Origin of the sequence: Lentzea rhizosphaerae (assembly GCF_042649515.1) — a bacterium.
Lineage (GTDB): Bacteria > Actinomycetota > Actinomycetes > Mycobacteriales > Pseudonocardiaceae > Lentzea > Lentzea aerocolonigenes.
In genome coordinates, this window is the sequence record NZ_JBHRZI010000011.1 from 1092062 (window position 1) to 1148252 (window position 56191).

The 56191-nt window shown below is 68.2% G+C and carries 57 protein-coding genes and 1 pseudogene (2 of these 58 cut by a window edge); 16 read left to right on the forward strand and 42 right to left on the reverse strand.

Going from position 1 to position 56191, the window contains the following annotated elements; genetic code table 11:
* Positions 1-885 carry the end of an FtsK/SpoIIIE domain-containing protein gene (locus ACFOWZ_RS12930; RefSeq protein WP_382372111.1) on the forward strand. 1317 nt of this gene lie to the left of the window's left edge, so 885 of the gene's 2202 nt are visible here — the last part of the coding sequence; its start codon lies beyond the left edge, outside the window; the stop codon is at positions 883-885.
* Here ACFOWZ_RS12930 and ACFOWZ_RS12935 read toward each other — a convergent pair.
* The 5 genes from ACFOWZ_RS12935 to ACFOWZ_RS12955 form a co-directional block, all read right to left on the reverse strand.
* Entirely contained in the window at positions 880-2460 is a 1581-nt protein-coding gene (locus ACFOWZ_RS12935; RefSeq protein WP_382372112.1) for a glycosyl hydrolase family 28-related protein, read from the reverse strand. The genes ACFOWZ_RS12930 and ACFOWZ_RS12935 overlap by 6 nt on opposite strands.
* A gap of 119 nt (positions 2461-2579) precedes the next feature.
* A complete protein-coding gene (locus ACFOWZ_RS12940; protein WP_382372113.1) occupies positions 2580-3386 on the reverse strand; it encodes an ESX secretion-associated protein EspG in 807 nt (268 codons plus the stop codon).
* Positions 3383-4621 carry a PPE domain-containing protein gene (locus ACFOWZ_RS12945; protein ID WP_382372114.1) on the reverse strand — a complete coding sequence of 413 codons (1239 nt, stop codon included), beginning with the start codon at positions 4619-4621 and terminating at the stop codon, positions 3383-3385. Before ACFOWZ_RS12945 ends, ACFOWZ_RS12940 begins: the two co-directional genes overlap by 4 nt.
* 15 nt (positions 4622-4636) lie before the next feature.
* Positions 4637-5011 carry a transcriptional regulator gene (locus ACFOWZ_RS12950; protein ID WP_382372115.1) on the reverse strand — a complete coding sequence of 125 codons (375 nt, stop codon included), beginning with the start codon at positions 5009-5011 and terminating at the stop codon, positions 4637-4639.
* 124 nt (positions 5012-5135) lie between these two features.
* Positions 5136-5720 (reverse strand): DUF3558 domain-containing protein, encoded by a 585-nt coding sequence (locus ACFOWZ_RS12955; protein WP_382372116.1) that lies wholly within the window; start codon positions 5718-5720, stop codon positions 5136-5138.
* Positions 5721-5870: 150 nt separating this feature from the next.
* Between ACFOWZ_RS12955 and ACFOWZ_RS12960 the strand changes: the two genes are divergently transcribed.
* Positions 5871-8510, forward strand: a complete 2640-nt coding sequence (locus tag ACFOWZ_RS12960) for a glycosyl hydrolase 2 galactose-binding domain-containing protein (RefSeq protein WP_382372117.1) — start codon at positions 5871-5873, stop codon at positions 8508-8510.
* On the opposite strand, the gene ACFOWZ_RS12965 is transcribed toward ACFOWZ_RS12960, so the two are convergent.
* Genes ACFOWZ_RS12965 through ACFOWZ_RS12975 form a run of 3 tightly spaced genes read right to left on the reverse strand, consistent with a single transcriptional unit; the run spans position 8507 to position 13350 of the window.
* Complete coding sequence (locus tag ACFOWZ_RS12965; RefSeq protein WP_382372118.1) at positions 8507-10291, reverse strand: glycoside hydrolase family 15 protein; 1785 nt, start codon at positions 10289-10291, stop codon at positions 8507-8509. The two genes, ACFOWZ_RS12960 and ACFOWZ_RS12965, sit on opposite strands and share 4 nt — an antisense overlap.
* A gap of 20 nt (positions 10292-10311) precedes the next feature.
* Entirely contained in the window at positions 10312-12477 is a 2166-nt protein-coding gene (locus ACFOWZ_RS12970) for a putative bifunctional diguanylate cyclase/phosphodiesterase (RefSeq protein WP_030465898.1), read from the reverse strand.
* A 54-nt stretch (positions 12478-12531) separates the two neighbouring features.
* Complete coding sequence (locus ACFOWZ_RS12975) at positions 12532-13350, reverse strand: SAM-dependent methyltransferase (RefSeq protein ID WP_382372119.1); 819 nt, start codon at positions 13348-13350, stop codon at positions 12532-12534.
* A gap of 72 nt (positions 13351-13422) precedes the next feature.
* Here ACFOWZ_RS12975 and ACFOWZ_RS12980 point away from each other — a divergent pair, with 72 nt between their 5' ends.
* Both ACFOWZ_RS12980 and ACFOWZ_RS12985 read left to right on the forward strand, forming a co-directional pair.
* A complete protein-coding gene (locus ACFOWZ_RS12980; protein WP_382372120.1) occupies positions 13423-14289 on the forward strand; it encodes a hypothetical protein in 867 nt (288 codons plus the stop codon).
* Between the two features lie 256 nt (positions 14290-14545).
* Positions 14546-14995 (forward strand): annotated as a pseudogene (locus tag ACFOWZ_RS12985) (hypothetical protein); the annotation flags it as partial.
* Between the two features lie 150 nt (positions 14996-15145).
* Here the strand turns inward: ACFOWZ_RS12985 and ACFOWZ_RS12990 are convergent.
* On the reverse strand, positions 15146-16045 hold the full coding sequence (locus ACFOWZ_RS12990; protein WP_382372121.1) for a LysR family transcriptional regulator: 900 nt from the start codon (positions 16043-16045) through the stop codon (positions 15146-15148).
* Positions 16046-16124: 79 nt separating this feature from the next.
* Between ACFOWZ_RS12990 and ACFOWZ_RS12995 the strand changes: the two genes are divergently transcribed.
* Entirely contained in the window at positions 16125-16964 is an 840-nt protein-coding gene (locus ACFOWZ_RS12995) for an aldo/keto reductase (RefSeq protein ID WP_382372122.1), read from the forward strand.
* Between the two features lie 35 nt (positions 16965-16999).
* On the opposite strand, the gene ACFOWZ_RS13000 is transcribed toward ACFOWZ_RS12995, so the two are convergent.
* Positions 17000-17122, reverse strand: coding sequence for a hypothetical protein (locus ACFOWZ_RS13000; protein WP_382372704.1), 123 nt, complete (start codon positions 17120-17122; stop codon positions 17000-17002).
* Here ACFOWZ_RS13000 and ACFOWZ_RS13005 point away from each other — a divergent pair.
* On the forward strand, positions 17076-17801 hold the full coding sequence (locus ACFOWZ_RS13005) for a lysozyme (RefSeq protein ID WP_382372670.1): 726 nt from the start codon (positions 17076-17078) through the stop codon (positions 17799-17801). The genes ACFOWZ_RS13000 and ACFOWZ_RS13005 overlap by 47 nt on opposite strands.
* Positions 17802-17870: 69 nt before the next feature.
* Here the strand turns inward: ACFOWZ_RS13005 and purL are convergent, their stop codons facing one another.
* From purL to ACFOWZ_RS13025, 4 genes are all read right to left on the reverse strand, one after another.
* Complete coding sequence (gene purL, locus ACFOWZ_RS13010; RefSeq protein WP_382372123.1) at positions 17871-20132, reverse strand: phosphoribosylformylglycinamidine synthase subunit PurL; 2262 nt, start codon at positions 20130-20132, stop codon at positions 17871-17873.
* The gene (gene purQ, locus ACFOWZ_RS13015) at positions 20129-20800 is read right to left on the reverse strand and encodes a phosphoribosylformylglycinamidine synthase subunit PurQ (RefSeq protein ID WP_382372124.1); all 672 of its coding nucleotides are present in this window, start codon (positions 20798-20800) and stop codon (positions 20129-20131) included. The genes purL and purQ overlap by 4 nt, the downstream gene beginning before the upstream one ends.
* Complete coding sequence (purS, locus tag ACFOWZ_RS13020) at positions 20797-21036, reverse strand: phosphoribosylformylglycinamidine synthase subunit PurS (protein ID WP_030465889.1); 240 nt, start codon at positions 21034-21036, stop codon at positions 20797-20799. Before purS ends, purQ begins: the two co-directional genes overlap by 4 nt.
* A gap of 232 nt (positions 21037-21268) precedes the next feature.
* The gene (locus tag ACFOWZ_RS13025) at positions 21269-21745 is read right to left on the reverse strand and encodes a hypothetical protein (protein WP_382372125.1); all 477 of its coding nucleotides are present in this window, start codon (positions 21743-21745) and stop codon (positions 21269-21271) included.
* Between the two features lie 70 nt (positions 21746-21815).
* On the opposite strand from ACFOWZ_RS13025, the gene ACFOWZ_RS13030 reads away from it, so the two are divergent.
* Positions 21816-22796, forward strand: coding sequence for an NAD-dependent epimerase/dehydratase family protein (locus tag ACFOWZ_RS13030; protein ID WP_382372126.1), 981 nt, complete (start codon positions 21816-21818; stop codon positions 22794-22796).
* On the opposite strand, the gene ACFOWZ_RS13035 is transcribed toward ACFOWZ_RS13030, so the two are convergent.
* Entirely contained in the window at positions 22780-23757 is a 978-nt protein-coding gene (locus tag ACFOWZ_RS13035; RefSeq protein WP_382372127.1) for a trypsin-like serine peptidase, read from the reverse strand. The two genes, ACFOWZ_RS13030 and ACFOWZ_RS13035, sit on opposite strands and share 17 nt — an antisense overlap.
* 225 nt (positions 23758-23982) lie before the next feature.
* On the opposite strand from ACFOWZ_RS13035, the gene ACFOWZ_RS13040 reads away from it, so the two are divergent.
* Entirely contained in the window at positions 23983-24606 is a 624-nt protein-coding gene (locus tag ACFOWZ_RS13040; protein ID WP_382372128.1) for an MBL fold metallo-hydrolase, read from the forward strand.
* On the opposite strand, the gene ACFOWZ_RS13045 is transcribed toward ACFOWZ_RS13040, so the two are convergent.
* A complete protein-coding gene (locus tag ACFOWZ_RS13045) occupies positions 24569-25219 on the reverse strand; it encodes a DUF2334 domain-containing protein (protein ID WP_382372129.1) in 651 nt (216 codons plus the stop codon). The genes ACFOWZ_RS13040 and ACFOWZ_RS13045 overlap by 38 nt on opposite strands.
* A gap of 50 nt (positions 25220-25269) precedes the next feature.
* The gene (locus tag ACFOWZ_RS13050) at positions 25270-26145 is read right to left on the reverse strand and encodes a phosphoribosylaminoimidazolesuccinocarboxamide synthase (protein ID WP_382372130.1); all 876 of its coding nucleotides are present in this window, start codon (positions 26143-26145) and stop codon (positions 25270-25272) included.
* Between the two features lie 90 nt (positions 26146-26235).
* On the opposite strand from ACFOWZ_RS13050, the gene ACFOWZ_RS13055 reads away from it, so the two are divergent.
* A complete protein-coding gene (locus ACFOWZ_RS13055) occupies positions 26236-26670 on the forward strand; it encodes a hypothetical protein (protein ID WP_382372131.1) in 435 nt (144 codons plus the stop codon).
* 118 nt (positions 26671-26788) lie between these two features.
* Here the strand turns inward: ACFOWZ_RS13055 and ACFOWZ_RS13060 are convergent, their stop codons facing one another.
* The 7 genes from ACFOWZ_RS13060 to ACFOWZ_RS13090 are packed head-to-tail and all read right to left on the reverse strand — an operon-like array spanning position 26789 to position 32187.
* The gene (locus tag ACFOWZ_RS13060) at positions 26789-27583 is read right to left on the reverse strand and encodes an MOSC domain-containing protein (RefSeq protein WP_382372132.1); all 795 of its coding nucleotides are present in this window, start codon (positions 27581-27583) and stop codon (positions 26789-26791) included.
* Complete coding sequence (purB, locus tag ACFOWZ_RS13065) at positions 27580-28998, reverse strand: adenylosuccinate lyase (RefSeq protein ID WP_382372133.1); 1419 nt, start codon at positions 28996-28998, stop codon at positions 27580-27582. Before purB ends, ACFOWZ_RS13060 begins: the two co-directional genes overlap by 4 nt.
* A 26-nt stretch (positions 28999-29024) precedes the next feature.
* A complete protein-coding gene (locus ACFOWZ_RS13070) occupies positions 29025-29780 on the reverse strand; it encodes a hypothetical protein (protein ID WP_382372134.1) in 756 nt (251 codons plus the stop codon).
* Complete coding sequence (locus tag ACFOWZ_RS13075) at positions 29777-30310, reverse strand: SigE family RNA polymerase sigma factor (protein WP_030465878.1); 534 nt, start codon at positions 30308-30310, stop codon at positions 29777-29779. Before ACFOWZ_RS13075 ends, ACFOWZ_RS13070 begins: the two co-directional genes overlap by 4 nt.
* A 57-nt stretch (positions 30311-30367) precedes the next feature.
* Positions 30368-30952 carry a TetR/AcrR family transcriptional regulator gene (locus ACFOWZ_RS13080; RefSeq protein WP_382372135.1) on the reverse strand — a complete coding sequence of 195 codons (585 nt, stop codon included), beginning with the start codon at positions 30950-30952 and terminating at the stop codon, positions 30368-30370.
* Positions 30953-30979: 27 nt separating this feature from the next.
* Positions 30980-31648, reverse strand: a complete 669-nt coding sequence (locus ACFOWZ_RS13085; protein ID WP_382372136.1) for a hypothetical protein — start codon at positions 31646-31648, stop codon at positions 30980-30982.
* 20 nt (positions 31649-31668) lie between these two features.
* Complete coding sequence (locus tag ACFOWZ_RS13090; protein ID WP_030465875.1) at positions 31669-32187, reverse strand: SigE family RNA polymerase sigma factor; 519 nt, start codon at positions 32185-32187, stop codon at positions 31669-31671.
* Positions 32188-32370: 183 nt separating this feature from the next.
* Between ACFOWZ_RS13090 and ACFOWZ_RS13095 the strand changes: the two genes are divergently transcribed.
* Both ACFOWZ_RS13095 and ACFOWZ_RS13100 read left to right on the forward strand, forming a co-directional pair.
* Positions 32371-33312 carry a threonine aldolase family protein gene (locus ACFOWZ_RS13095; RefSeq protein WP_382372672.1) on the forward strand — a complete coding sequence of 314 codons (942 nt, stop codon included), beginning with the start codon at positions 32371-32373 and terminating at the stop codon, positions 33310-33312.
* Complete coding sequence (locus ACFOWZ_RS13100; protein WP_382372137.1) at positions 33312-33908, forward strand: HAD-IA family hydrolase; 597 nt, start codon at positions 33312-33314, stop codon at positions 33906-33908. Before ACFOWZ_RS13095 ends, ACFOWZ_RS13100 begins: the two co-directional genes overlap by 1 nt.
* Here the strand turns inward: ACFOWZ_RS13100 and ACFOWZ_RS13105 are convergent.
* The 9 genes from ACFOWZ_RS13105 to ACFOWZ_RS13145 all read right to left on the reverse strand — a co-directional run bounded on the left by ACFOWZ_RS13105 (position 33852) and on the right by ACFOWZ_RS13145 (position 41399).
* On the reverse strand, positions 33852-34577 hold the full coding sequence (locus ACFOWZ_RS13105) for a potassium channel family protein (protein WP_382372138.1): 726 nt from the start codon (positions 34575-34577) through the stop codon (positions 33852-33854). The genes ACFOWZ_RS13100 and ACFOWZ_RS13105 overlap by 57 nt on opposite strands.
* Positions 34578-34615: 38 nt before the next feature.
* Positions 34616-34765, reverse strand: coding sequence for a hypothetical protein (locus tag ACFOWZ_RS13110; RefSeq protein ID WP_030465871.1), 150 nt, complete (start codon positions 34763-34765; stop codon positions 34616-34618).
* A 186-nt stretch (positions 34766-34951) separates the two neighbouring features.
* On the reverse strand, positions 34952-36082 hold the full coding sequence (locus ACFOWZ_RS13115) for a pyridoxal phosphate-dependent aminotransferase (protein ID WP_382372139.1): 1131 nt from the start codon (positions 36080-36082) through the stop codon (positions 34952-34954).
* A 622-nt stretch (positions 36083-36704) separates the two neighbouring features.
* On the reverse strand, positions 36705-37865 hold the full coding sequence (locus tag ACFOWZ_RS13120; protein ID WP_382372140.1) for a transglycosylase SLT domain-containing protein: 1161 nt from the start codon (positions 37863-37865) through the stop codon (positions 36705-36707).
* A 1-nt stretch (position 37866) separates the two neighbouring features.
* Positions 37867-38172 carry a hypothetical protein gene (locus tag ACFOWZ_RS13125; protein ID WP_382372141.1) on the reverse strand — a complete coding sequence of 102 codons (306 nt, stop codon included), beginning with the start codon at positions 38170-38172 and terminating at the stop codon, positions 37867-37869.
* 134 nt (positions 38173-38306) lie between these two features.
* Positions 38307-39044, reverse strand: a complete 738-nt coding sequence (locus ACFOWZ_RS13130; protein ID WP_236703033.1) for an ESX secretion-associated protein EspG — start codon at positions 39042-39044, stop codon at positions 38307-38309.
* A 22-nt stretch (positions 39045-39066) separates the two neighbouring features.
* Positions 39067-40224, reverse strand: coding sequence for a hypothetical protein (locus ACFOWZ_RS13135; protein WP_382372142.1), 1158 nt, complete (start codon positions 40222-40224; stop codon positions 39067-39069).
* Positions 40225-40359: 135 nt separating this feature from the next.
* The gene (locus ACFOWZ_RS13140; RefSeq protein ID WP_382372143.1) at positions 40360-40947 is read right to left on the reverse strand and encodes a DUF3558 domain-containing protein; all 588 of its coding nucleotides are present in this window, start codon (positions 40945-40947) and stop codon (positions 40360-40362) included.
* 2 nt (positions 40948-40949) lie between these two features.
* A complete protein-coding gene (locus tag ACFOWZ_RS13145; RefSeq protein WP_382372144.1) occupies positions 40950-41399 on the reverse strand; it encodes a hypothetical protein in 450 nt (149 codons plus the stop codon).
* 143 nt (positions 41400-41542) lie between these two features.
* Between ACFOWZ_RS13145 and ACFOWZ_RS13150 the strand changes: the two genes are divergently transcribed.
* Positions 41543-41905, forward strand: coding sequence for a hypothetical protein (locus tag ACFOWZ_RS13150; RefSeq protein WP_382372145.1), 363 nt, complete (start codon positions 41543-41545; stop codon positions 41903-41905).
* Between the two features lie 10 nt (positions 41906-41915).
* A complete protein-coding gene (locus ACFOWZ_RS13155) occupies positions 41916-42764 on the forward strand; it encodes an AraC family transcriptional regulator (RefSeq protein ID WP_382372146.1) in 849 nt (282 codons plus the stop codon).
* Here ACFOWZ_RS13155 and ACFOWZ_RS13160 read toward each other — a convergent pair.
* From ACFOWZ_RS13160 to ACFOWZ_RS13180, 5 genes are all read right to left on the reverse strand, one after another.
* The gene (locus tag ACFOWZ_RS13160; protein ID WP_382372147.1) at positions 42754-43662 is read right to left on the reverse strand and encodes an ADP-ribosylglycohydrolase family protein; all 909 of its coding nucleotides are present in this window, start codon (positions 43660-43662) and stop codon (positions 42754-42756) included. The two genes, ACFOWZ_RS13155 and ACFOWZ_RS13160, sit on opposite strands and share 11 nt — an antisense overlap.
* Positions 43659-44915: a phosphoribosylamine--glycine ligase gene (gene purD / locus ACFOWZ_RS13165; protein ID WP_382372148.1), complete on the reverse strand. Its 1257-nt coding sequence runs from the start codon at positions 44913-44915 to the stop codon at positions 43659-43661. The genes ACFOWZ_RS13160 and purD overlap by 4 nt, the downstream gene beginning before the upstream one ends.
* Before the next feature lie 16 nt (positions 44916-44931).
* Positions 44932-45909 (reverse strand): TAXI family TRAP transporter solute-binding subunit, encoded by a 978-nt coding sequence (locus ACFOWZ_RS13170; RefSeq protein WP_382372674.1) that lies wholly within the window; start codon positions 45907-45909, stop codon positions 44932-44934.
* Positions 45899-47788: a TRAP transporter permease gene (locus ACFOWZ_RS13175; RefSeq protein WP_382372676.1), complete on the reverse strand. Its 1890-nt coding sequence runs from the start codon at positions 47786-47788 to the stop codon at positions 45899-45901. Before ACFOWZ_RS13175 ends, ACFOWZ_RS13170 begins: the two co-directional genes overlap by 11 nt.
* Before the next feature lie 113 nt (positions 47789-47901).
* Positions 47902-48162, reverse strand: coding sequence for a UBP-type zinc finger domain-containing protein (locus ACFOWZ_RS13180; protein WP_382372149.1), 261 nt, complete (start codon positions 48160-48162; stop codon positions 47902-47904).
* A gap of 28 nt (positions 48163-48190) precedes the next feature.
* Here ACFOWZ_RS13180 and ACFOWZ_RS13185 point away from each other — a divergent pair, with 28 nt between their 5' ends.
* Together ACFOWZ_RS13185 and ACFOWZ_RS13190 are read left to right on the forward strand one after the other, a co-directional pair.
* Entirely contained in the window at positions 48191-49756 is a 1566-nt protein-coding gene (locus tag ACFOWZ_RS13185; RefSeq protein ID WP_382372150.1) for a Na+/H+ antiporter, read from the forward strand.
* Positions 49757-49840: 84 nt separating this feature from the next.
* Positions 49841-50923 carry a glycerophosphodiester phosphodiesterase gene (locus ACFOWZ_RS13190; protein ID WP_382372151.1) on the forward strand — a complete coding sequence of 361 codons (1083 nt, stop codon included), beginning with the start codon at positions 49841-49843 and terminating at the stop codon, positions 50921-50923.
* Here the strand turns inward: ACFOWZ_RS13190 and ACFOWZ_RS13195 are convergent.
* From ACFOWZ_RS13195 to ACFOWZ_RS13210, 4 genes are read right to left on the reverse strand one after another with little or no spacing between them, the layout of a single operon-like run.
* Positions 50913-52037 (reverse strand): LLM class flavin-dependent oxidoreductase, encoded by a 1125-nt coding sequence (locus ACFOWZ_RS13195; RefSeq protein ID WP_382372152.1) that lies wholly within the window; start codon positions 52035-52037, stop codon positions 50913-50915. The genes ACFOWZ_RS13190 and ACFOWZ_RS13195 overlap by 11 nt on opposite strands.
* Positions 52034-52987, reverse strand: coding sequence for an ABC transporter substrate-binding protein (locus tag ACFOWZ_RS13200; RefSeq protein WP_382372153.1), 954 nt, complete (start codon positions 52985-52987; stop codon positions 52034-52036). The genes ACFOWZ_RS13195 and ACFOWZ_RS13200 overlap by 4 nt, the downstream gene beginning before the upstream one ends.
* Complete coding sequence (locus ACFOWZ_RS13205) at positions 52971-53684, reverse strand: ABC transporter ATP-binding protein (protein ID WP_382372154.1); 714 nt, start codon at positions 53682-53684, stop codon at positions 52971-52973. Before ACFOWZ_RS13205 ends, ACFOWZ_RS13200 begins: the two co-directional genes overlap by 17 nt.
* Positions 53669-54436 carry an ABC transporter permease gene (locus ACFOWZ_RS13210; protein ID WP_382372155.1) on the reverse strand — a complete coding sequence of 256 codons (768 nt, stop codon included), beginning with the start codon at positions 54434-54436 and terminating at the stop codon, positions 53669-53671. Before ACFOWZ_RS13210 ends, ACFOWZ_RS13205 begins: the two co-directional genes overlap by 16 nt.
* A gap of 143 nt (positions 54437-54579) precedes the next feature.
* Between ACFOWZ_RS13210 and ACFOWZ_RS13215 the strand changes: the two genes are divergently transcribed.
* Positions 54580-56191 carry the 5' portion of a M48 family metalloprotease gene (locus ACFOWZ_RS13215; RefSeq protein WP_382372156.1) on the forward strand. The gene runs 833 nt beyond the window's last position, so only the first 1612 of its 2445 coding nucleotides appear in the window; the start codon lies at positions 54580-54582; its stop codon lies off the right edge, out of view.

A 56191-nucleotide genomic window follows, 5' to 3' on the forward strand; every position in this document is an offset into this window, starting at 1 on the left:
GAGCAGGAACGGCGAGCCCGGATGCTCACCTCCGGCCACCACAAAACGACCTGGGACTACCGCAGAGCGCGCTACAACGGCGCGCCGCTCGACCCGTTGCCCGAAGTCCTCGTCTGCGTCGACGGCGTGCGAGGGCTGGTTGAGGAGCATCCGGAGTTCCTCAAGGTGCTGATGACCTTCGGACGGCTGGGACGCAGCTACGGCCAGCACCTCCTGTTGTCGGACTCGACCCAGGTCGACGAGCTGAAGAGCTACATCGGGTACCGCTTCGAGCTCACCGACGAAGGGTGGTCGCGGCGCATCAGCAAGTCCGCGGAAACGTTCACGCTCCCAGCAGGTCTCGACGAGGTCGTCCGGTCACTACCGCGCGCGATGCAGAAGGTCGAACCGCTGCACGACCAGCTCCTGCCACCGCCGTTGCACGAGTGGTCCGCGCTCACGCTCGACCAGCTCGGCACACACGAACGCGCGATGCCCGTCGGCATGCGGGACGTCCCGTTCGAGCACCGCGTCGACGTGTTCTGGGCCGACTTCTCGCGAGGCGGGCACGGTGCGATCGTCGGCAAACCGGGCTCCGGCCGCACCACGGCGATGCGGACGCTGACCGAGTCGATCACCAGAACCTTCGGCTCCACCAACGGTTTCCACCTCCAGGACGGCCCGCTGGCAGGCCGCCCGGACGCGCAGCACGTGGTCGTCACCGCGTCGTCGTGGGCCGAGGTGCCGCAGTTCGTCAGGGACGACCTCGCGTGGGGCGTCGAGCTCAAGCTCGCGGACCCGTCCTGGTCGATCGTGGACGAACGCCGGCAGGCGAACCTCCCCGACCGACCGGGCACGGGCCTCTGCGTGCACCTCAAGCAGCAGGTGCGGATCGCCACCTCATGAACGCCGCAACTTCCGTTGGGCGTCGTAGAGGTTCCGCGGAGTCACGTCCGTGGTGCCGTACAGCTCCAGCCGGGAGTTCAGCTCTCCGGTGAAGTCCGGTTTGTCGATCTGACCGAAGTCGCGGACCTCGGAGATCGCGACCGTGGCGCTGCACGGTGCCACCTGGTCGATGCGGACGTTGCCGGCGCGCTGGTTCACCACCGTGACGTTCCAGTGCGCGAAACGGGCTCCGTACAACGGACCCGCGTTCGCGCTACCGCCGTGCGCACCGACGTTGTTGATGGTGATCTCGGTGCGGACGTTGGCGAACGGCAGTCCGCGGTGGGTGTCGAAGACGTCGTGGTCCATGCGGCCGCGCGTCCAGACGTTGCCGCACGACAGGCCTTCGACGTTCAGGCCGTGGTTGCCCGCACCCGCCTGGGACGGCTCGGACGGCGCCTCGATCACGAAGCCGTCGGTGAGGTTGTCGTGGGACTGCTCGCGCGTGGCGTACGCGTGGTGGTGCCCGCGGCCGGAGACACGGGTGTTCAGCAGCGAGATCCCCTTGGAAGACACCAGCAGGAAGCCGTTGTCGACGTCCTGGACGTGCACGTCGTCGGCCCAGCAGTCCCACGCGCACTGGAACGCCAGACCGTTGTACCCCTTGTCCTGCAGGTGCTTCGGGGTCGGCACCTTGAACATCTCGATCTTGATGCCCTCGACACCCGCACCGGTGACGACCGGCGCCATCGTGGTCAGGCGCGGCTTCCACTCCGGGCGGATCTCCAGCGGCAACGGCTGCGCGAGCTTCACCCTGTTGCCGCGCACCCACTCCACGCGCACCGGCCACAGGAACGGGAAGTACGACAGGAGCTTGTCCTTGTCGTCCCACCTGTACGTCGCCGTACCGGGAACGTCACCGCACATGTGTTTCGGCAGCGAGTACTTGTCGTCGTCCAGCCGCAGCAGCACGCGCTGACCGGCTCGCAGGCTCCGTCCGTTCTCGACGGTCACGACGAACGAACCCCGTGCCGCAGCACCGGAAACGGCCGTGAGCGTCTCACCGGCCTCCAGCTCGTTCCCGGTCCAGCCCTCGAACGGCCACTTGTGCGCCTTGATCGCGTCGACCAACGGCCGGTAGCGGTCGCGGTGGCACACCCACACCAGCCCGCCGGACCAGCTCCACGCCGAGTTCTCCGAGCCGTACCGGCTGCGGTTGATGCCGACGATCTCCTCCAGCGACCGGGTCGCGTAGAAGGTCGTCTTCGCACTGCCCGCACCGCGCAGCACCACGTTGTCGTAGCCGATGCGGATGATGTCGTCGATCCGGTAGCGGCCCGGCGGCACGAAGACGGTGCCACCACCGAGCTTGCCGACGAACTCGACGGCCTTGTTGATCGCGGCGGACGCGCCGGCCGAGCCGTCCCTGCGCGCACCGAAGAACAGCACGTTCGCCAGAACGGGCCGGCGACCGGGACGCTCACCGGTCCGGTAGCCGGCGTACGCGACGTTCGGAATCTGCGGGTGGTTGTAGGGGTTCGCCACGAACTCCTGCCACAGCGAGGCGGAGGACGCTGCCGAGGCAGTCCCCGTCATCGCTGACGTCCCGACCAGCGCAACCCCTGTAGCCAGCAGGAATCGCCGTCTGTCGATGTTCATTTCGCCGTCTCCAAGGGGTCTTGGCCACGGCGGCGGTGGTCAGATCAAACCAGACATCAGCCGCTCGCGGAACGAACCGCTTCGGAGATCAGTTCGTCCACCTGGTGCATCATGCGGCGGGCGTCGGTCGGGGTGAACGTGCTCCACGGCGGCTGCCCGTTCGACGAACGGCGTTGCTGCAGGTAGCGGCCGTCCTCGGTGTCGAAGAACGCGACCACGCGCTCGGGACGGCAGCGCTTGCCGTACTTGTCGCGCGCGGCGGCACCGAAGTTCCCGGTGTGCACGAGCCCGGTGAACATCTTCACCAGCGCCTTCGCGTCGTCCTCGCGCAGGCCGATGCCCCGGAACGCGGCCTCCATCGACTTCGGCGAACCGTCGGTCTGCGCGATCGCCTTCTCGATGTCGGCGCTGGGCAGCGTCACCGAGAGACCGGTTCCCGCCGGATGCGCGGGCAGGACGGACAGCACGGCCGAGGCGAGCCCGGAGCCCGCCCACGGCTGGAACGTCAGCTGGTCGTCCCGCAACGTCGCCAGCGCGCCCCAGTCGCCGTTCGCGACGGCGAGCACGCGCAGGCTGTGACCGAGCCAGAGGCGGCCGTCCGCCTCCCGCTCCGGCTTGACGAACATGCGCAGCAGTCCGTCCAGTTCGGACGAAAGCCCGCGCGAGTTGCCCAGGCGGCGGTGGTCCAACTGCTGGTAGACGCGGTTCTCGAGCATGATTCGCTCGTCCCGCGTCTTACCGGGTGAGGGAACCTTGAGAACGAGCGGCATGGGGCCGACGTTCATGCGTTCCCACACCACGTCGAACTCCTCGGCGGAGAGAGTGATCGGCTCCCTCTCCGCCGGACCGCCGAACAGGCTCACTCCGAGAAGCCGCCGATGACCGGCGGCGCGACCAGGCGCTCGTCACCGAACACGTCGTCGGTCTCGACCAGGTAGTCGGCCGCCTTGTGCTCGATGTCGTCCTCGCCTTCACCCTTCTGACCGTGCGCGCCACCAGCGCCGGCGCCCGCGGCACCGCCCTTGCCGGCGGCACCCGCACCGGCGCCCATGGCACCGCCGCGCATGCCCTCGGGGCCGGCGCCCGTGCCGGGCATGCCGCCGGGCTTCATCGAGGTGCCCTGGCCGGACGAGCCGAGCGAGCCCGACATCGGGCCGAACGCCTTGCCACCACCGAGCTGACCACCCTTGACGCCACCGAGCTGACCACCGCGGCCACCACCGGGCACGCCCGTGTTCGGCCTGGTGAACACCGGTCCGCCAGGCGTCGGCGTGGGCGTCGGGTGCGGCAGGTTGGTCGGCGGGGGCGGCGTCGGCGTGTGCACCGGCGGCGGCGTCGACGGAGGCTGGGTCCACGACGTGTGCGTGGTGCCGTCGTTGCCGGGCGGCGTCCACGCCTGCGAGACGGGCGGCGGCGTCGACGGGGGCTGGGTCCACGACGGGTTCGTCGTGCCGGTGTTGCCGGACGGCGAGTACACGCCGGTCGACGTGTAGCCGGCCCTCGTGCTGCCGGTGCCGGTGTCGCCGGGAGGCGGCGTGTCGATCACGACCTGCGGCGGCTGCGGGAAGTCACCGAGCGTCGAGGAGTTCCAGCGGCTGTCCGACTGGTAGTCCTCCATGACCTTGACGGCCTGGGCGGCGGCGTTGTCCGCGGCGGCTTCCTGCCGTTCGTGGTCGATCTGCTGGCCCACGACGTGCGCCATGCCGACCGGACCGGTCAGCGCGCCGACGGTCATGTCCAGAATGCCCGGCTTCTCCGTCGTGACGGGGACGACCTCGGGCATCTTCTTGCGCGCGTCGGCGATGAACTCGCCCTGCAGGCGCGCGGAGCTCTCCATCGTGCCCGAGCCCTGCTCGGCGTACCCGGCCCACTGCGCCAGCGGCGACAACGCGGCATTCGCGGCGTCCGCGGCGTCGGACTCCCAGCCCGCGCCCATCTTGGCCAGCGCGGTGTGCAGGTCGTCGTCGATCTGGGCGAGCGTTTCCTTGATCTTCTTCCAGCCCTGCTCCACCGGGATGGAGGCGGAGACACCGGGGCCTGAGTTGATCATCTTGTACAGCTCGGGGTGTCCGTACCCCTGGAAGCGGTGGTCAGTCATCGGTCAGGCCTCCTCTCAGTCCCGGTCCCGCAGGTGCTTGCCCCACATGGCCGTGTTGTCGCCCTCGACCTGGCGGTACTGCTCTTCGATCATCTTCAGCTGGTCGACCACGCCGGCGAGCTGCGCGCGGTAGAAGTTCAGCGCGGCCAGGGCCTTGTCAGACGTCTGCTCGTTGAAGGCCTTCGACGTCTCGCTGGAGATCGGGTCTTGCGCCCACGGCTGCGTGGGGAGATCGCGCACTGCTTCCTTGATCTTGGAGTCGAACTCGTCGATCGCGTGCTCGAAGGCTTTCCTGGCCTCTGGAATGGCAGACGGGTCCACCTTCAGCTTGCGCTGACCGAACTCCGTGGGCGTGGACGAGCCACCCCCACCACCATCCGCGAGATACACGGCACACCCTCCTCAGTACGGCCCCAAGGGCATCGGGCCGCGTGTGCATTTGGAACGACTTTAGCTCTGATGCATGACGCGAGTGACCGGTTCCCGGTACAAGACGCGTAGTTCTACTCAATCCTCATTTGGTCGCGAGCACAGGCCCGATGGCGTTCGCGAGCTTCTTCGCCTGCTCACACGTCGCGTCCACAGTGCTCTTGCTGTCACCAGTGGCGCCGACCAGCAACAACTGCCCGTCGTTCGCGTCGATGTAGACATCACAGCCAGGGCCGAGCCCCGCCTGCGGGACCTTGTTGAGGTAGGCCGGATAACCGGCGACCTGCAGCGGAGTGAGTTCGGTCTCGCTGGTCGTCCTCTTGAGCCGATCCACTCCGCCGTTGACCAGCGTGTAGATCGACGACGAGTACGTGCGGTCCTCGTAGTTGTTGCTGCAGGTCTTGCTGCCCTCGCCGTACTCGGGCTTGGGATCGCGCGGCGTCACCAGCCGGACACCGAGGGCCGCCTTCACCTCGGGCGTGATCAGCGTGCACGGGTCGAGGGTCTTCAGATCGACGGCCTTGGGCCTGTTCACCGGGGCGGTCCCGGCCGAAGTTCCGGTCGTCGGCGCGGCACCTGTCTTGTCCCCTGCCGAGGGTGAGCCCTGTTCGGTCGAAGAACACCCGGTCAGGACCGCTGCCAGCAGGAACGGGACGGCAAGTCGACGCATGACGGCCAACGTATCGGATCACCACGCACGGAGGGTGGCGAACGGTGTGGCTCGTGTCACCCGTAAGGCGCATTGCCGGTGACCCCACAAAAAGGAAACCTTCTTTACGATACCCCGAAGCGCCGCCGCCCCGATGCGTCGAGGAGCGACATGCTGCGCAACCGACCACTGCCGACACTGGTCGTGGCCGCGGTGGGCCTGGCCCTGCTCGTGCCAGGCACCTCAGCCAACGCGGGTCCTGTGCCCGGCACGGGAGCGGCGCTCGAGGTGGCCGCGAGCCCCGGAACCACCTCCACCATCCCCGACTGGCGGATGCAGACCAGCAAGACCGCCGGCCAGGCCGGTGACGTGATCTCCGGACCGGCCTATTCGGACTCCGGGTGGCTGACCGTGCCCGCGCGGTCGACGGTGATGGCCGGTCTGATCGCCAACAACAGGTACGGCGACGTCAACTACTCGGAGAACCTCAAGAAGGCCAACAAAGCCGACTTCCAGGTGCCGTGGTGGTACCGCAAGGTCTTCCAGGCGGACCCGCAGCCGGGCGTCAACACGTTCCTCAAGCTCAACGGCGGTGTCATCTCCCGCGGCGAGATCTGGTTGAACGGCAAGAAAGTCGCTGGCACCGACACGGTCGTCGGCGCCTATCCGACGCACGAGTTCAACGTCACCGGCCTGCTGCGCAAGGGTGACAACGCGCTCGCGATCAAGGCGTCGCCGTCCGATCCCGCCAAGGACCTGGTGATCCACTTCATCGACTGGTCCCAGCTCCCGCCCGACCGCAACCAGGGCCTCTTCCGCGACGTCGACCTCGTGCAGAGCGGCCCGGTCTCGTTGCGCGGCCTGCACGTCCTCTCCGACCTGCCGCTGCCGAACCTCAACAGCGCCACGGTCACCGTGAAGGTCGACGCGCGCAACAACACCGGCAGCGCGGTGACCACGACCGTCGCCGGCAGCGCGGCGGGCCAGAACTACAGCCAGAACGTGAGCCTCGCCGCGAACGAGACCAAGACCGTCACGTTCACGCTGAACGTCAGCAACCCGCAGGTCTGGTGGCCGTTCCAGATGGGCGCGCAGCCGTTGTACGACGCGACGGCGACCGCGACGGTGAGCGGTGCGAAGTCCGACGAGCAGAAGACGACGTTCGGTATCCGCGAGGTCACCTCGAAGATGATCAGCGGCAACCTCCAGTACCAGATCAACGGCAAGCCGATCCTGATCCGCGGTGGCGGCTGGGCGTCTGACCTCTTCCTGCGCACCAACGTGCAGAAGATCGCCGACGAGATGATGCTGACGAAGTCCATGGGCCTCAACACGATCCGGCTCGAGGGCAAGCCGGAGAACGACGAGATCTACGACCTGGCCGACCGCATGGGCATCCTGCTCATGACCGGCTGGGAGTGCTGCTCGAAGTGGCAGAACACCGGCGGGTTCTCCGCGGAGGACAAGAGGGTCGCCGGTGCGTCCGCCGAGGGCGAGGCCAAGCGGATCCGCAACCACCCCAGCGTGTTCACGTTCCTGATCGGCTCGGACGAGGCACCGGTGGCCGCCGTCGAGACGATCTACCTGGACGCGTTGAAGCGCGCAGACTGGCAGACGCCGATCGTCAACGCCGCTGCCCGCCGCAGCTCCCCGCAGCTCGGTGACTCCGGCATGAAGATGGACGGTCCGTACTGGTGGGAGCCGCCGGTCTATTGGTACAACAACCAGAAGGGCGGCAGCGCGGGCTTCGCGTCGGAGATCGGTCCGGGCCTCGCGATCCCCGAGCGGGACGAGCTGAAGAAGTTCCTCAGCGACACTGAGATCAACAAGCTGACGGACTACAACGCCACGCAGTACCACCTGTCGCCGTCCGGCAACTTCAGCAAGATCGGCTTCTGGGGCACGGCGCTCGACAACCGGTACGGCAAGCCGTCGAACGTGGACGACTTCATCAAGAAGGCCCAGCTCCAGCAGTACGAGACCAACCGCGCGCAGTTCGAGGCGTTCGGCAGGGACTTCTCCGACACCGGCGCGAACCAGGCGCAGGGCGTCATCTACTGGATGCAGAACGACCCGTGGCCCAAGCTCTTCTGGCACCTCTACAACTACAACCTCGCGACCGCGGGTTCGTACTTCGGTGCCAAGACCGCCAACAAGGCCCTGCACGCGCAGTACTCCTACGACGACAAGTCGCTGGCCGTCGTGAACATGGGTCTGCAGGCGCAGGACGGCCTCAGCCTCCAGGTAACCGTCTTCAACTCCGACGGCACGCAGAAGGCCAACGAGACGCGTGCGGTCCCGGCCAAGGCCAACGGTTCCGTGCGGGTCGGCACCCTGCCGCAGCCGTCCGGGCTGTCACCGGCGTACTTCGTGCGGCTGCTGCTGAAGGACGCGAGCGGCAAGGTCGTCGACCGCAACGTCTACTGGCTGTCGACCAAGGCCGACACGCTGAACTACAACGGCGGCGACTGGTACTACACGCCGCAGGCCCAGTACACGGACCTGAAGTCGCTCAGCAGCCTCAAGGCCGGTCAGGTCTCGGTGTCCAGCACGACGACGCCGGGCACGAACGGCAGGCAGGCCACGCACGTGACGATCAAGAACACCGGCACGAGCGTGGCCTTCTTCCTGCGGGCGTCGTTGCGCAAGGGCCAGGGCGGCGCGGAGGTGCTGCCGGTCGACTGGACCGACAACTACATCACGCTGTTCCCCGGTGAGACCGAGACGATCCGGGCCGAGTACCGGGCGTCCGACCTCGGCGGTGCGCAGCCGGTGGTCGAGCTCTCCGGTCACAACGTCTCGAAGCGTTAGTAGCGGTTCGCCACGACGTCGGGTCGTTCCACGGGACGGCCCGCGTCGAGCGACCACGCCAGTCGCACGTACTGCGCGTGCGTCCAGGCGAGTGGGGTGGCCGAGGTGGTTCCCCGGCCACCCCACACCTGTTCGGGCAGCATGAGACCGCTGTTCGCGGTCGCCGCGATCTCGCGCAAACGCTTGGCGGCACTGGCCTTCTGCCCGATGAGCAGCTCGTACTCACCGCGTTCGCCGCTCAGCAACGGCCACAGCCGCCCGTAGGTGCGAACCGGGTTCGGCACGTTCCACGGCCCGCCGTCCGCGGTCTCGCCGTAGCCGTCCTGCGTGAACCGGTGCCAGTAACCCTGTTCCTTCAGCTGCCGGTCGACGACGGCGACGGTGTTGCGCACCACCGGATCGTCGGCGCGCTTGACGCCGAGGCGCACCAGTTCGAGGAAGCTCGGGTCCACGACCGCGCGCTGGTCGATGTCGTCGGGGTTGTTGTCGCCGAGGTTGTACTTCGTGCCCTGGTCGGGCTTTCCGTCCTTCGTCAGCCGCAGGTAGTACGGCTTCGGCTCGTACGGCCCGCTCCGCGTCGCCGTCCAGCCCTCCACGTTCCGCTGCCACTCGTCGGCCGCGGCCAGGTAGCGGTCAGCGTTCTCCCCGTTGCGCTGCAGGAGGTCCGCGAAGCACACCAGCCCGGCGACGGCCGACGCGATCGTGGCGGGCGAGTAGCCGCTCTGGTTCTCCCACCGCTCCTGCTCGCTGAACGGCGCGTTCGGGTAGCTCAGCAGGTAGTCGGCCGCCCGCCGGAGTGAGTCCGTTGTGGACTTGTCGTGCCGGCCCAGGTGCCAGGCCAGCAGCAACGGCGCCGCGGTCTCGTCCAGCTGGACGCTCTTCCAGAACGGGGTGCCGTCGACGCGGGTGTTCTGCGGCAGGTGCCCGTCCGGTTGTTGCTGCCTGCGCAGCATGAAGTCCAGGGAACGCTCGGCGAACCCGGTGTCGCCGGCCGCGATCATGGCCGTCGCCACGTGGTAGAGATCGCGCGGCCACACCAGTGCGTACGGCCCGAGTTCCGGTGCCAGCTCGCGATCGAACCCGAAGGCCCACGGGAAGCTCGGCGACGCGATCGACGCGCCGGGGTTCGCCTTGTCCTCCGTCGCCGCCAGCACCATCACGGACATGTCGTAGAGCCGCCGGTCAGCGGACCTCGGCCGCTTCAGCCCGTCCAGGTACGCGTGCCAGCCCTGCGCGTACTCCCGTGCCACCACACCGAACCCGCGGTCCAGCGCGGTCTGGGCGACACCTGCGCCGAACCCCACCGCGAACGTGCCGTGCGCACGCCGCACGGGCTCGATGGGCAGCGTGCTCACCACCTCGCTGGAGCCCTTCATCGGCACGTGGTCGATCGACAGCCGGACCGGACGCTGAGCCGTGACCTGCACGTCCGCCAAGACTGCGGCGCGCTGCGGGTCGGTGACGTAGGTGATCTCAGCTCGCCAGCCGTCTCCGCGCAGCCGTTGCCGGAACGTCAGCGACCGGTCGTCGGCGGGCTCGGTGTGGGCCTTGCCGGGTTTTCCGTCCACGAGCAGCCGCGTCTCGCGGGTGGCGGGCGTGCTCAGGTCCGGGTGGAAGATCTCGGAGAGGCCCTGATGGCCCAACGTGAACCACACCGGGCTCAACGCGGATCTGGCGGTGCCGAAAGCCTGTTTGTCGGCGGGAAGGGGGACGACGTCCGCGGCACGAGCGACGGGCGCCGACATGACGAGCAGGAGCACGACCAGGGCCAGTGGCTTCATGACCCGTGGTGTTCCCCGGACTAGAGATCACCACGCAGGAGGCTGTCGATGTTCTCCGGAGGGCCCGGCCGCGCGAAGAACCAGCCCTGACCGGTGTCGCACCCGAGACGCAGCAACCGGGCGGCCTGAGCAGGTGTCTCCACGCCCTCGGCCGTGACGCCCAACGACAACGCGTGCGCCAGCTGCACCAGCGTCGCCACGATCTGCGAGTCGACGGGATCTTCCTCGTTCTCCGCCCGCAGGCCCTCCATGAACGAGCCGGCGATCTTCAGCTCGTGTACGGGCAGGTGCTTGAGGTAGGCGAGGTTCGAGTAGCCCGTGCCGAAGTCGTCGATCGCGATGCGCACACCCATGTCGCACAACGCTCTCAGCGCTTCCAGCGGCTCGTCGGCGGTGCCCATGATCGCCGACTCGGTCAGCTCCAGCTGGAGGTGGTGCGGTGGCAGCGCGCACTCGTCCAGGATCCGCTTGACGTCACGCACCAGCTCGGGGTCGCGGGACTGCCGCACGGCGAGGTTCACCGACACGAACGGCGCCGCGTCGCCGAACTCCTCCAGCCAGCGCCGCGCCTCCTCGCACGCCTTGCGCAGCACCCACCGTCCTAACGGGACGATGAGGCCGGTCTCCTCGGCGAGCTCGATGAACCTGTCCGGCGCGAGCCGCCCGAACTCCGGGTGCTGCCAGCGGACCAGGGCCTCGACGCCGGTGACCGTGGAGTCCTCCAGCCGCACCAGCGGCTGGTACTCGACGTAGAACTCGCCGCGTTCCAACGCGCGCGGCATCGTGGCCGACAGGGTGAAGCGAGCCACTTCACGGGCGTTGCGCTCCGGGTCGTACAACGCCCAGCGCGCCTTGCCGTCCGCCTTCGCCCAGTACAGCGTGATGTCCGCATCGCGCATGAGGTCGGCCGACGTCGTGCCGGACAGCTGCCGTTCGACGATGCCGATCGACGCCGACACCGACAGCTCGTGGCCCGCGATGCGGATCGGTGCCTCCAGCTCGGTCAGCACCCGGTCCGCCACGTCGACGATGTCCTGCTCACCGGCCGAGCCCTCGACCAGGATCACGAACTCGTCGCCGCCCATGCGTGCGACCAGCTTGCCCTCGCCGGACACGGAGTGGTCCAGCCGCCTGCCGACCTCGACCAGCAGCTGGTCGCCGATGTCGTGGCCGAGGGAGTCGTTGATGACCTTGAAGCCGTCCAGGTCGAGGTAGCAGAGACCGGCCCGCAGGTGCTTGCCGCGGTTGTTGAAGACCCGCCCGAGCCGTTCGAGGAACAGCGCGCGGTTCGGCAGGCCGGTCAACGGGTCGTGCAGCGCCTGGTAGCGCAGCCGGTTCTGCAGCAGGTGCCGGTCGGTGACGTCCTCGATCATCGCGACCTGGTACTGCGGCTCGCCGTGGTCGTCGCGGACCAGCGACAGCGTCAGGTGCGTCCACACCTGCTCGCCGTCCGCCCGGTGGAACCGCTTCTCGGCGCGGTAGTGGTCGCACTCGCCCGCGATGAGCTGGTCGTAGAGCCGCCACACGCTGCCCGCGTCCTCGGGGTGCATGAGGTCGCGCACGTTGTACTGGCGCATCTCGTCGACGCTGAACCCGAGCATGTCCTGAAGCGCCTGGTTGACGTCCAGTATCCGGCCCTCGATGTCGGCGATGCCGATGCCGATCGCGGCCTCGGTGAACATCGCCCTGAACCGGGCCTCCGACGCCCGCAGCATGGCTTCTGCCTGGTCGCGTGCGTCCAGCACGGCCGCCCTGATCGCCTCCTGCTCGGCGAGCGTGCGTTCCCGCAGCGCGCGGGCGTACCCGGCGGACAGCGCGCCCTGGAGCGCGGCCAGGCGGGACTGCAGCCGGTCGTCACCCGTGGCGCCGAGCTCGGCCAGCAGGTCGTCGCCGAGCAGCTGGACGGTGCGGCCCAGCGTGTCCGTGCCGGTGAAGTGCGCGTCGACCAGCCGCGAGCCGATCTCGTAGCCGGGTGCGGTGCGGAACGGGCTCGCGTACAGGGCCTCGACGAGCATCTCGGTGAGGTCCTGGAGGTGCTGCGCGACCTCGGCGCGGGTCATCGGGACGTAGCTCGACCCGATGACGGCCGTCGCCCAGCTGCGCGCGAACGACGCGGCACCGGCCAACACGGCCGGGCTCAAAGGAGAGCGGTCGTCACGCACCCGGTGGTCAACCCGTTCGGTCATCTGCTCGGCCCTAACGCCACGAACGCGCAGCATACGGGCGGTCGCCGTCCGGAGTCATCTCTGAGCCTTCCGGCCCAGTCCGGCGAAGCCCGGGAAGGCCCTCGCCACGATGCCCTCGTCGTCCGGACCCTCCGGGTGCCACTCCGGCAGGCGCACCACACCGGGCTCCACCAGGTCGAATCCCTCGAACAGCTTGTTGACCTGGGCACTGTCGCGCAACGTCGTCCGCGTGACACTCCGCTCGTAGACGCTGCGCGCCGCACGTATCTCCGGTGTCTCCTCGCCCGCCTCGAAGCCGGACTGGGACAGCGCGAGGTAGCTGCCGGGAGCGAGACGGTCGCGATAGCCCGCGATGATGCCCAGCGGGTCCTCCTCGTCCGACACGAAGTGCAGCAACGCGATCATCAGCACCGCGATCGGCTCGCGGAAGTCGAGTAAGTCGTTCACCTCTGGAGAGGCGAGCACCGACACCGAGTCGCGCACGTCGGCCTGCAGCACCGTCACCCGTTCGTTGCCTTCGAGCAGCGACCGGCTGTGCGCGACGGCGACCGGGTCCAGGTCGACGTAGACGACCCTGGCGGCCGGATCGACGGCCTGGGCGATCTCGTGCACGTTGCCCACGGTCGGAATGCCGGAACCCAGGTCGATGAACTGCCGGACGCCCCTGGCCAGGAGGTAGCGCACGGCCCGCCGGAGGAACGCGCGGTGCTGCAGTGCCCCGCCGCGCACCTCGGGCATCATCTCGAGGGTCTTCTGGGCGACCTCCCGGTCGACGGCGAAGTTGTGCGCGCCGCCCAGCAGGTAGTCCCACACGCGCGCGACACTCGGCCGCTCCAGGTCGATGTCCCCCGGCGCCCAGCTCGGCCGCTCCACCCGTCCACCTCACCCGTGTTCGGACCAGTTCGGGCCCATCATGCACCCACCGCTTGGCAGAATGCGGACCTCGTGAGGAAAAGTTTGCTGCTGTCGACCATTCTCGCCTCAATTGGCGTGTTTGTGCTGGTCGGCGGGGTACTGCTGCTGATCGACCCCGGCGCGCCGAAGCACGAGGCGATCAAGACGGGCGGTCTCGCGGGCGGCGCGATCGTCGCCCTCTACGCGTTGTGGCTCAACGACCGGCGCCGCAAGGTCGAGGAGGCCCGCCAGGAACTCGAGAGCCAGCGCATCGACCACGACAGGTCCCGCGTCGCCGACGAACGGTTCGCGCGCGCCGTGGAACTGCTGGGACACGAGACGGCCCAGGTGCGCGTGGGCGCGATGCACGCACTGGCCGGCCTGGCGAAGTCCAGGACCGAGTACACGCAGACCGTCCTCGACATCCTCTGCGCGTACCTGCGGCGCCCGTTCAAGAAGACGAAGACCGACGCCGACGAGATCGAACTGGAGGTCCGGCTCACCTCGCAGCGGTTGATCGAGGACCTCCTGCCGCGTGTCGGCGAGGAGAACGCACCGCACTACGACCTGAACCTGACCAAGGCCCACCTGGAGTTCATGGACCTGTCCTACCGGCAGGTCGGCGACCTCTACATGCGGGTCGCGCACTTCGAGGACTCGAACGCGTTCCACCACATGCTGGTGCACGGCCACTTCTACGTGACGGAGGCCGAGTCGACGGGGCGGTTGTACATCCACCACACGGAGATCCGCGGCAAGGCGTGGTTCAGCCGGTTCCGGTCGCGCGGGCTCGCTGTGTTCACGGACACGAAGTTCGGTGGCCTGACCAAGTTCGAGGGCTCGGAGTGGGCGGACGTGAAGGCGGACGGCTGTACGTTCGCGGTGGAGCCCGACCTGCCGGAAGCGTGGAGGAACTGACGTGAAGTGGCTGTTGGCGGTCTTCTCCGCTGCCGTGGTCACCGCGGCGACGGCGGCTCTCCTGTGGGAGTTCAAGGCGCCGCCCGTGGAGATCGTGAAGACCGCCGGGGTCGCGGGCGGTGCGGTCGTCGCGCTCTACGCGTTGTGGCTCAACGACCGCAAGCACTGGCTGGAGAGCGAGAAGGTCGCCGACGAACGGTTCGCGCGATCGGTCGAGCTGCTGGGCAACGAGGCCGACCAGGTGCGCGTGGGCGCGATGCACTCGTTGGTGTGGCTGGCGAACTCCACTCCGCGCTACAAGCAGACGGTCCTCGACGTGCTGTGCGCGTACCTGCGCCGGCCCTTCCACCACCCTTCGTGGGAGAAGGACGGCGCCGACCCCGACACGATCTTCGCCAAGGTGAAGCCGGAGGACCAACAGGAGCAACAGGTCCGTCGCACCGCCCAGCGGCTGATCCGCGACCTGCTCTCGTGGGGCAAGAAGAAGGACAAGACGCACTACGACCTCGACCTGACCGGCGCCGCCCTGGAGTACTTCCAGCTCGACGGCAGGCGGGTCAACCGGTTCGTCGCGCGGCGCGCGCAGTTCTACGGCATCACCGAGTTCCGCAAGCTCCACGTGAAGAGCCGCACGTTCTTCTCCGGGGCGACGTTCCACGGCCGTCTGTCACTGCCCGAGGCGAAGTTCGAGGGCGGGCTCGCGTTCAGCGAAGCCACCTTCAAGCGCAAGGTCGACTTCCGCGACGCGAAGGTCGGCACCTTCCTGGCGCTCACCGAGCCACCGCCCCCGGAGCAGATCGGCGAGCTGACGTTGTTGCCCGACACCGCGTTGCGCACCCCGCACGAGGGCTGGGCCCTAACCGGCGACGTGCAGCCGGCCCGCCCGCGCCTCGAAGACGACGTCGAGAAGAACAGCCGCGGCAGCGCCGACGGTACGACCGGTGACCACGACCGTTTCCGCGAAGGGGACGTCTACGTCGCCGCGGATCCCCAGAAAGTGGACTTTTTCCGACTTGAGGGCGAAGGACTGAGGAACGAGGGCGACCCCGAGACCGAACCCGACGAAGTCAAGAAGTGAGTGCACGTCGTTGACCTCGACCGCGACCCGCCGCTCGACTCCGGCGGCGGCGAGCACCCGGTCCGCCTCGTCGCGCGTGCCCCAGTCGGCGTTGAAGTCGACGAACGACTCGCCCGACAGCTCTTCGAGGGCAACGGACTCCCTTGCCGCGAAACGGCTTTCGGGCGCGCACGCGAGCACCAGCGGTTCACTGGCCAAAGTGGACACCCGCAGATCGTCGGCGATCTTCGGCTGACGCGTGACGAACGCGAGGTCGAGGCGTCCGGCGCGCACGTCCTCGACCAGCTCGGCGTTGCCGGACTGGCGCATCCGGATCTCCACGCCGGGGTGCAGCTCGTGGAAGCGCGCCAGCACTGCGGGCAGGTGCACCACGTGCAGACACTGGAGGCTGCCGACGGACAACGTGCCGCGCCGCAGTCCCTGAACGGCCGCGACCGCGTCCCTGGCCGACTCGACGCTGCTCAGCGCCTTGCGCGCTTCCGGCAGCAGCGCCCGTCCTGCCTGGGTCAGCTCGACCTGGCGGGTGGTGCGCAGGAACAGCGGCGCGCCGAGCTCGACCTCCAGCGCACGGATCGACGCCGAGAGTCCCGACTGGGCGACGTGCATGCGCTTGGCGGCCCTGGTGAAGTGGCACTCTTCGGCGACCGCGAGGAAGTGCTCCAGTTGTCTGAGTTCCACGATTCATCACCCGCAGTGCTCAATGAGATCACTTTCTCTGCGTTGGACAGCTTAATCACCGCGGTCCAGAGTGGTAGTCATGCAGAAGCGTCGTATCGGAGAAGTGGAAGTCAGTGCCATCGGCCTGGGCGGCATGCCCGTCTCCGTCCAGGGGAGGCCGGACCGCGCGCAGGCGATCGAGACCATCCACGCAGCGCTGGACGCCGGCGTGACGTTCATCGACACCGCCGACGCCTACTCGCTCGACGACACCGACTTCGGCCACAACGAGGAGCTGATCGCCGAGGCGTTGAAGGGCCGTCCGGAAGAGGTGTTCGTGGCGACCAAGGGCGGTCACACGCGCGAGCCGGGCGGCGGCTGGGGCCTCGACGGGCGTCCGGAGTACCTGCGAAAAGCCGTCGACGGGTCGTTGCGGCGGCTCGGGGTCGACCAGATCTTCCTGTACCAGTTCCACCGGCCGGACCCGAAGACGCCGATCGCCGAGTCGGTCGGCGCGTTGAAGGAGCTGCTGGACAACGGGAAGATCCGGTACGCGGGCGTCTCGAACTTCAACCCCGACGAGATCGTGCTGGCCAACGAGATCCTCGGCGGGCGGCTGGCGGCGGTGCAGAACCAGTTCTCGCCGGTGTTCCGGTCGAGCGAGACCGAGCTGGAGCTGTGCGACAAGCTCGGTATCGCGTTCCTGCCGTGGAGCCCGTTCGGCGGCATCGGCAAGGCGGGGGCGCTGAGCGGTCCGTTCAAGGAGGTCGGGGACGCGCACGGGGTCAGCGCGCACCAGGCGTGCCTCGCGTGGATGCTGGCGAAGTCCGAAGTGGTAGTCCCCATTCCGGGTGCTTCCCGACCCTCGAGCATTCGCGATTCGGCTGCGGCCACCCACCTGGAGTTGACCGCGGAGGAGCTGACCCGCCTGGACGGGTGACGCCAGTGGCAAACCAGGACAAATGGTCGCACGATCTAGTCCATGCGGACCTTGATCAGCATCGTGGCGATCGTCGCCGGCCTGTCGCCGGCACCCGCGTCCGCGGCGCCCTTGCCCGAGGGCTCCGCGGACCACACGGCGGGCTCCCAGATCCTCAAGCACGAAGGCACAGGCGATCTCCGAACAGCGGATGACTCGCCTCCCACAGACGGCAAAGTGCCCGGCATGGACGTCAGCAGCCACCAGGGTGACGTCGACTGGAAGTCCTCTTGGGACAAAGGCGCGCGGTTCGCCTACGTGAAGGCGACCGAGGGCACGCACTACCGGAACCCGAAGTTCACGCAGCAGTACAACGGTTCCTACAACATCGGCATGATCCGCGGCGCGTACCACTTCGCGCTGCCGGACCGTTCCGACGGGGCGGCGCAGGCGAACTTCTTCGTCAACAACGGCGGGGGCTGGACGCCCGACGGCAAGACGCTGCCGCCCGCGTTGGACATGGAGTACAACCCGTACGGCGACACCTGCTACAAGATGGACCAGGCCGCGATGACGGCGTGGGTGAAGGCGTTCAGCGACACGGTCTTCGCGCGCACCAAGCGACATCCGACGATCTACACGTCCACGAGCTGGTGGAACAAGTGCGTCGGCGGCTCGGTGAAGTTCGGCGACAACAACCCGTTGTGGGTCGCGCACTACAACTCGAAGCTCGGCCCGCTGCCCGTGGGTTTCGACTTCCACACCATCTGGCAGTGGCAGGCGGCCGGCCTGTTCCCCGGCGACCAGAACCTCTTCAACGGCGAGTTCGCCCAACTACAACGAATCGCCTCAAGCTGACCGCTTTGGCGCGAAAAGCACGTTCGGGCCGCTAGATGGCCCGAACGTGCTTTTCGCGCCGAACAGCAGCTAGTCGAAGAGGGCCGGGAGGGTGCCCTCCCAGGCCTCGCGGAGCTCGTCGAGCGGGAGCGAACCGAGGTCCTGGATCTCCAGCGCGTTCGACTCCGGGTCGACGACGCCGACCTTGCGCCACGGCAGAGCGCGCGCGGTGCACATGTCGGTGAAGCGCTGCTCCTCCGTGCGCGGCACTGCGACCAGCACGCGGCCGGCCGACTCGCTGAACAGCTCGGTGAACAGGTCGCCGTCGAGGAAGACCCGCGCACCCGTCTCGCCGATCAGGCACGTCTCGACCAGCGCCTGGGCCAGACCGCCCTCGGCGAGGTCGTGCGCGGCGGAGACCATGCCGTCACGGGAACCCGCGACGAGGACCTCACCGAGCAGCTTCTCGCGCTGCAGGTCGGCCTTCGGCGGCAGACCGCCGAGGTGGCCGTGGACGACGTGCGCCCACTCCGACCCGCCGAACTCGGCCTTGGTCTCGCCGAGCAGCAGCAGCGTCTCGCCGGCCTCGGCACCGATCCCGGTGGGGATGCGGCGCCGCACGTCGTCGATCACGCCGAGCACGCCCACGACCGGCGTCGGCAGGATCGCCGTGGAGCCGGTCTGGTTGTAGAAGCTGACGTTGCCGCCGGTCACCGGGATGCCGAGCTCGACGCAGCCGTCCGCGAGGCCCTTCACGGCCTGCTCGAACTGCCACATGACCGCCGGGTCCTCCGGCGAGCCGAAGTTGAGGCAGTTCGTGACGGCGACCGGCGTGGCACCGGTGGCCGCGACGTTGCGGTAGGCCTCCGCGAGCGCGAGCCGTGCGCCCTCGTACGGGTCGAGCTTGGTGTAACGGCCGTTGCAGTCCGTCGAGAGAGCGACACCGCGGTGCGTCTCCTCGTCGATCCGGATCATGCCGGAGTCGCTGGGCTGCGCCAGGACGGTGCCACCGCGCACGTACCGGTCGTACTGCTGCGTGACCCACCGCTTGGAGGCCAGGTTGGGGCTGGCCGCCTGGGACTTGACCAGCTCGAGCAGCTCGTCCTTCGCCGGCTTGGGCAGGCTGTCGGGCGTGTTCGCCTGCAGCTCGTCCTGGTCGGCCGGGCGCTGAATCGGCCGGTGGTAGACCGGGCCCTCGTGGGCGACGGTCCGCGGCGGCACGTCGACGACGACCTCGTCGTGGTACGTGATCACCAGGCGGTCGCCGTCGGTCACCTCACCGATCTCGGTGGCGATGACGTCCCACTTCCGGCAGACCTCCATGAACGCCTCGACGTTCGCGGGCTCGACGACCGCGCACATGCGTTCCTGGGACTCGCTGGAGAGGATCTCCGCCGGCGTCATGCCCGTCGCCCGCAGCGGAACCCGCTCGAGCCAGACGTGCATGCCACCGTCACCGGCCGACGCCAGCTCGCTCGTCGCGCAGGACAGGCCCGCGCCGCCGAGGTCCTGGATGCCGACGACGATGCCCTTCTCGAACAGCTCCAGGGAGCACTCGATCAGCACCTTCTCGGTGAACGGGTCGCCGACCTGCACGGACGGCAGCTTCTTGCGCTTGCCGGCGCTGTCGTCGAACGTCTCGCTCGCCAGCACGCTGACGCCACCGATGCCGTCGAGACCGGTGCGCGCGCCGTAGAGGATGACCTTGTTGCCGGTGCCCGACGCGTGCGCGAGGTGCAGGTCCTCGACCCGCATCGCACCGACGCACAGGGCGTTGACCAGCGGGTTGCCCTGGTAGGTCTCGTCGAACACGACCTCGCCGCCGATGTTCGGCAGACCCAGGCAGTTGCCGTAGCCGCCGACGCCCGCGACGATGCCGGGCAGCACGCGCTTGGTGTCCGGCGCGTCCGGCTTGCCGAAGCGCAGCGGGTCCATGACCGCGAGCGGCCGCGCACCCATGGCGAGGATGTCGCGCACGATGCCGCCGACACCCGTGGCCGCGCCCTGGTAGGGCTCGACGTACGACGGGTGGTTGTGGCTCTCGGCCTTGAACGTGACCGCCCAGCCGTCACCGATGTCGACGACGCCGGCGTTCTCGCCGATGCCCGCGAGCATCTTCGACCGCATCTCGTCGGTCGTGGTGTCGCTGAAGTACTTCAGGTGCACCTTGGACGACTTGTAGGAGCAGTGCTCGCTCCACATGACCGAGTACATCGCCAGCTCGGCGTCGGTCGGACGGCGCCCGAGGATCTCCTTGATGCGCGCGTACTCGTCGTCCTTCAGGCCCAGCTCCTTGTAGGGCTGCTCCTGGTCGGGCGTGCTCTCCGCGTTCTTCACGGTGTCCACGGTCATGCCTTCACCACCGAGTCGAGCAGGGACAGGAACATCCCGAGGCCGTCGTCCGTCGGGCCGGTGAGCGCGTCGATGGCGTGCTCGGGGTGCGGCATGAGGCCGACGACGTTGCCCTTGGCGTTGGTGATGCCCGCGATGTTGTTGCGGCTGCCGTTGGGGTTCTCGCCGACGTACCGGAAGACGACCCTGTTGTTGTCTTCGAGCTCTTTGAGGGTGTCCTCGTCGGCCTGGTAGCCGCCCTCGCCGGACTTGAGCGGCACGAGGATCTCGGCACCCTTGTCGTAGCGGGTCGTCCACGCGGTGCTGGTGTTCTCGACCTTGAGCCACTGGTCGCGGCACACGAAGTGCAGCTTGTGGTTGCGGACGAGCGCACCGGGCAGCAGGTGCGCCTCGGCGAGGATCTGGAAGCCGTTGCAGATGCCGAGGACCGGCATCCCCTTGTTGGCGGCCTCGATCACTTCCTGCATGACCGGCGCGAACCGAGCGATGGCACCGCACCGCAGGTAGTCGCCGTACGAGAACCCACCGGGCACGACAACCGCGTCGACACCCTTCAGGTCGTGGTCACCGTGCCACAGCGGCACGGCCTCCCCGTCGGCGTACCTGACGGCCCGCTGCGCGTCGACGTCGTCGAGGGTGCCGGGGAAGGTGATGACACCGACCCTCATGCCTCGACCCTGCGCACGGTCCAGTCCTCGATCACGGGGTTGGCGAGGAAGGTCTCAGCGATCTTGGCGAGCGTGGCGTCGTCGACGTCGTCGGCGACCTCCAGCTCGAAGTGCTTGCCCTGGCGGACGGCGGTGATGCCGTCGAAACCGAGGCGCGGCAGCGCGTTCGCCACCGCCTGGCCTTGGGGGTCGAGAATTTCGGGCTTCGGCATGACGTCGACGACGACTCGGGCCACGACAGACTGCTCCCGGGTTTGAGGGGGCTGGCGGTACCCGGAGAGCCTACCTGACCTGGGTGTTCATCAACTCGACAGGTGTTCGGCGGCACATCTTCACCGGGTTTCACCATCGGGTGAATCCGCTTGTCCTGGCGTCGGAGTTTGGTAATCTCGTGTCAGCTTCGGCCCGTAAGCCGGAGAAGTGAGCACGGTGCCCGTCCGGACGGTCGGCCGCCGTGCTTCGCGCTTTCTAGGGCATTCGCAGGTCTGTCACCTCGCCCAGCAGCGGCCGAACACGCCGCAACCAGTCGCCGCCGGCGCCGTAGCACCAGGCAACGATGTCCGGGATCCACAGCAACGGATCGTTTTCACTGGGCAGGTGCTCGTAGACCAGCCCCGTGGCACGGGCGTACTTGCCGAGGCGGGTCCTGATGGTGAGCAGATCGTGCTCGTCGCGGGCCTCGCGGCTGTCGAGGACGAGCCGCGCGGCGCCCGCTTCCAGCAGATCGCCTGTGAGCCTGCTGACGCACAGCTGCCGTGCCCGCTCCTCACCCTGGTTCGGAAAGCGCAGCCCCATGAGGGTCTTGCGCATCTTGTTCAACTCGCGCGGCAGCACCACAGCTGCCGCGAGCAGGTACGTGTTGTTTCGCCGCGACTCGTCGACGAAGGCGTGCAGACTCACGAAACGTTCATCGACCGGGTCCGAACGATACCGAAGAAGATCCATCCGATCGAGCCGTTACGCCGACAGCGGAGACCGCTGGTACTTCCACCGGATCGGACGGATGCTGGAGATCATGAAGCTCCTGGTGCTCGGCGGAACCGTGTTCCTCAGCAAGGCCATCACGGCGGAGGCCGTCCGCCGCGGCCACGACGTCGTGTGCGCCGCCCGCGGCGCCTCCGGTGGCGTGCCGGAAGGTGCCCGCCTGATCTCGGTCGACAGAAACAAACCCGGTGCGTTCGACCAGCTCGCCGGGGAGCAGTTCGACGCCGTGATAGACGTCGCCAAGTACTCGGTGAACTGGGTTCGGGACGCGCTCGAGGCGTTCGGGGGCACCACTCCGCACTGGACGTTCGTGTCCAGCATCTCCGTCTACGCGGACCACGCGACGGGCAGTGACGAGCTCCTGCCACCGCTCGAGGACGACCCCGCGCAGGAGTTCACGGCCGAGCGGTACGGCAGTGTCAAGGTCGCCAGTGAGAACGCCGTGCTCGAGACGGTCAGGGGGCGCGAGTTCATCGTCAGGGCCGGGCTGATCACCGGGCCGGACGACCCCACCGACAGGTTCGGGTACTGGCCCGCGCGGATGGCGCGGGGTGGCCGGGTGGCCGTGCCGGACAGTCCTGACCTCGGGTTTCAGCACCTCGACGCGCGGGATCTGGCGCAGTGGATCGTGTTCGCGGCCGAGGAGCGGATCACCGGCACGTACGACTCGACCGGGCCGGTCATGCCGTTCCAGATGGCCATCGGGGAGATCGCCGGGGCCACCGCGCCGCCCGGCACGCAGCTGGTTCCGGTGCCCGAGAGCGTGCTGAAGGACCTGGAGATCAACCCGTGGGCCGGGCCGCGGTCGCTTCCGCTGTGGCTGCCGCAGGAGTGGGCCAAGATGGTCGGCCGCGACGTCAGCAACGCGCTGGCGAACGGATTGCGCGTCAGGCCGCTGGCCGAGACCGCGCTCGACTCGTTGGAGTACGAGCGCGGCCTCGGCCTGGACCGGCCCCGCAAGGCAGGGCTCACCGAAGCGGAAGAGCAGGAAATCCTTACAGCAGTGAGTTGATCTGCGCGGCGACGAGGTCGATGCGCACGCCCTGGTTCGGGCAGCCGCCGAAGTGGTGGAGCCCGATCACCTTGTGCGTGCGCCTCGACAACACGGGCGAACCGGACGAGCCGCCCTCGGTGTCGCACATGTAACTGATGTCGGACTGCGACGAGCTGCCGTTCACACGCACGGCGCGCACGACGCAGTAGCCGCCGCCGTTGTTGTTGTCGCGCAACGACAACTTCTTCAGCTTCCCGGCCGGGTGGCCGACGATGTACATCTCTTCACCAACGGCCGGAACGCGCGCGTCCAGTTCGAGGTAGCCGAACGAGCTGATGGCCGCGAAGTTGTTCACGGTGAAGAGGGTGTAGTCGAGCGCGGCGCTGTACTTCAGCACCTGGGCCGCCAGCACCTTCGTCACGGTGGCCGAAGCCGTGCCACCGCAGGTCGGGCACTGGTAGTTGAACCACACCTCGATGCCGGTGGTGCTGGTGAAGCAGTGCTCGTTGGTCAGCATGCGGTTGTTGGGTCCTACGCGCCACGCCGTGCACAGCGAGCTGCCGTTGCGCAGCAGCTTCGCCACGGCCGGCGTCTTGCCCCACTCGGTCGGGTTGCTGGACTGGTAGCAGACCGCGTCCTTGTAGTCGTTCGTGCCGCAGATGCTCTGCACGGACGGCTGCGAGGACATCTCGGCCTCGGTGTAGCCGCGCGTGATCTTGTCGATCCGCACGCGCGACAGCGGGTTCTTCAGCGACACGACGGCCGACGAGCCGGTGACCGACATGGCCCAGAAGCCGGTCGCGTCGGGAGTGGCCGTGAGGGAGGACTTCAGATCCCTCGTGTACGTGTACTTCTCGGTGCCGTCAGGGTTCGACACCGTGAGCACGTCACCGGGCAGAATCCGCAGATCCGTGAAATGGATCTTGACGTAACCGGATCCCGGACGTTCGATCGTGGTGGAACGGTTGGTGCCACCCACTCGGACCGAGAGCGATTCCTCGGTGCCGATTTCCTGTGACTGTGACGCTCCTTGGGGCGACACAGCCTGCGCAGGGGTAGAGGTGGTGGTAGCAGGGACAAAGGACGTCATCGGCAGGGCGAGCGCCAGTGCCGTGAGGAGTTGCAGGGTTTTCCTCATGCCCTTTGATACTTCCGACGTCCCCTGACCGTGTCAGCCCGCCAGAAGTCGGTAATGGAGGAATCCATGCGAGTTGTCCACTTCGGTCATGCCTGCGTGCTTCTCGACACGGGGACGACGCGCATCCTGATCGATCCCGGCACGTTCTCCAGCGGGTTCGAGGACGTGGAAAACCTGGACGCCGTGCTCATCACGCACCAGCACTACGACCACCTGGACGTCGAGCGGCTGCCCGCGCTGCTGAAGGCCAACCCCGGGGCGCAGCTGATCGTGGACGAGGGGTCGGCGCCCAGCGTCGAGAACCCGACGGTCGCCCGGCCGGGCGACGTCATCAAGGTCGGCGACACGACGGTCAAGGTCGTCGGCGGCCGGCACGCGATGATCCACGAGGACATCCCGATCGTGCCGAACACCGCCTACGTGGTCGGCGACGGCGCGTTCTACCACCCCGGCGACTCGCTGTTCGTGCCGGACGAGGACGTCGACGTGCTCGGACTGCCCGCGGGCGCGCCGTGGCTGCGGCTCGGCGAGGCCGTCGACTTCATGCGCGCGATCAAGCCGCGCGTGGCCGTGCCGATCCACGAGAAGCTGCTGTCGATGCCCGAGAACGCCTACCGGATGTTCGAGATGCTCAAGCCGGAAGGCACCGAGGTCAGGCCGCTGACTCCTGCCGAGGAGACGGAAGTCTGACGTAGGTCGTCGGCGCGGCGCCGTGGGCGAGCGCGACGTCCACGGCGTCGAGCACGGCCTGCCGCGCACCGGGCCGGTGCAGGTCACGCGCGTCCACGGTGATCCGGGTCAGGCCGCCGCGGCGTGCGGACCGTGCCGTCGCGTACACCAGCGCCAACGTCCGCAGCTCACCGAAGCTGCTGCGTTCGGTCAGCGCGTGCAGCCGGCCGAGGGTCGCGAGCCCGCTGCCCACCTCGCGAACGGCGTGAGCGTCGGCGCAGCGGGCGAACCGGTGCTTGGCCAGCGCGATCAACGTCCCAGGCGATGCCACGCACCGCCGGGGAGCGAACGTGTCGGCGTTGAGCCCGATGGCTTCCATCTGGACGCGCGCACCGGTGAGCAGCAGCCCCGCCTCGTACGCGGGCAACCGCCGTTGGCCGAGACCGTGCAGCACGACGGCGTCGCCGAGCGACGCGCGCTGCCGCACCCATTCCTGTGCCCTGCCGAGCTCGCGAGGGGTCACGAGCAGCGACAACGGCACCTGCCGCGGACCGAGGGCCGCGGCCAGATCAGCGCACCGGTCGAGGGTCTGCGGACCGATGCCGGACAGTGAGACCACGAGCTGTGAGTGCACGTACTGAGTGCGCCACGCCGTGGTGACATCCGCGTGAAACCAGCGCTAACTCAGGCGAGCCAGTCGGCGAAAGACCGGCCGGTCAGTCGCTCGTACGCCTCGACGTACCGCGCACGGGTCGCCTCGACGACCTCAGCGGGCAGCGGAGGCGGCGGAACATCGCTCTTGCGGTCCCAGCCCGACTCCGCCGACGTCAGCCAGTCGCGCACGAACTGCTTGTCGAACGACGGCTGCACGCGACCGGGCTCGTAGCCCTCGGCCGGCCAGTACCGCGACGAGTCCGGCGTGAACACCTCGTCGGCCAGCACGAGCCCGCCGTCCTTGGAGAGCCCGAACTCGAACTTCGTGTCCGCCAGGATGAGGCCACGCGTCAACGCGTACGCGCGCGCCTCGCTGTACAGCTCGATCGTGCGGTCACGCAGCTTCGACGCCAGCTCGACGCCGTGCTTGGCCGCGATGACGTCGAACGACACGTTCTCGTCGTGCGCCCCGATCTCGGCCTTCGACGCGGGCGTGAAGATCGGCGGGTCCAGCTCGGACGCCTCGACCAGCCCGGCCGGCAGCTCGACCCCGCACACCGCGCCCGAGGCCTGGTAGTCGGCCATGCCCGAGCCCGTGAGGTATCCGCGCGCCACGCACTCGACGTCGATCATGTCGAGCTTGCGCACCAGCAGCGCCCGGCCGCGGACCTCGGCGGGGATGCGCGGGTCGTCGTACGCGACCAGGTGGTTCGGGGTGAGCCGCTCGAACCAGAACACGCTCATCGCGGTGAGCACGCGGCCCTTGTCCGGGATCTCGCTGCTCAGGATGTGGTCGTACGCCGAGATGCGGTCGGACGCGACGAACAGCAGCAACTCGTCGTCGACGTCGTACAGATCGCGAACCTTGCCGCGGGCGACGTGCTGGTAGTCAGCGAGCGTAGGCACGCTGGTCAGCCTACGTGCACGAGCCCCGCGAAACCGATGCACACCCCTTCACCCCTACAGATCAAGCTCGCAGACCCTTAAGGTGCACCCGTGTTCACCCGAAAGGCGTTGTGGATCCCTGCTCTGGCCAGCGCGGCACTGCTCGTCGTGCTGGGCATCGCGGGGTGGAGCACCGACTCCACGCCCGTTTCGTCCCCCTCGGGAGGCCCGCAGAACACGAGCACGACCCAGTCGGTGAGCATCGTCCCGACGCCGGACGTCGCCGACATCACGGTGAAGACCACGTCCTCGACGACGACCACCACCACGACAACGACGACCACGCAGCCGAAGCCGCCACCCGTGCAGGCACCGCCGCCCGCGCGGCCCACGACGACGACCCAACCCCCGCAGCAGGGCCTGTTCGTCAGCGAAGGCGCGCGGTGCAATCCCGAGGGCGCGCAGGGCATCGGGTTCCTCGGCGAGCCGCTGGTCTGCCGCAAGGATGCGCAGCGCGGCGACCGTCTGCGCTGGCAGAAGGCCTAGGGCCGGCATCGAAGCCAAGCGGGCCAGGCACATTTTTTGGCGCGAAAAGCACGTTCGGGCCATCTATCGGCCCGAACGTGCTTTTCGCGCCAAACGGCAGGCGCCCGCGATACACGACCTAGGAGCGCCACTCCAGGACGTCGATCTTGTCGCCGACCGCGATCGTGCCGGTGCGCACGACCTGGGCCTTCATCCCGAACGTCACCCCGCCGTCGGGGTCGCGCCGGTAGGTGGCGAGCGACCGGATCGGCTCCGGACCGGACTTCACGCCCGTCTCCTGGTCGACCATCGGCACCGCGCACCGCACGCAGTCCTTGGCGTAGGCCAGTTCCACGTCACCGATCACCGCACGCCGCACCGCGTCCTCCGCGTGCGGCTCCGGCGATCCGGACACGACCACGTTGGGGCGGAACCGGTTCATCGGCACGGGCTCGCCGCCGCGGTCCAGGATGCGTTCGTTCAGACCGTCCAACGAGGACCGCGAGATCAGCAGCAGCGCGTTGCCGTCGGCGTACCCCACCAGGCCGGTCGTCTCCCCGGTCGTCTCGCGACGCAGGTCCGGAGGCGTCCGCACGAGCCGAACCGACTTCTTCAACACGTCGGAGAAGTACTCGGCGGCAGTGTCTCCCTGGTCGATCCCGAGGCCGTTCCACGTGTGGACGACGACCGGAACCCGTGGCCCGTCGAGCACGACGGGCCACGACTCCCCGCCCACGACCAGCGAGGAGTCCACGAGCGACGGACGCAGCGCGGCCATCGCCGGCATCTTGCGCTGCGACAGGAACACGCCCTCGTCGTCGACCAGCATCATCATCCGGTCGTCCCGCAACCCCGTGAGGTCGACGGCCGACGACGTGACGGAGAACCCTCCGCAGCCCTTGATCGGGTAGACGACCAGGTCGGCAACGATCACAGAATCGGCTCCGGCTCGTAGGCGGGGTACTTGTCGACGACCGCGGCGACCTGCTCCACGAGCGACTTGACCTGCGCCGACGCCACGCCGGTGAACGACAGGCGGTCGGTCAGCAGCGCGTCGAGCGCGGCACGGTCGAGCGGGAGGCGCGAGTCTGCGGCGAGGCGGTCCAGCAGGTCGTTCTCCGCGAGGCCCTGCTCGCGCATCGCCAGCGCCACGGCCACCGCGTTCTCCTTGATGGCCTCGTGCGCGGTCTCGCGGCCGACACCCGCGCGCACGGCCGCCATCAGCACCTTCGTGGTACCGAGGAACGGCAGATAGCGGTCCAGCTCACGCGCGACCACGGCCGGGTAGGCGCCGAACTCGTCCAGCACCGTCAGGAACGTCTCCAGCAGACCGTCGAACGCGAAGAACGCGTCCGGCAGCGCGACCCGGCGGACCACCGAGCACGACACGTCGCCCTCGTTCCACTGGTCGCCCGCGAGCTCGCCGACCATCGACAGGTAGCCGCGCAGGATCACCGCGAAGCCGTTCACGCGCTCGCACGAGCGGGTGTTCATCTTGTGCGGCATCGCGCTGGACCCGACCTGACCGGGCTTGAAGCCCTCGGTCACCAGTTCGTGGCCCGCCATGAGCCTGATCGTCTTCGCGACCGACGACGGCGCCGCGGCGAGCTGCACGAGCGTCGACACGACGTCGAAGTCGAGGGAGCGCGGGTACACCTGGCCGACGCTCGTGAGCACGCGCTCGAAGCCGAGGTGACCGGCGACCGTGCGCTCCAGCTCCTCGAGCTTCTCCGGCGTTCCGAGCAGGTCGAGCATGTCCTGGGCGGTGCCGACCGGGCCCTTGATGCCGCGCAGCGGGTAGCGGGAGATCAGCTCGTCGAGGCGGGAGAACGCGACGAGCAGCTCGTCGGCGCCCGTCGCGAACCGCTTGCCCAGCGTCGTGGCCTGCGCCGCCACGTTGTGCGAGCGCCCGGCCATGACCAGGTCGGAGTGCTCGGCCGCGAGCCGCGCGAGGCGTCCGAGCACCGCGGCGACCTTGGACCTGATCAGCTCCAGCGACCGCAGCACCTGCAGCTGCTCGACGTTCTCGGTGAGGTCGCGCGAGGTCATGCCCTTGTGGACCTGCTCGTGGCCCGCGAGCGCGTTGAACTCCTCGATGCGCGCCTTCACGTCGTGCCGCGTCACCCGTTCCCGCGCGGCGATCGACTCCAGGTCGACCTGCTCCAGCACGCGCTCGTAGTCCGCGATCGCGGTGGCCGGCACGTCGATGCCCGCCGCCGCCTGGGCGCGCAGCACCGCGAGCCACAGCTGGCGTTCCAGCACGATCTTGTGCTCGGCCGACCACAGCGTCGCGAGCGACGTGGAGGCGTAGCGACCTGCGAGGACGTTGGCGATGCGGGGCTTGGTCACGCCCCTCAGGCTAGTGCACCGCCGACTCACTCCCAGTGCACGTCCGGGTCCGTGACCAGCGTTGTGAGCACCTCCACAGGCACCGGCGCCGTCTTCCTCAGCCCGTCGCTCGTCGCCGGGTTGTAGTTGAAGCTGCTGATCTCCGCGTAGTAGCCGCTCGGGAACTTGCGCAGTGCGGTCGACCGCGCGATCTCCGAACCTTGCACGACCGTGGACTCGGTGACGGTCGTTCCGTCGCTCTGCGCGACTTCCCGGCACGTGGTCGCTCCCGAGCAGATCTGCTCGGCGACAGTCCTGTCCTTGGTGAGGATCACGCGGAGCGAGGTCGGCCCGATCTCGTCGGTGAAGTGCACGAGGCCGGACAGCTCCGGGTCCCACGGCCTCTGCGGCGGGGTCGTCTGCGAGTTCGGGTTGTAGGCGTACGCGCCCGCGCGGAAGCTCGCGTAGACCTCCTTGAAGTTGGTCATCCTCAGCCCGAGCTTCTCCGCCAGCCGGTCGCCGATGCGCTGGCCCTTCTTCTCCGGCGACACGCTCGGGGGCGCGGACGTCGACGGCGGCGGGACCTCCGAGGCGAGCTGCCCGTCCTGGTCGCGCGGCAACAGCCCCGGCAGCGCGAGTGACGTCACGACGATCATCGCCGTAGCCACGCCCACAGCGACCAGCGCTCGGCGACGACTTTTTTTCTGCTCCACCCGCCGGATCAGCTTGTCCGGGTCGAAGTCGAGCGGCGGCTCGTCCCAGACGGCCAGCAGCATTCCCTCACGGATCTCCTGCTCACTCACGACGCGACCCTCCCCGAACTGTTGTCGAGCTTCTCCACGACGGTGCGCAGTGTCGCGAGACCGCGCGCCGTCTGACTCTTGACCGTCCCCTCGGTGCACCCCATGGCCACCGCCACCTCGGCGACCGACAGGTCTTCGAAATAACGCAGCACCAGCACCGCTCGTTGCCTCGGCGGCACCTGCAGCAACGCGGTGTGCACCAGCTCACGCGCCCACAGCTTCGCGCTGGTGGTGTCGGGATCCACGGTGGCGTCCGCGGCGTCCGGCAGCTCCCCGTCTCGCTGCTCGGCTCTGCGCCACGGCCTGCGCTTCTCGTCCAGCCAGGTGCGCAGCAGCACCTTGCGGGCGTAGGCGATCAGGTTGTCGAGGTCCTTGATGCGCTTCCAGGCCATGTACATCTTCATGAGGCTCGACTGCATCAGGTCTTCAGCCGTGTGCCAGTCGCCACAGAACAGGTAGGCAGTGCGTCGCAAAGACGCGGCATTGGCTGCCGCGAATTCGCGAAAGCCCTGCTCATCGGCCTTGCGCATGCGATCCCCTCTCGCGTCCTCAAACAGGGGAACGCATCAGAGGAACGCGGGGTTGCATCACGCCTGACGCAAAAGAGCCGAACGGAGCATCCTGGCCGCCACGGCGCGCGGGTCCGGCTTCAGCTCGATGAACGCGTTCACCATCGCACCGTCGACGAGCGCGATCAGCTCCTCGATCCGGTCCGCGGCGACGTCACGGCCGGAGCGGGCGAAGATGTCGGCGATCAGCTCGTGCAGCTCCGTGGACAGCACGCGCATCAACGGCCGCAGGTACGGGCGGCGGCCGGTCGCCACGAGACGTTCGTAGCGCAGCAGCATCGTCTCGGTGTCGGTGACGTCCTGGCCGACCAGCAGGTCGAGAACCAGCTCGACGAGCACGTCGTCGTCAGAGAGCTGCCCCGAGATCGTCGCGAGGCGCTGCCGGCAGCTCGCCAGTTCGGCACGGCCGTGGAACTCGACGGCCGCGGTGATGAGCTCGTCCAGCGAGTCGAAGTAGTACGTGGTCGAGGCGAGCGGCAGACCTGCGCGTTCGGCGACCGCGCGGTGCCGGACCGCGTCGAACCCGCCCTCCACGAGCAGTTCGGACGCGGCCTCGACGAGCGCCTGCCGCCTGCGCTCGCCCTTGGGGGTTGCTGCCGTCATAGTCGCGCCAGGGTACTTGGCGGCTGATCAGAACCTCTGGGCCAGTGCGGCGGCGACCGGTCCGACCTTGCCTTTCAGCTCTCCGTCGCCCTGGGTGAAGACGTAGAGGTCCTGTCCCTTCGGGGTCTTCAGCTTCTCCGCGCCGGCGGGAGCCTCGAAGTACTGCGGCGTGACGATCGCGGTGATCGTCAGCCCGTCGATCTTGAACGCGGCCGAGCGGGAGTCGGGTGAACACGTCACCGTCGGCGGGATCGCGTGGACCGGTGAGACCGAAAGCTCGCTGGCGAGGGCGTCTGCGAGCTCTCGGTCCACACCTGCGCAGCCCTGCACTGCGCTCTCACCGGTCGCAAGACCGGTGCTTCCCGGCGGCGTCGAGTCCCCCTGCGTGGACCCGTCGTTGCCAGGGAAGTTCTTCTGCTCCTCCACGGACATCGGCGATTGTGCCGTGTTGTCCTGCTGCTGCCCAGAATTCTCTTGGCTCACGTTGGCGCCCTTTTCCGGGCCGAGCCAGGCGGTGCTCGCCACGGCACCGCCGAGGCCGAGCACCACGACCAGGGTAGTGCCGGCGGCGATCGAGTTGCGCCTGCGCAGCGTGGCGCGTCGCGAAGCAGTTCGGACGTCGCCCGCGTCGAAGGACGCGGGTGGTGCGTCGTGTGCCGCGTCCCGGAACAGGTCCGCGAGCTTCTGCTCGTCCATCTACGTCCTCCTCTCGCTGGTCACGACGCCGGTCGCAGGTCGTCGATGGCGTCTCCGAGAGCTTCCCGCAACGCGGTCAGCCCGCGGGCGGTCTGACTCTTCACAGTTCCTTCCGAGCACTTCAGGACTTCGGCCGTGGCCGTCACGTCGAGGCCCTCGAGGAACCTCAGCACGAGCACGGCCCGTTGCCGCGGCGGAACTCTGCGCAGGCCCTTCATCAACGCCTCGCGCGTCGCCACCGCGTCGCCGATCTCGCCGTCCTGGGTCGGCGACTCCGGCAGTTCGTCGGTGAACTTCTCGCGCCGCCACGGACGACGCGACTCGTCGATCACCGCGCGGACGAGCGTGCGCCGGACGTAGGCGTCGAGAGCCTGCTTGTCCCGGATCTTCCGCCACCTCCTGTGCACCGCCACGAACGCCGTCTGCGCGAAGTCGTCAGCGCGGTGCCAGTCGCCGCACAGCAGGTATGCCGTTCGGCGCACGGCCTCACGGCGAGCCACGAAGTACTCCGCGAACTCCTGCTCGTCGCGCTGATCCACGCGGACTGCTCTCCGCTCGTTCCTCGAGTTGCACTTACCGGACGGAATCTGAGGGACCAACGGTTGCACGAACCTCCGGAGAGAGCTACATCACCCCCGCGGTCGTTCACCGGATGTGATGTGATCGGAGCCGTGACCCCCATCGACCTGCGCTCGGACACCGTCACCCAGCCGGACGAGGAAATGCGCCGCGCGATGGCGGCGGCCGAGGTCGGCGACGACGTGCTGGACCACGACCCCACGATGGCTGCGCTGGAGGAGCGGGTCGCGGCCCTGCTCGGTGTCGAGGCCGCGCTGTGGGTGCCGTCGGGGTCCATGGGCAACCTGATCGCGTTGTTCCTGCACCTCTCCCGCGGTGACCGGTTCCTGGCTCCCCTGGGCGCGCACGTGCTGGACGCCGAGCTCGGCACCGCCGCGTGGCTGGCGGGCGGGATGCCGCACGGGCTTGCGGTCCTCTCACCCGAGGCCGTGGTGGCCGCCGGTGGTGGCGAGTCTCCTTATTACGGCTTGCGCACGACGTTGTTGTGCCTGGAGAACACGCACAACGCGTCCGGCGGCACGGTGACGGAGCCCGACCAGCACGCGTTGCTGGTGTCGGCCGCCCGATCCGTCGGGCTGGCGGTGCACCTGGACGGCGCCCGCCTGTGGAACGCGTCGGTCGCACTCGGGGTGCCGCCCGCCGCGCTGACCGTGGGCGCGGACACCGTGCAGGTGTGCCTGTCGAAGGGGCTCGGGGCGCCGGTCGGGTCGGTCGTGGCGGGATCCTCGTCGTTCGTGGTCGAGGCGCGCCGGGTGCGGAAGATGCTCGGCGGCGGCGTCCGGCAGGGCGGCGTGCTGGCGGCGGCCGGCCTGGTCGCGCTGGACCGGATCGACCGTCTGGCCGACGACCACGCTCACGCCTCGGCGTTGGCCGCCGGGCTGCGGACGCTCGGGTGGGAGGTCGCCGAGCCGGCGACGAACATCGTGATGGCGTCGGTCCCGGACGTGGAGAAGACCCTGGCCGTACTGCGCGACGTGGGGGTGTTCGCGAGCCCGATGGCCGGCAAGGTCCGGTTCGTGACGCACGGCGACGTGGACTCGTCGGACGTCGCCGAACTGCTGCGCCGGCTGCGGGAGGACGCCTGATGCGCTGGATCGTGTTCGACTTCGGCGAGGTCATCAGCCAGCGGAATCCGGCACTGCCTCTCATGGCTGCGCGGCTCGGGGTCTCGCTGGAAGCGTTCGAGGCGGCGTACTGGGACCGTGACGCGTACGACCGCGGCGGGTCGGATGCCGAGTACTGGTCGTTGATCGGGTCGGCGCTGGGGCTCTCGTTCGACTCCACTGTCGTGCGCGAGATGACTTCTCTCGACAACGCCGGTTGGCTGGACGACCCGGTGGTGGACACCGTTGCGTTGATCGAGGACCTGGCTTCGCTGGGCGTGCCGCTGGCGCTGCTGTCGAACGCGCCGGTCACGTTCGCACGGCTGGCCGAGAAGGTCCCGTGGGCCAAGCACTTCCGGCACCTGGTGTTCTCCGGCGACCTGGGCATGGCGAAACCGGACCTGGCGATCTGGCGGCACGTGGAGTCCGTGATCGGGTCGTCCGACGTGATCTTCTTCGACGACCGGGCGTCCAATGTGGAGGGTGCGCTGGCGGCGGGCTGGGACGCGCGCCTGTGGACGTCAGCTGCTGCTGCGCGCCTTGAGCTCCGCACGGAGTTCGGCGATCTCGGCGCGTAGGCTCCGCAGCTCCTGAGCGGTCTCGAGCTCGGCTTCCTCGACGCCGCGCAACTTCTCGACGAGCCAGCTGGCGATCGTGCCGGTGATGACACCGAGCAACGCGATGCCGCCGACCATCAGCAACCCCGCGACCAGCCGCCCCTCGGCCGTGACGGGGAACCGGTCGCCGTACCCGACCGTCGACATGGTGGTCAGCGTCCACCACAGGGCGTCCCCGAACGTGGTGATGCTGGCGTTTTCCGCGTGCCTTTCCGCGTCCAGCACGGCAAGGCTCGCACAAAAGACGACGAGCGCCGTCACGCCCGCGACGTAAATACTGACCCGCTGCCTGATCTTGTGCTGGAACTTCTTGTTGAGCAACGTGATAACGGTGATCAACCGCAGCACTCTGAGCTGACGGACCATCGGCAGAACAACGGCCGCAAGGTCGAAAATGTGGGTTTTGAGGAACCTGATCTTGTTGTCGGCAAGCGCAAACCTGGTCACGTAGTCGACCGCGAACACGCCCCAGACCAGCCACAACACGACTTCCAACGTGAAGTGCATCGCCCCGTGGTCGTCGAACACCTGCCACGCGTAGGCGACGAGGAACAGCACGGCGAGCGCCGTCAACGGCCACTCGACCTTTCGCTCCCACCGCTCGAGGCGGGCCTCGTTGGCTAGCAACACCGCCCCATGGTGAGCGGTTCGTTCGGTTTAATCCAGGGTCATCGCCTGGATTTGATCGCACCGTAAGCCGCCGTGCCTGCGAGGAGTAGTCCTCCAATCACAGCGAGCCAGAAAAGGCCTTTGACGACAGCCCCGACGACGGCCAGCACGATCCAGATCGCCACCAGCCACCCGATGATCGCCCACATGAGTTCCTCCCCTTCTCCTCCTCGTGAACGTGCGACGGGCGCGCTTTGTTGCTCTTCGGGCTCTTGAGGTTCTTCGGGTTCGGGGTCTCCGGGTCTCTGGAGCTCCGGGTCTCTGGACGCTCCGGGTCTCTGGACGCTCGGAACTCCGGGACGCAGGAACTTCGGGCCCTGGGGATTCCGGGACTCTCAGAGCCAGGCCTTCAGCCGCCGGAGGGCCTCCTCGATGTCCTGCGTGGCCCCGGCGAACGACATCCGCACGAAGTGGTGCCCGTCCACGGGGTCGAAGTCGATGCCGGGCACGATCGCCACCCCGGTGTCGTCCAGGAACCGCCGGCAGAACCCCATCGAGTCGTCCGTGAGGTGCCGAACGTCCGCGTAGACGTAGAACGCCCCGTCGGCAGGCGCCAACTTGTCGATCCCGAGGTCCGTCAACCCTTCCAGCAGCAAATCCCGATTGGTCTTGTACCGCTTCAGATGCCCAGCCGTCTCCGCGTACGCGTCCGGGTGAAACGCCTCAACCGCGGCGTACTGCGCCAACGCAGGCGGGCAAAGCGTGAAGTTGCCCGTCAAACAATCCACGGCCCTCCGCAACCGCTCCGGCAGCAACATCCACCCGAGCCGCCACCCGGTCATCGCGAACGCCTTGGAGAACGAGTTCACGACGATCGCATCCCTGCTGAACTCCCAGGCACACCTGAGCGGCTCGCCGTAGCTGATCCCGTGGTAGATCTCGTCGCTGACCAGCTGAACCCCGTTGTCCGCACACCACGCCGCAATGGGCGCAACATCGGCAACCGTCCCGGTCGGATTGGCCGGACTGGCCACGATCACACCCTTGAGGCCCGGATCGAGCATCTCGACCGTGGGCTGGAACCGCGTCTCGGGCCCACAGGGCAACTCGACAACCTCACACCCCAACGCCTTCAGGATGTTCCGGTAAGCCGGATATCCGGGCCGCGCCAAGGCAACCCGATCCCCGGCGTCGAACGCGGCCAAGAACGCCAACGTGAACGCCCCAGACGACCCCGTGGTGACCACAACGTCGTCCGCCACCACATCAAGCCCGTACTGCCGCCGGTAGTGCCCGGCAATGGCCCCCCGAAGCTCAGGAATCCCCAACTGCTCGGTGTACCCCAACGCCTGCTCACCAAGGGCCCGAACCGCCGCCTCCCGCACAGGCCGCGGCGCCGGACTCGAAGGCTGCCCAGCAGCCAGCGAAACCACGTCCCCGTGCGTCCGCTGCCGAAGCGCGGCAGCAGACAACACGTCCATGACGTGGAAGGGCGGGACGTCGGCGCGGGCAGCCACGGTCAGCATGCCGCCAGGCTAACTCCCCACCCGGCCGCCGGGGCGCGCCATCTCGTCCGAGCCTCTGCCCGGCCCACACCGCCGGGCCTGCCAACTCACGCCACGCGTCTTGCCAGGCCCACGCCTCTCGCGCCGACCTCGCCTGCCGACCCCACGCCGCCGGCACATGCCTCCCGCCCCTCGCGCACCCGCGCCGCCTGGCCGGGCCAGCTGGGCTCACCACACATCATCCGTGCCCACCCCACCGCGTCCCCATCACACACCTGCCCCCACCACGCACCTGGCCACCACCCATTGGCCACCGCGCACCCTGGCCACCGCGCACCGCCCCGTCCCGCACCGCCCCTTCCGCGCGTCTGCACGCCCGGCCGTCACTGTCCGACCCCCTGTCCGCCCCCTGTCCGACCCTCTGCCCGACCCGTCACCCGGCCTGGGTCTTCCTCTCTCCGTCCCCTTCTCCTTCGGCCGCCCCCCGCGCAACTTCCGCATTAGCGAGAGAAACTGCAACAGTGTTTCCGGACATTGCCCACCCGTGTGGGTGTGGACAAACGAAACCCGGCACATTTCCGTCACGACATACATGACGGAGAGGTGCCGGGTTCCGGACAAAGCCGACCCGATCGGGCGACCGTTAATACCCTTGGTAACCGCCGCCCTGGGACATTGCCTTGAGTCCTGGGTGTCCTTCGAAGCCTCCGTACCGCGAGAACGTGTAGCGAACGCCGGCGATGATGTTGTCGACCGGGTTCCAGATGTCGTCGTGGCCGGGCAGCTTGTGGGCGTTGAACGTCGAGTCGATGCACTGCATCAAGCCCTTGGAGGGCGTGCCCTTCTGGGCGTTGGAGTCCCAGAGGTTGATGGCGTGCGGGTTGCCGCTGGACTCCTTCTCGATGATCTTCCAGATCTCGTCGATGTTGTCCTCGGTGACCGGGATGCCGTTGGCCTGAAGGATCTTGATGGCCTCGCGGATCCACTCCTCGACGTTGCCGGGAGGTGGGCTGCCCGAAGGCGGACCGCCGCTGGAGCCGAGGCCGCCCATACCGCCACCGCCACCACCGCCGCCTCCACCACCACCGGAAGCGCCGCCACCTCCTCCTCCACCGCCGCCGCCGTGGTCGGCGGGGGCGGGTTTCGGTTGCGAGTCCGCTGTGGACTGCTTGGTCGAGTCGTCGGGCGGCGGGGTCGGCGCCCACTCGATCGGCTTGCCGGGGGCCGGGGTGAAGGTCTGCGTGTTCGGATCTTCGAGGGTGGAGAACTTCGGCGACAGCGCGCCGGGGCGGCCCTTCAGGGTGCCTGCGGCGGCGTTCAGGGCGCTTTCTGCTTGGGAGATAACGGGCTTGGCGTCGCCGAGGGCTTCGGCGCAGTAGCCGCGGATGACGCTGTCGACGTCTTCCTGCGGCTGGTTGTGGAGCTGCTGGCGCGTTTGGCGGGCGCGGCTCAGGAGGTTCTCGCAGATGCGAGTCATCGAGGACTTCGCGGTTTCCAGCGCGTTCGCGGCCGCCTCCAGGTCGGTCGCGGCGTTGTTGAGCGCGTCGGTCATCGCCGTGCCGCACTTCGTGAGGTTGCCCATGTAGGCGACGAAGCCGTCCGCGGACCTGCCTTCCCAGGCGCCGTCGAGCTGGGTGACGGACCTCTGCAGGACGTTCGTCTGGTCGCCGCACTTGCCCGCTGCCTGCTTCCAGCGGCTCGCGATGTCGCGCACGGCTTGGGGTTGCGCGGTCTCGATCTTGTCAGCGAGCGCGGCCAGCTCTGCTCCGCCGGGCAGTGCGGCGACCTCGTCCATCGCGCTCACGTCACACCGCCTTCATGGAGTTCTTGTTGGCTTCCTCGACGTCCTCGACGTTGGTCTGGATCGCGTCGAGTGCGGTCTCGACCTTGCGCAGGACCTTCTCGGCCGCCTCGAACTCCTGCGTGCCCGCCTGATCCATTGTGGTCACCGCGCCGGAGATCGCACCGGAAGCGCCGAGTTTTCCGAAAATGTCCGGATTGCCGTACTGATTGGAAAAGCCGTCACCGATCGCGCCGAATTGTCCGGCCTGACTGCTCACGGTCGTGCGGCACTGTTCCATGGCTTCGCTGTTGAACTTCGCCACAGCCATGCGCGCCTACCCCCTCGATGTCTACCCGACGACCATAGAACTGATTGCGCCGAGAAGGGCGAGGATTCGCCCTTTCAACGCGGTCGGGTGATGTTCGAGGGTGAGACGCAGGGGTGAGCGCGGACGTTCCGCGATCAGACCTCTTGGAGGAGCTCCCAGATGGAGCCGGCCAAGCGGTGGTTGTCGACGGGCGTGATGGTGCACCACTTGCGCCCGTCGCTGCTCGGCTTGAGCTGACGGAGGTAGCGGCCGTTGTGCGTGTCGTGGAAGGAGACGACGCGGCCGGCGCGCTGTCCGTTGCGCTGCACTCCGAACTGCCCGCGCGTGGTCGTGCCGTCGAGCATCCCGGCGAGCTCCTGGGCGTCGCCGAGGCGCATTCCCTGGCGCTCCAACGTGGTGATCATGCGTTGCGCGTCCAGGCCGACGCCCTTGGCCGCGGCCACGAGGTCGTCGTAGGGGAGGCTGATCGAGCGCCCGAACCCGGCAGGCATCTCACCGGCGACGGACACCGCCGCCTCGGCGAGAGCGGTGCCGCGGGCCTCGATCAACCACATCTCGTCGCGGTCCTGCACGGCCAGGATCGCCTCGTCCCCGATGGCCGCGGCGAGCCCGCTGATCTGCCGGTCGGCCCAGATCCACAGGTCGATCGCCACCTGCGGGTTCGCCAGCAGGGCGAACCCGTCCGCGAGCTCGGGCACGACCCGGCCGTTGACGGCCAGGCCGCGTGCTTCCAGCGACTCCCAGGCCCGCTTCACCACCTCGGCCTTCTCGGTGTGGGTGATGGAGGGAATCCGCGTGTCGAGCGCGACGTGCGCGGCCGGGAGGCGTTGCGCCTCCCAGACCACGGCGAACTCCACTGTGGACAGAACCACAGAACCTGGTGAGCTCAAGGGATTACTGGTCCTTCGGGTCTTCGCCGATGACGGACTGCACCACCATGCGTTCGTCGCCGAACACGTCGTCGGAGTCGACACCGTACTTGCGCACGTGCTCGCCGTCCTCGTCGCCCTCACCCTTGGCCGCGCCGGCCGCGGGGGACATGAGCGACCCGGAACCCTTGCCACCGGGGCCACCCTTGCCGGCGCCGGCTCCCGGCCGGTTCGCCTCGGGCCCGACACCGCTGGCACCACCGGGCGTCATCGCGCCGCCCTTGGCCGCGGCACCGGTCGCACCAGGACCGCCGGGCACACCACCAGGACCACCGGCGCCGGGTTTGCCGCCACCGATCGTGCTGGGCGCACCCTTGGGACCGGTGGGAGCGATGGGAGTCTTCGGAGCCTGGCTGGGCCCGCGCCCGCCACCGACGACCTGCGGCCCGCGAGCGGCACTCGTGGCACCCGCGAGACCACTGGCAGCGGCGGTCGCGGCGGTGAGGCCGAGCGACGGGACGCCGAACGGCTTGGGCAGGCCGGGGCCGGACGCGATGGGGGTCGGGGTTCCGGGACCGGGCATCACGCCCGTGCTGTTGCCGGGGATGCTCGGCGTGGGGCCGAGGGGGACACCCGGTGAGCCCGGGGTTCCTGGTGTGCCGGTGAAGCCCGGGCCGCCGTGGATGCCGGGAGGGCCTGACTGGAGCGGGCTGACGGAGGTGCCGACGGGGGTGGCCACGGCGCCGCTGGTCACGACGATGTCCGGTGGCTGGTTGGGCGTGCGGAACGAGTCCAACGCGCCCTGGCTGTTGGACGTGTAGCCGCTGAGGCTGTCGATCGCCTGCTGACGCGCCTGGTTCGTGGCCGCGACCTGGGCGGCGTGGTCGGTCTCGATGCCGATGAGGCTCGCACCCTTGTCCAGCAGGTTCGTCTCGGTGTCGCCGCGCAGGTCCTGTGAGTTGGGCGTGCTGTGGCGGGCGGTGCTGGTGCTCTCGCCCTGCTGCGTCATCGCCTGCGAGTTCTGCTGAGATGCCTGGCTGCTGTCGTCGATGCCGGCGGCCACCACGTCCGTCTTCTCGTGGCTCTTCTCGCCCGCAGCGCCGCCCCACTCGATCTTGAGCTTCTTGAGCTCGTCCCGAATCGTGCTGTCGACGGATTCCAGGGTGTTGGCAAGATCACGCAATGCGGCGGATGCTTCGCTGAACTTCGAAGCAACCGAGGTGCCAGAAAGCTTCTGGACCTCATTCGCGAGTTCCTGGTTGGACCAACCTTCGAAGTTCCAGTCAGTGAGCTGCCGATAACCCGACATGGCTCCCCCTCACTTCAAATTCTTGAGCGTCGCAAGCGCGAAGCCGGCGGCCTTCTCAGCCTTCCCGCAGAGCACCGCCTGATCTTTTTCACCCGTCGTCATCGGAATGTAGCTCACCATCAACTGCTGCCCGTCGGCGACGTCGACGGAAATCGAACAGTCAAAACCGCTTCCACCCGACAACTCGATCTTCACAGCACCGTAGTCGGCAACTTTGACAACCTTGGTCGTCACGTTGCCGCCACCCTGGAGCCAATACGAAACACCGTTGTGCGTAACCGCACCAACGGCATATGTGTAACGACCCTCGTTGGAGTAATGGCAGGCAGGAGATTGCTTCCCATCCACCAGGTCCAGGTTCTCCGACTGAGAAGAGAGCACGTTGATTTGCTTCATCTGGTCTTCTGTGAGCAACTTGCAGGTGTCGACAGAACCGAGGTCAATACTCTTTGGCCGCGCAGGCATGTCGTTCACCGAAGTACTAGCCGGTGAATCGGTTGACGGCGCGGGAGTTGGGCTCCCCTTTTCACCACCGGCGGTACAGGCCGACACAATCGCCACACAGATGATCGCGGCAGCTACATTGAAGATACGCATCGTCACACTTTCGGCCTGAACGTCGTCATGATCTCTTCGTCGGTGAATCCGTACTGCTTCGCCGATTCTTTCAGCTGATCAGAAAGACTCTCCAGGGCCTTCATGTACTCCATGATCCGGTTGGCGTAGGAGTCATCGTGAAAGACCAGTCGATCATTCCAGGCGTTGACGACATCAGAAGTGACCTTGCCGTCCATCGAGACGATTCGCAGCTTGGGAACCGTGCGCCCGTATGCGTCCCTGAGGAGCATCCATTGGTCGTGGATGACCCTGCCGGCCTGCATGACGGTGTCCTTGTCAACGTGGAACTGCTGCGTCGACGGACCGGACGAGATTCTGTCCATGATCGACGAAGCCGCCTTGAACGCGCTGACCGCACCAGCCACTGCGCCACCAGCCAGTCCCGCACCGGCGCCGAGAACGGCATCCGCCCCCGCGTTCTCCTGTGTCACGACGTCCTACCCCCGTACGGTTGGTAACGGTTCGGTCCCGCTTCGCAGGCTACCAACGCCTGCGTAAGACGTACCTGTGGTTGGACGAAGACCACCCCTCGTTGGTTCCACGTCACTCTGCGTTTCGTTTCCGATGGCGCCGCGTGGTGATTCCGCGACTTGGGGGTGGGAACGCACACGACCACCTGGGCGAGCACGTCCATGGGCATCGCAGCCTTCCCTGCCTCAACAGCCTCATCCGTTTCAGCAGTATCCGCAGCAGACACTTCCGCCGCCGCAGAAAGAAGCGCACCGGGCTGATCATCACGATCATCTTCACAGCACTGGTGCTGGTGGGCGCGGGTGTCGCTGAGGCACTCCTGATCAAGAAGGGCGAGCGGGCCATCAGTCAGGGCAAGCAGTACAGCCCGATGCTCACGCCCATCGCGCAGAAGACGCCGGCCGAGGTTCGCGAGGCGATCGGACAGGGCACAGGAAGTCGGGTGCGCGCCCACCTCACCCCATAGCGTTGAGCACGTGCTGGAACGACTCAACGAGGCCATGGCCCGCATCGAGCAAGACCTCCAAGGCGAGGTCGACGTCAAGCTGCTCGCCCGGATCGCGGGCACCAGTGAGTACCACCTGCGGCGGCTCTTCAGTGCGCTCGCCGGGATTCCGCTCAGCGAGTACATCAGGCGGCGGAAGCTCACGAAGGCGGCGAGTGAGGTCCTCAGTGGACAGGACTCGCTGCTCGACATCGCCGTCCGGTGGGGTTACGGGTCCAACGAGGCCTTTGCGAGGGCGTTCAAGGCCATGCACGAGGTAGGGCCGCACGAGGCGCGGGTGCAGAAGAAACCGTTGCAGTCGCAGCAGATTCTCACGTTCAGGTTGACCGTTGAAGGGAGTACGAGCATGGAGTACCGCATCGTCGAGAAGGACGCGTTCCAGGTCGTTGGGCGGGGGACGCGGGTGCCGTTGGTGCACCTGGGGATGAACCCCGCGATCGTCGAGTTCGTCAAGGGCATCGGCATGCCGACGCTGGAGCGGATGAAAGCGCTCAGCGACGGGGAGCCGAACGGTCTCCTCGCCATCACCTCCAACCAGGAAGGCGTTGAGGAGGGGGATCACCTCGACTACTTCCAGGGGGTGGTGACGTCCAAGCCGGCGCCCGAGGACATGGAGACCATGACGGTGCCCAAGAACACGTGGGCCGTGTTCCGGAGCGAGGGGCCATATCCCGAGACGATTCAGTACATGTGGCGGGACATCTACACGCAGTGGTTCCCGTCGAACAGCTACCAGAGCGTTGAGGGGCCTTCGCTGTTGCAGACGCAGATCAACGGGGACACGGCCACGGCCGAGTTGTGGATTCCGGTCACCAGCTGAGGGCCAGGCGTTCGATCACGTCCCGCAGTTCCAGGACCTCGAGCCAGTCAGAAGGAATCGCGGCGACGCCGTCTCGGGCGCCGAGGATGTTGCCGCAGATCGAACCCGTCGAGTCCGAGTCGCCTGAGTGATTGACGGCGACGCGAACTGCCGTTGCGAAGTCGGGCGCTACCAGTGCGGCGTGCAGGCCGATGGCGAGGGCTTCTTCGCCCACCCAGCCGCCGCCGAGTTCGGACTCGATCTCTTCCGGGGTCAGCGGGCCGAGGGTGACCACCTTGTCCAGCAACGAGGTCTGCTCCTCGTGGCCTTCCCAGCGGACCAGTTCGGCACGTGCGACAGCTACTGCCGACAGCAGGTCCGCGCCTCCCAGCAGGGCACGGACGATCACTGCCAGCGCGCCTGCCGACAGGTAGCCGCTCGGGTGGTGGTGCGTCATCTTCGCCGTGCCCACGGCCAGCTCGAAGACCTCTCGGACGTCGCTCGACCACACGGCGACGGGGGCGGCGCGCATCACGCCGCCGCAGCCCTTCGAGTTGTTCTTCTCGTTGTGCTTCAACGCGGTGATGCAGGTGTGGCCCGGCGCCCGCCGTGAGTGCAGGCGCTGGTCCGACATCAGCCAGCCGTCGTCGGCGACCGGTGGGCCGCCCTGCGTGTGCAGCCAGCGCGCGTAGGCGGCCCGCACGGTCAGCAACGGGTCGACGCCGTGCTGGCGCGCCAACACCAGGCCCTCCAACGTGAAGAGGACCATCTGGGTGTCGTCGGTGATCTCCAGCGAAGGCAGATCGACCACGCCTTGGGGGCCGTACTGGCGGCGGATCACGTCGATCGACGAGAACTCGATCGGCGCACCGAGGCCGTCGCCCACGGCCCCGCCCAGCACGCAACCGAGGAGGCTCACGGCAGCGTGATCTTGCCGTCGACGGCCTTCAGCGCGATGTCCGAACGGTGGTGCGAGCCGGCGAGGTGGACGTCCGCGACGCGCTTGTAGGCACGTTCACGGGCCTTCGCGAGCGACTTGCCGGTGCCCACGACCGACAGCACGCGGCCGCCGGCGGACACCACGGCGCCGTCCTCGCGGCGGCGGGTGCCGGCGTGCAGCACGCCCTCGGCCTCGGCGCCGGTGATCACGTCACCGGTGCGCGGCACGCTCGGGTAGCCCTCGGCCGCCACGACGACGGTCACGGCGTAGCCGTTCTCCCACTCCAGAGGAGCGAGCGAACCCAGCGAACCGGTGGCGGCCGCCAGGAACAGCGAGGAGATCGGCGACTTCAGCAGAGCCAGCACCGACTGCGTCTCCGGGTCACCGAAGCGGCAGTTGAACTCGATCACCTGCACGCCGGACGACGTCAGCGCCAGGCCCGCGTACAGCAGCCCGGCGAACGGCGTCTCGCGGGCGCGCAGCTCGTCGACCACCGGCTGCACACAACGCGAAACGATTTCATCAACGAGCCCGGACGGTGCCCACGGCAGCGGCGCGTACGCACCCATGCCGCCGGTGTTCGGACCGTGGTCTCCGTCACCCACGCGCTTGAAGTCCTGCGCCGGGATCAGCGGCACGACGGAAACACCGTCGGTGACGCAGAACAGCGACACCTCGGGACCGTCCAGGAAGGACTCCAGCAGCACCGGGTGGCCGCCGTCGAGCAACGTCATCGCGTGCGCGCGGGCAGCGGCCAGGTCCGACGTCACCACGACGCCCTTGCCGGCGGCCAGGCCGTCGTCCTTCACGACCCACGTCGGGCCGAAGCGAGCCAGCGCGGCGTCCAGACGGGCCGGGTTGTCCACGACCTCGCTGTGGGCGGTCGGCACCCCCGCCGCGTTCATGACGTCCTTCGCGAACGCCTTGGAACCTTCGATCCGAGCAGCCGCCTTCGAAGGCCCGAAGCACGGGATTCCCGCAGCTCGGACGGCGTCAGCGGCCCCGACGACCAGTGGTTGTTCGGGGCCGATGACGACGAGGTCTGCCTTCCACTCCTTCGCGAGGGTGGCGACTGCGGAGGCGTCTGCGACGTCCACACCGTAGATTTCGGCGTGCCCGGCGATGCCCGCGTTGCCAGGCGCGCACGCCAAAGCAGTCAGCTGCGGGTCGCGCGACAACGCGAGGACAAGGGCATGCTCACGGGCTCCAGACCCGATGACCAGGACGCGCACGATGGCCCAGCGTAGTTCAGCCCAGTGCCTGCTTCGCCCCAGGGTGCAGCGGAACGGGGTCGGTGGCCGACGCCTTGTCCTTCGAGATGTCCTTCACGGCCGGGTGCACCTTCTCCAGGTCGGACTTCTTGTCGAAGAGCAGCTTGGTCACCGCGCACGCGTTGTTCGCCGCGAAGTCCTCGCGGACGAGCAGGAGGTTCGGCACGACGATCGTCTTGACCTCCGCGGTCCCGTAGGTCGCGGCCGGGATCGTCCCGGTGTCGTAGACGGGGCTGATCTTCTTCATCTCCGCCAGCTGCGGCGTGATGTCGATGAACTTGACCTTGTCCTTGAGAGACGTCGTGATGTCCGTGATCTGCGGCGTCGGCAACCCGCCCGACCAGATCAGGCCGTCGATGCTGCCGTCCTTCATCCCGTCCGCGGTCTTGGTCAGGTCCAGCCGCTGGGCCTGAACGTCGGAGTCGATGTTGAGACCCGCCGACTTCAGCAGGCGGCCCGCGATCACCTCGGTGCCCGACTTGGGCGACCCGGTCGAGATGCGCTTGCCCTTCATGTCCGCCACCGAGTTGATCCCGGAGTCGGCGCGGACGAGCACCTGCGTGTAGTTCGGGTAGATCCGCGACAGCGCCGCGATCTTCTCCTTCTTGCCGTTGAACGCCCCGGCACCGTTGATCGCGTCGGCGGCGGTGTCGGCCAGCGAGAACGCGATGTCGTACGTGCCCGACACGAGCTGCTGGATGTTCTGCACGGACGCGCCCGTCTCGGCGGACGACGCCTTCAGCTTCGAGTTGTCGCTGATCAGCTTCGCCAGGCCGCCACCGACCACGAAGTACACGCCACCGGAGTTGCCGGTCGCGATCGTGATCCGGCCGTCGGACGCCTCGCACGACGCCCCGCCACCCGAAGCGTCCGGAGTCGTGGGCGTGCGCTTGCCGCCACACCCCGAGACCGCGAGCGCCAATGCGATCGCACCGATCGCGTACTTACGCAGCATCACGAACCCTCCCACGGGTAACCAGGTGTACCGCCACGGCCACCACGAGGAACCCGGCCCCGATGGCGATCGTCAACGGCTGCAGGTAGAGCAGGAACAACGCCGCCGGCACGCACAACAGGCGTTCCGGCCAGCGCGCGGGACCGAACAACCAGCCGCCCGTCAGCACGGCGAGAGCGGCGACCCCCAGCGCGGACGCCCCGAACGTCCACACCGAGTCCAGCAACGGCCCGCGCAACAGCAGCGCGGAGCCCTCCTCTGTCAGCACGAACGCCAGCGGCACGAGGAACGCGGGCAGCGTGTACTTCCACGTCTGCCACATGGTCTTCATGACGTCGCCGCCGGTCAGCGCGGCGGCGGCGACCGCAGCCAGCGCCGTCGGAGGCGTCACCTCGGACAGCACCGCGTAGTAGAAGATGAACATCGCGGTCTCGGCCGGCTCCACGCCCAGCGTGATCAACGCCGGCCCGATCACGACCCACGAGATGATGAACGACGCGGTCACCGGCACGGCCAGACCGAGCACCGACACCGCGACGGCCGCCAAGATCGCCGTCAGCATCAGCACGACGACGGGCTCGGAGGAAACGGCGGAAGCCAGGTCCACCAACGACCCCGCAAGCGCTTGCCCCAGCCCGGTCTTGGTGATCGTCGACGTGATCACACCGGCTGCCGCACACACCGCGATCACCGGGAACGCCGAGCGCACACCGGTCGACAACGCGTCGGCCATCATCCGGAACCAGTCACGCCGGTGGTTGATCAACGCGAACAGCGCGGCGACACCCGTCGCGTACACGACGGCCTTGTACACCGGGATGTCCAGCGCCAGGAACACGATGATGATCCCGAGCGACAGGAAGTGGTACCAGCCGAGTTTCAGCACGTCGAGGAACCGCGGCGCGTCCACGTCGACCGGCTTGGCCCCGAACCGCCGCGCGTCGGCCTCGACCGCCAGCGCGATGCCGAGGTAGTAGAGCAGCGTCGGGATGATCGCCCAGATCAGCACCGACAGGTACGAGACCTCCAGGTACTCGGCGATGATGAACGCCGCCGCGCCCAGCGTCGGCGGCGACAGGATCGCGCCGATGCCGGACGCCGCGAGCAGCCCGCCCGCGTTCTCCTTCGGATACCCGGCCTTCTTCAGCATCGGCCACGTCACGGCGCCCAGCGACACCGTCGTCGCGGTACCGGAACCCGAGACCGTGCCCAGCAGGAAGCCCGCGGTCGCCGCCGTGCGCCCCGGTGCCGTCCGCGACTTCCGGAAGGCGGCAAAGCTGATCTCCACGAAGAACTTGCCCGCACCAGAAGCGTTCAGCACCGCGCCGTAGATCGTGAACAGCACGATGTACGTCGCCGCCACGTCGAGCGGTGTCCCGTAGAACCCGCTGGAGTCGTTGAAGAAACCGTTGATGATCTGGGAGAAGTCGACGCCGGAGTGCGCGATCGACCACGACGGCGGCAGGAACCCGCCGTAGTACGCGTAGGCGATGAACGCCAGGCACACCACCGGAAGCACCCAGCCGGTCGTGCGCCGGCACGCCTCCAGGATCAGCACGAGCAGCACCGCGCCCGCGATCACGTCCAGCGTGGTCAGCTGACCCTGCCGGTTCAGGAACGCGTCATAGCCCCCGAACAGCGGATACGCGCCGACGACGAATGCGAGCGCCGCCAGCACCCAGTCCCACCAGGGAGGCGTGTGCCCGCGGCCGTACGACAGGAACACCAGCGGCAGCGTCACCGCCAGGAAGATGATCAGGTAGTACTGGCTTCCCTTGGCGAACGGGAAGAAGACCTGCTTGAGCACCAGCAGTGCGATCAGCAGGCCGGCGATCCACAGCGCCCGCTCCCACCTGGGTGAGAGCGAACGCGACGGCATCTCCTCGTCGTGCTCCGCGACGATGCGGGCGAGGTCCGGGTTGGCCACGAACCGACCGTACTGTGGGGCCGATCACAGCGTTAGGCGATCAATCCAAAGGGATTGCAAAGTCCTCAGACGACGGCACTGTCCACATAGCACCAGCGCCAGTCCTCGCCCGGCTCGAACGAGCGCATGACCGGATGCTGGGACGCCCTGAAGTGCGCGGTCGCGTGCTTGTGCGGGCTCGAGTCGCAGCACGCCACGTGTCCGCAGGACAGGCACATCCGCAGGTGAGCCCAGTTGCGCTCGCCCAGAGCGAGGCAGTCGACACACCCCTCGGTGGACTCCGGCGCGACCGCTGCGGGCAGCGCTCCCACGTGCGAACAGGTCATGCGTTCCATCTTTACGCAGAATGAGCGCATGGTCGGGCCTGAACTCTTGCTGCTGCTGCTCGGGGCGCTGGTCGTCACCTCCATCGCGCGCCGCCTGAACTGGTCGGCGCCGCTGGTGCTGGTGGCCGTCGGGCTCGTGGTCTCGTTCATACCGGGCGTGCCGGAGTTCGAGCTCGATCCCCACCTGATCCTGGTCCTGGTGCTGCCGCCGCTGCTCTACAGCGCCGCGCTGGACAGCTCGTACCTCAACATCCGGGCGAACCTGCGGCCGATCGGCCTGCTCGCGGTCGGTCTGGTGCTGTTCACGACGTTCGCGGTGGGCGTGACGGCGAAGCTGGTCTTCCCGGACCTGCCGTTCGCGGCCGCGCTGGTCCTGGGCGCGGTCGTGGCGCCGCCGGACGCTGTCGCCGCCGTCGCGATCGGGCGGAAACTCGGGCTGCAACGCCGGGCGATGACGCTGCTGGTCGGCGAGAGCCTGATCAACGACGCCACGGCGCTGACCGCGTTCAAGGTCGCGGTGGCGGCCACGGTCGGCACGGCCATGCACCCCGTCGCGGGCGTGGGGATGTTCCTGCTGGTCACGGTCGGTGGCATCGCCGTGGGGCTCGTCGTCGGTGTCGCCGTCCGGTTCCTGCGCAAGCGCTTGTGCGAGGGCGTGCTGGAGAGCGCACTGGGCCTGCTCGTGCCGTTCGGCGCCTACCTGCTCGCAGAAGAAGGCCCGCACCTGTTCGCCGACGTCCAGTTCTCCGGCGTGCTCGCGGTCGTCGTCGCCGGCCTCTACGTCGGCCACCACTCGCCGCGCGGCACCTACACGACGCGGCTGCAGGACGCGGCGGTGTGGCGTTCGGTGGACGTGCTGCTGGAGTCGTTCGTCTTCGCGCTCATCGGGCTGCAGGTCTCGGCGATCATCAGCGACGTCGACCTGAACGCCGGGCTGCTGCTGGGCGCGGGGGCTGTGCTGCTGGCGACGATCCTGGCCAGGTTCGTGTGGATGTACCCGGCCTCCTACCTGCCGGTCTTCCTGTCCAAACGCCTTCGCGAGAAGGAACGCCGGCCGCATCTGGGTCAGGTGACGGTGATCGCGTGGGCGGGCATGCGCGGTGTCGTCACGCTCGCCGCCGCGGCCGCGATCCCGCCGGAGGTGCCCGGCCGCGAGATCATCGTGTTCTGCGCCTTCGTGGTCACGGTCTCGACCTTGCTGCTGCAGGGCACGACGCTGCCGTGGGTGATCAACAAGATCGGGTTCGAGGGCGACGACGCCCGCAAGGACGCGCTGGCGGAGGCCCAGATCCAGCACCGGGCGGCGCAGGCGGCGGTCAACCGGCTCGACCAGGAGATCGAGGACGTGCCCGAGCACGTGCGCGACCAGCTGCGCTCGCTCGCCGAGCACCGGGGCAACGCCGCGTGGGAACGGCTCGGGCGCCAGGACGAGGAGAGCCCGGCGGCCGCGTACCGCAGGCTGCGCAGGGTGATGCTGAGCGCGGAACGCGACGAGTTCATCAAGGCGCGGGACGCCGGCGAGATCGACGACGAGGTCCTGTTCCGGGTGCTGCGCGAACTGGACCTGGAGGAAGCCGCCCTGTCACGTGAATAGGCACTGCCCCGTGAGTAACCGTTCACCTGCATTTCGTGTTGCGATGCTTGGGTGCGCTCTCAACACGAACTGGGAGGTCGAACGATGTTCCGGAGAGGTCTAGCCGCCGCGGTCCTCGTCTTCGCGGGTGCGGTGGTGGCGTCCCTGCCCTCCGCCGAGGCACACGACGACAAGGGCCCGATCGTCATCGGGCACCGCGGCGCGTCGGCGTACCGGCCCGAGCACACCCTCGCGGCCTACGAGCTCGCGGCACGGATGGGCGCCGACTTCGTCGAGCCCGACCTGGTGTCCACGAAGGACGGTCAGCTGGTCGCCCGGCACGAGAACGAGATCGGCGGCACCACCGACGTCTCGACCAGGACGCAGTTCAAGGACCGCCAGAAGACCAAGGTCATCGACGGCACGCCGATCACCGGCTGGTTCACCGAGGACTTCACGCTCGCCGAGCTGAAGACCTTGCGCGCCAAGGAACGCATCCCCGCGATCCGGCCGCGCAACACCCTCTACGACGGCCGCTTCGAGGTGCCGACCCTGCAGGAGGTCGTCGACCTCACCAGGCGCCTGTCCCGCGAACTGCACCGCGAGATCGGCATCTACCCCGAGACCAAGCACCCGACGTACTTCCAGTCGATCGGCCTCGCGCTGGAGCCGAAGCTCGTGAACGTGCTCAACCGCAACGGCCTCAACCACAGGGGCGCCAAGGTCTACGTGCAGTCGTTCGAGGTGGCGAACCTCAAGCAGCTCAACAAGGTGCTGCGGGTGCCGATCGTCCAGCTGATCAACGCTTCCGGCGCGCCGTACGACTTCGTCGCGGGCGGCGACAAGCGCACCTACAGCGACATGGTCACCCCGGCCGGGCTGAAGGAGATCGCCACCTACGCGGACGGCATCGGCGCCACGAAGGACCGCATCATCCCGCGTGACGCCGCCGGGTTCCTGCAGCAACCGACCACGCTGGTCCAGGACGCCCACAAGGCTCGCCTGGTCGTGCACGCGTGGACGTTCCGCAACGAGAACTCGTTCCTGCCCGCGGACTTCCGGTCCTCGACCGACCCGGCCGCGTACGGCCGGGCCTTCGAGGAGTACGACCTGTTCTTCAAGCAGGGCATCGACGGCCTGTTCGCGGACAACCCCGACACGGCCATCGAGGCCGAGGTCAAGCGCTGAGCACCAGCGTGCGGTCCCTGTCCAGCAACCCGCGTTGCGCCAGCAGGGGCCGCACGCCCTCACCGAACCAGTAGGCCTCCTCCAGGTGCGGGTAGCCGGAGAGGACGAACTCCTCGATCCCGACGGAGTGGTACTCCTCGATGAGGTCGGCGACCTCCGAGTGGGAGCCGACCAACGCCGTTCCCGCGCCACCGCGCACGAGCCCGACACCCGCCCAGAGGTTCGGGTAGATCTCCAGACCGCGGACGCCACGGCTGAGGTCGCCGCCGTGCAACGCCACCATCCGTTGCTGCCCAACGGATTCCGACGCGCGCAGCTGTTCCTGCGCCTTCGCCACCGCCGCCGGGTCCAGCGCGTCGAGCAGCCGGGCAGCCGACGCCCACGCCTCCGCCGAGGTGTCGCGGCTGATCGTGTGCAGCCGGATGCCGAACCGGATCGGCCGGTCCGTGAGCGCCCGCACCCTCGCGATCTTCGCGGCCACGTCCTGCGGCGGCTCGCCCCAGGTCAGGTACACGTCCGCCCGCGCGGCCGCCACCGGCAGCGCGGCGTCGGACGAGCCACCGAAGTAGATCGGCGGCACCGGGTCCGGCGCGGCCAGCACCGTCGCGTCGCGCACCTGGTAGTGCTCGCCGGAGAACGAGTACGGCTCGCCGGTCCAGATGCCGCGCACCACCTGGAGGAACTCGTCGGTGCGCGCGTACCGCTGGTCGTGGTCGAGCCAGTCGCCGAACCGTTGCTGTTCAACGGAGTCACCGCCGGTCACGACGTTGAGCAGCAACCGCCCGCGCGAGATCCGCTGGTAGGTCGCGGCCATCTGCGCGGCCAGCGTCGGCGACAGCACACCCGGCCGGAACGCGACGAGGAACTTGAGCGTCCTGGTCTGAGCGATCAACGCGGACGTGGTCAGCCACGCGTCCTCGCACCACGTGCCGGTCGGCGTGAGCACGCCGGTGAACCCGACCTGCTCGGCCGTGCGCGCGATCTGGGCCAGGTAGTCGATGTCCGGCTCACGACGGGCCTGGGAACTCTTGGCTGCCCGCTGAGCGTGGAAGTGCTCCACGACCGTGCGCCCGTCACCGGAAGTCGGCAGGAACCAGTGCAGCGTGATGCTCATGCCAGATCTCCCTGGAACCTCGTGTCGACGAACTTCCCGAAGTCGACCTTGCCCGGCAACGTCCTGTCCTCGGTGAACGCGTCGGCGAGCTCCTGCTCGGACTTGATCAGCGTGTCGTCGATCTTCACCGGCAGGTCGCCGTTGCGGTTCACCGCGGCCAGCGCGACCTCGTACTTGAGACCGGTCTCCGCCGCCCACGCCTTCGCCCACTCCTCGCGGTGCGTGTCGGCCCACTTCTGCGCCTTGTAGTAGCGGACCAGGTACTCCTTGAGCGCCGGGTTCTTCCCCTTGTCGTCCAACGCCTTGCGGCCCGCGACCTGGAACCCGTACCCGTTCGACCTGCCCTCACCCGTGGTGAGCACCCGCGCCTTGGCTTCCTGCTGCGCCTGCGCGGTGTAGGGGTCCCAGACCGCCCACGCGTCGACCTTGCCCTGGGTGAACGCGCTGTAGGCGTCCGACGGCTGCAGGAAGTTCAGCGTGACGTCCTTGGTCGTCAAACCGTTGGCGCGCAACGTGAGCAACACCTGGCCGTGTGCCGAACTGCCCTTCGCGACAGCGATGTTCTTGCCCTTCAGGTCGCTGACGCTCCGAAGCGGCGAGTTCTCCTGCACCAGGATCGCGTCGGCCTCGACCTCGCCCTTCGACGCACCGACCGCGGCGATCTTGGCGTTGGCAGCCGCGGCGAAGATCGGCGGTGTGTTGCCGACCCCGCCGACGTCGATCGCACCGGCAGAGGCTGCCTCCAGCAGCGGCGGACCGGAGGTGAACGTCGACCACTCGATCTTGTACGGGAAGTCGTTGAGCAGACCGGCGGCCGTGAGCAGCGCCTTCGCCCCGCCCTTCTGGTCGCCGACCTTCAGCACGACCTCTCCGGCCGGCGTGTCCTGCGCGGCGGCCGAGCAGCCGGTCGTGAACAAGATCGCAGCGAGGAGGCTAAGCAGCTGTTTCAACATCCACTCCCAGGTCGGCGAGCACGCGGGTGCGTTGCTCCACAACGGAAGCCCGGCGGCGCGGGCGGGGCAGGTCGACGTGGTGCTCCGCGACGATCCGGCCCTCGTCGAGCACGAGGACCCGGTCGGCCAGCAGCAACGCCTCGTCGACGTCGTGCGTCACGAGCAGGACGGCGGGCCGGTGGTCAGTCCACAGGTCTTCCACGAGGTGGTGCATGGCGAGCCTGGTCAACGCGTCCAGCGCGCCGAACGGCTCGTCCAGCAACAACAGGTCGGGTTCGCGGACGAGTGCCCGCGCGAGCGAGACCCGTTGCGCCTCACCACCGGACAACGTGAGCGGCCACGCGTCGGCGTGGCCGCTCAGCCGCACCTCTTCCAGCGCCTTCAAGGCGGTCGAGCGGCCGTCCGGCCGGTGCAGGCCGAGCGAGATGTTGCGCCAGACCTTGCGCCACGGCAGCAGGCGCGGCTGCTGGAACGCGATCGACACCGTGCGGGGCACGTCGGCCGCGCCCTCGACGTCGCGGTCCAGGCCCGCGAGAACGCGCAGCAACGTCGACTTGCCGCAGCCGCTGCGCCCGAGCAGCGCCACGAACTCACCGGACGCGATCTCCAGGTCGATGCCGTCCAGCACCGTTCGCGGACCGAAAGCCTTGCGCAGACCACGAACGCTCACGGCGGACTTCACCGGGTTCGCCATCGCAGGATCCTCCTCTCCAGCACCCGCACCAGGGCGTCCGTCGTGAGGCCGAGCAGCGCGTAGACCACGAGGCCGACGACCACGACGTCGGTGCGGAGGAACTCACGGGCGTTGTTGATCAGGAAGCCGAGGCCGGCGTCGGCGTTGATCTGCTCGCCGACGATCAGCGACAGCCACGCGGTGCCGAGCGCGATCCGCAGTCCCACCAGGGTTTGCGGCACGGCGGACGGCAGCACGACGTGCACGATCCGTTCGAACCGGCTGTAGCCCAGGACGCGAGCGGCCTCGACCAGTCCGGGGTCGGTCTGCCGGATGCCGGCGTGCAGGTTCAGGTAGAGCGGGAACGCCACACCGGACGCGACCAGCGCGAGCTTGGGTTCCTCTCCGATGCCGAACCACAGGATGAACAGCGGGATCAACCCGAGGTGCGGCAGCGTGCGCAACATCTGAACGGGTGGATCCAGCAAAGTCTCGCCCCACCGGGAAAGCCCGGAGACGAGACCCAGTGCGACCCCGAACGCGCCTCCGATGAGAAATCCGAAGAAAACGCGCCCGAGCGAAACGGTGAATGCGTCCAGCAATTGACCGTCGGCGATCAGCTCACCCGCGGACTGTGCGACGGTCAGCGGAGAAGCGAGTTTCTCGGGCGGCAGCACACCCGTTGAACTGGCGAGTTGCCACAGCAGGACCAGCGCCACCGGGCTGATCCAGCGCAGCTGCTGCGCAGGTTTTCGAACGAGTGAAAGGGTCACGGCGCAGAAGTACAGGCGAGCGGAGAGCGTGAGTCAACGACGCCCAAATCGTGAAAAAGCGTCTGCCATCGAGATAGTCGGAAAGGGCGGTTTCCTGCTAACGGCTGAGTGACAGCGGGCAGCACGACGATCATCATTTGGACATGAATCAGGAGGGGGACAGATCCGGTGTGCCCACGGGCACCACGCTGAGGTTCGCGTCGCTGGTGCTGCTCGCGGTCGCGACCACGTTGCAGGTCTTCGGCATGTACGCGGCCCTGTGGCCCGCAGCCACCTCGCTCGACGACTCGCGCTGCCAGGTCCAGTCAGGCCTCTACCTCACCTCGAACTTCGAGGTCGATCCCGATCAGTCCAAATGGGACGCTTATCGGGCCTGCATGTCGACGTTCTTCGGCGGCCGCGCACTGTGGCTCGTCGGCGGCCTGGTGCTGCTCTTCGCGGTGGCATCGCTGATCTACGTCCTGCGCCCGGCGTGGCTGCGCTACCGGCGAAACCTGGCTCCCGTTCCGGAAGAACTGGTCGAGCCGCTCGCCGAACTGGTCGCGGAGGCCGGGCTCACCAGGGCTCCGACGTTCCTGATCGACCGGACGAACATGCGAGCGGGCGGCGTCGCGTTCGGCACGCACGGCCGCAAGTACGTCGCACTCAACGTCGGCATGCTGGCGTTGCGCCGCATCGAACCCGAGTCGTTCCGCGCGATCGTGCTGCACGAGCTCGCCCACGTCCGCAACGACGTCACGATCACCTACGCCACTCTGGCGATCTGGCGCGCTTTCGTCGTCGTGGTGCTGACGCCCTACGCGTTCACCTGGTTGAACCAGCTCGTGCGGAACTTCGCCCCGTTCCAGCTGCCCTTGTTCCCCACCGGCTGGACCTCCTTCACCGTGCTGTGGCACCTCGCCGTGCTGGTGCTGCTGGTGTTCGCCGCTCGCGTCGGTGTGCTGCGGGCGCGGGAGAAGCACGCCGACGCGCTGGTCGTCCGGTGGACCGGTGACCCTGCTCCGTACCGGCTGCTGCCGCCCACCGGCGACGTGCGCCGATGGCTCGGCCACCACCCCGCCCCCGCGAGCCGTCAGGCCGTCATGCGGAACCCGGAGTCGTTGTTGCGGCCCGGTTTCTGGGAAACGCTCGGCAGCGCACTGGCCGTGCAGCTCGCGTGGTGGCACGCGGTCACCGGTCTGCAGGACCTGACCTGGTACCGGGAGGGCAACGAGTCGTTCCTGGTCATGAGGATCGTCTGGACCGTGCCGGTGGCCGCGCTCATCGGCCTGATCGCCTGGCGGGGCGCGGCTTTCGGCCCGCGGCGCGGCACGTTCGCGTGGCCCGGTGCCGCCATCGGACTCGGCCTGGTCCTCGGAGACGTGCTGGACCTGCGGAACCTCTTCCCGTTGACACCTCACGGCCTCATCGCCGCGATCGCGCTGGGCGGTACCGCGACCCTCGTGACGGTCTGGGCAGGACACTGCGCGACGCTCGTGCGCACGCGGTGGCACGGCTGGTTCCTCGGACTGTCGATCGCCGTGGTCACGTACACGTTGCTGGGCTGGTTCCCCGAGATCCGGGTGGCGCGAGCCGTCTGGCGCGACAACCTCGCACCGGTCGTGGACCTCCTGCACGGCTACGCGCAGACGCCGCTGAACGAGATCGGCCTGACAGCCGTGGTGATCCCGTTCCTGCTGAACTTCAACCGGGTGCTGACCGTGGTGGCGCTGGCACTGCTGTGGCTCGTGCCGCTGGTGCTGCGGCGGGAGTTCC

Bases quoted from the DNA above. Each gene is read 5' to 3' on its own strand.
- ACFOWZ_RS12935 (WP_382372112.1), bottom strand. From the start codon at position 2,460: ATGACGGGGACTGCCTCGGCAGCGTCCTCCGCCTCGCTGTGGCAGGAG.
- ACFOWZ_RS12945 (WP_382372114.1), bottom strand. From the start codon at position 4,621: ATGACTGACCACCGCTTCCAGGGGTACGGACACCCCGAGCTGTACAAG.
- ACFOWZ_RS12955 (WP_382372116.1), bottom strand. From the start codon at position 5,720: ATGCGTCGACTTGCCGTCCCGTTCCTGCTGGCAGCGGTCCTGACCGGG.
- ACFOWZ_RS12960 (WP_382372117.1), top strand. From the start codon at position 5,871: ATGCTGCGCAACCGACCACTGCCGACACTGGTCGTGGCCGCGGTGGGC.
- ACFOWZ_RS12965 (WP_382372118.1), bottom strand. From the start codon at position 10,291: ATGAAGCCACTGGCCCTGGTCGTGCTCCTGCTCGTCATGTCGGCGCCC.
- ACFOWZ_RS12970 (WP_030465898.1), bottom strand. From the start codon at position 12,477: ATGACCGAACGGGTTGACCACCGGGTGCGTGACGACCGCTCTCCTTTG.
- ACFOWZ_RS12995 (WP_382372122.1), top strand. From the start codon at position 16,125: ATGCAGAAGCGTCGTATCGGAGAAGTGGAAGTCAGTGCCATCGGCCTG.
- purL (WP_382372123.1), bottom strand. From the start codon at position 20,132: ATGACCGTGGACACCGTGAAGAACGCGGAGAGCACGCCCGACCAGGAG.
- purQ (WP_382372124.1), bottom strand. From the start codon at position 20,800: ATGAGGGTCGGTGTCATCACCTTCCCCGGCACCCTCGACGACGTCGAC.
- ACFOWZ_RS13025 (WP_382372125.1), bottom strand. From the start codon at position 21,745: ATGGATCTTCTTCGGTATCGTTCGGACCCGGTCGATGAACGTTTCGTG.
- ACFOWZ_RS13030 (WP_382372126.1), top strand. From the start codon at position 21,816: ATGAAGCTCCTGGTGCTCGGCGGAACCGTGTTCCTCAGCAAGGCCATC.
- ACFOWZ_RS13040 (WP_382372128.1), top strand. From the start codon at position 23,983: ATGCGAGTTGTCCACTTCGGTCATGCCTGCGTGCTTCTCGACACGGGG.
- ACFOWZ_RS13075 (WP_030465878.1), bottom strand. From the start codon at position 30,310: ATGCGCAAGGCCGATGAGCAGGGCTTTCGCGAATTCGCGGCAGCCAAT.
- ACFOWZ_RS13080 (WP_382372135.1), bottom strand. From the start codon at position 30,952: ATGACGGCAGCAACCCCCAAGGGCGAGCGCAGGCGGCAGGCGCTCGTC.
- ACFOWZ_RS13085 (WP_382372136.1), bottom strand. From the start codon at position 31,648: ATGGACGAGCAGAAGCTCGCGGACCTGTTCCGGGACGCGGCACACGAC.
- ACFOWZ_RS13095 (WP_382372672.1), top strand. From the start codon at position 32,371: ATGCGCCGCGCGATGGCGGCGGCCGAGGTCGGCGACGACGTGCTGGAC.
- ACFOWZ_RS13100 (WP_382372137.1), top strand. From the start codon at position 33,312: ATGCGCTGGATCGTGTTCGACTTCGGCGAGGTCATCAGCCAGCGGAAT.
- ACFOWZ_RS13110 (WP_030465871.1), bottom strand. From the start codon at position 34,765: ATGTGGGCGATCATCGGGTGGCTGGTGGCGATCTGGATCGTGCTGGCC.
- ACFOWZ_RS13115 (WP_382372139.1), bottom strand. From the start codon at position 36,082: ATGCTGACCGTGGCTGCCCGCGCCGACGTCCCGCCCTTCCACGTCATG.
- ACFOWZ_RS13125 (WP_382372141.1), bottom strand. From the start codon at position 38,172: ATGGCTGTGGCGAAGTTCAACAGCGAAGCCATGGAACAGTGCCGCACG.
- ACFOWZ_RS13140 (WP_382372143.1), bottom strand. From the start codon at position 40,947: ATGCGTATCTTCAATGTAGCTGCCGCGATCATCTGTGTGGCGATTGTG.
- ACFOWZ_RS13170 (WP_382372674.1), bottom strand. From the start codon at position 45,909: ATGCTGCGTAAGTACGCGATCGGTGCGATCGCATTGGCGCTCGCGGTC.
- ACFOWZ_RS13175 (WP_382372676.1), bottom strand. From the start codon at position 47,788: ATGCCGTCGCGTTCGCTCTCACCCAGGTGGGAGCGGGCGCTGTGGATC.
- ACFOWZ_RS13180 (WP_382372149.1), bottom strand. From the start codon at position 48,162: ATGACCTGTTCGCACGTGGGAGCGCTGCCCGCAGCGGTCGCGCCGGAG.
- ACFOWZ_RS13185 (WP_382372150.1), top strand. From the start codon at position 48,191: ATGGTCGGGCCTGAACTCTTGCTGCTGCTGCTCGGGGCGCTGGTCGTC.
- ACFOWZ_RS13190 (WP_382372151.1), top strand. From the start codon at position 49,841: ATGTTCCGGAGAGGTCTAGCCGCCGCGGTCCTCGTCTTCGCGGGTGCG.
- ACFOWZ_RS13195 (WP_382372152.1), bottom strand. From the start codon at position 52,037: ATGAGCATCACGCTGCACTGGTTCCTGCCGACTTCCGGTGACGGGCGC.
- ACFOWZ_RS13205 (WP_382372154.1), bottom strand. From the start codon at position 53,684: ATGGCGAACCCGGTGAAGTCCGCCGTGAGCGTTCGTGGTCTGCGCAAG.